This is a genomic window from Streptomyces sp. NPDC044719, assembly GCF_056433405.1.
Genome location: NZ_JBWKHE010000004.1, coordinates 694,443 through 752,113, shown reverse-complemented (window position 1 = coordinate 752,113; position 57,671 = coordinate 694,443). Strand labels below are relative to the sequence as shown.

The following is a 57,671-nucleotide window of genomic DNA, read 5'->3' as shown; positions in this document are numbered from 1 at the left end:
CGACGGACAGCGTGTTCTCGGCGTACTTGACCCGGCTGCTGTCCGGGTGCGCCGCCTTGTAGGCCGCGTCATTGCCGATGTTGTCGGCCAAGTGCCCGACGAGCGCGCGCCGTTGTGCCTGCGTCTCGTAGAACCCGAGCTTGAGGACCCAGAGCAGCGCGGTCTGGCTGTTGTCCTCCGTCTTCTGGTCGGGGTCGGCGCCGGGTTCGATCGGGGAGGCGTCGCCGAGGCTGGACTTCACCGTGACCCGGCCGCCCTCGGTGCTCAGGTACTTGGCGATGAACGCCTGCCGGATGCGCCCGAAGAGGCTCTGGTACGCCTCCGCTTCCGCAGTCCGGCCGATCGCCCGGGCCATCCGCGCCATCAACCGCGCGGAGTAGCCGTAGTAGACGTCGCTCATGAGCTGGGCGCTGGTCTGCTGTGGTGCCAGCCAGTCGCCGGTGAGGGACCCCTGGCCGGCGTAGGTGTCACCGGTCTGCTCACGGATCCAGTCCAGATAGCGGGTCATCGCCGGCCAGCTGCTCTCGACGATGGTCGTGTCACCCGTCATCTGCCACACGGTCCACGGGAGGACGACGCCGCAGTCCGCCCAACCGCTGCCGCCACCGGGGAAGTTGTAGCGTCCGCCGGGAGCCACTCCGGTGAACTGTGCCTTGTCCGCGCCGTAGATGGTCTGGGAGTCGACGACGGTGTCCTGGAAGTGGCCGAGGAAGACACCGGAGTCCGCGTTGTACAGGCCGGTCGTGGCGAAGACCTGGGTGTCGCCGGTCCAGCCGAGGCGTTCGTCGCGCTGGGGGCAGTCGGTGGGCACCCAGAGGTAGTTGCCGCGCTGGCCCCAACGGATGTTGCTCATCAGCCGGTTGATGTCGGCGTCGTTCGTGGTGAGGGTGCCGGTCTCGCGGATCGCGGATGTGGCGGTCCTGCCGGTCAGACCGGTGATCGTGACGGTGTCCGTCGCGGTGACGGAAACGTAGCGGAAACCGTAGAAGGTCAGTGAGTCCTGATGGGTCTCGCCCTTCCGGTCGCCCTTGAGGATGTAGGTGCTGGTGGCCTTGGCGCTGCGGAGGTTGGCCCGGTAGACGGAGCCCTCGGGGCCGTCCGCGCCGGCGCTGTCGTCGTTGAGCATCTCGCCGAACCTGAACTCGGCCCGGGCGCCGGCCGGGCCGCGCAGGTGGTAGCGGGCGACGCCGACCATGTTCTGGCCGAGGTCGAAGACGGCGGTCTCGCCGCTGCCGATCGTCACCGAGGCGGAGGCCGCCTGCTCAGGGTCGGTCACCGTCCGGGCGGGGTCCACGACGATGCGCCCCTTGCCGTTGGGGCTGTCCTCCTGGCCGGTCACTCCGGTGGCTACGGTGATCGACCGGGGCCGACGGTCCCACTTCGGCATGATGCGCGCCGTCTCGGCCGGGTAGGCGAGGAGCTGGACGCCCGGGTACTTGTCCTCGAAGGCGACCCGTGCCACGTCGCCCCACGCGCTGTCGTCGAATCCGGGGGCCGTCCAGCCGGGCAGTTCCTTCCGGGCGTCGTAGGTCTGGCCGTCGTAGATGTCGTCGGCCCGGAAGGGGCCGGTGTCCGTGGCTTTCCAGGTGCCGTCCGGCTCGGTGACGACCGTCTGCGCCGTGCCGTCGGCGTACCGGATCAGCAGCTTGGCCTTGACCGCGAGGGCGTTGCCGTCCTTCGAGTAGTACGTGCTGCCCTCGGAGACCCGGCCGTTGTACCAGCCGTTGCCCAGGACGAAGGCGAGGGTGACCGCTTCTTCCCGCGCCACGAGATCCGTGACGTCGTACGTCAGGTAATTGACGCGCGCGTCGTAGTTGGTCCAGCCCGGGGGCAGCAGTTCGATCGTGGTGCCGCCGTCCTGCGGGACGGTCACATGTCGTCCGTTGACGTAGGCGTCGTAGACCCCGAGAGCAGAGACGTACAGCCGTGCCTCACGTACCCGCCGCCGGCCGTCGGTCCTGAGGTGTGTCTTGAGGGGGGTCTCCCTCCGCAGCATGGGAGCACCGGCCGAGCCGGGCTCTTTCCCCTTCATCCCGATCCACTGCGCGCCGTCCCATCCGGCCACACCGTCGGTGCTCATCAGGCCGGTCTCGAAGGTGGACGGGAACGCGACACCGACCGGGCGGCCTTCGGCGTCCCAGACGGTGACGGTCCAGTGGTATTGGGTGGAGGCGTCGAGCGGCTTGCCCGCGTAGCGGACGGCGACGGAATCGGAGGAGCGGACGCGTCCGCTGTTCCAGAGGTCAGCGCGAGCGGGAGACAGTTTGCCGGGCGAGCTTGCCACGAGGATCTGGTACGACCCTTGGCTCCGGCCGCGGGTCGTGGCCCGTATGCGCCACCCGAAGCGCGGCCTGCTCGCGTCCATGCCCAGGGGATCGGTGCGGTGTTCGACGGTCAGCGCCCCCACCGCGTGGCCCTTGGGAAGCCGGGACGGCTCCGCGGCGGCGGCACTCGTTCCGCCTCCCGGGACACCGGCCCCGGCCCCTACCGACACGGCTCCGGCCGTCGCGGCGAGCACGGTCCGACGACGCACTGCATCATGACTCACGCCTGCTTCCTCCGGGTGCTGAATCGATTCAAAATTCAGGTCGCGTCACCATCCGGCCATCGATGGGTAACGTTTTACGAAGAGATGTGGGCCCGACCCTAGAGAGCGCCCTGCGGGGCGTCAAGGCGCCGGGCATACACTCGGCGGCAACGTTTTCCAGAGAGGCGAGGGACCGGATGGAGCCGCCAGCACTGCGTCGCAGGGTCACCATCGTCGACGTGGCACGTCACGCCCAGGTCTCCACGACCGCCGTGTCGAAGGTGCTGCGCAATGCCTATGGCGCCAGCCCCGAGATGCATGCCAAGGTGCGGCGCGCGATCGACGAGTTGGGCTACCGGCCGCACGCCGGCGCCAGGGCGTTGCGCGGTCAGACGTACACCATCGGCGTGATGCTGCCCGACATCCGCAACCCCTTCTTCCCCGAGATCCTCGACGGCATCACGGGTTCACTGGAGGACACCGAGTACCAGGTGTTCCTCGGGCCGGGCTGCAACGGCGAGAAGGCGGAGGCCCGCGTCACCGAGGCGATGATCGACCGCGGCATGGACGGTATCGTCCTGGTCGCCCCCGTCTCCCCGCGAGCCCGCCTCGAACACGTCGCCTCCGCCGTGCCGACCGTCGTCATCGGCCGCCACGGGTCGTCCCCGCTCTACGACACCGTGACCGACGACGACATCGAGGGCGCGTCCCTGGTCGTCGGCCACCTCGCCGGTCTCGGGCACCGCAGGATCTCCCACATCGAGCACCACGAAACCGATCCCGCGCGTCTCGCGGAGATGCCCAACGCCCGGCGCGCCGACGGATACCGGCAGGCCATGCGGGCGCACGGCCTGGAGGAATGGACCGACGTCGTGTCCACCAGCTACACCCAGGAAGGCGGGTACGAGGGCGCGCAGCGGCTGCTGGCCCGTCCGCACCGGCCCACGGCCGTCTTCGCCGGAGCGGACATCGTCGCCATGGGGGTACTCGAAGCGGTCGCCGAGGCCGGTCTTTCCGTACCCGGCGACATCTCCGTGGCCGGCTACGACAACACCACCTTCGCCGCGTTCGGGCCCATCTCCCTGACCAGCGTCGACCAAGCAGGACACGAGATGGGCAGGAACGCCGTACGTCTCCTGCTGGACCGGATCGCCGACCGACACAAGCAGTCGACCCGGGTCATGCTCTCCCCCGCGCTCGTGCCACGCCGGACCACGGCCCCGCCGTCCACGTAGGCCGGCTGGCCGGCCCACGCCTGGCGGGGTGTACGACTTCCCTGTCCGACGCGTATCTCGGTGTGCTGCAAGCGGTACTTGGCCGTCTCGTCGGATTCCGCGTATCGCGGGCGTATCGGAATTCGCCTACGCCGCGGCAACAGTCCGCTGCTTCCAATGGGGGCATGAACCGCGACACAACCCGGTCGATACCCCTCCGCCGCACGAGCAGGATCGTGTTCGGCACCATGGCGATCCTCGGCGTGGCGAGCGCCGCGTTCGTCGTGCGGCGACCGCTCCTGATGTCCGCTCCGACGTGCATGGCGGGGCGGTGGCACGGCTGCTTCGACACGTTCAACGGTGTGGTGCTCATGACGCTGGTCGCGCTGCCGTTGGCCGCGCTGGTGGTGTGGGCGCTGGCGCGGCGTCGGCGTGCCGCCGGCGTCGTATCGGCGGGGCGGATGTCGCTGGCCGAGGTGGGAATGGTCCACGGGACGGTGCCGTTCCTGTGGCTGACCATGATGCCGGGCGCCGGGGCCGGCAGTGTCCCCGGCAGGTTCAGCCTGGTGCCGCTGCGGGACCTGGTCACGATGGGGCCGCTCGGGATCGCAGGCAACTTGCTGGTCTTCGCGTCGCTGGGGTTCTTCGCCCCCATGCGGTTCGCGGCACTGGCGTCCGTGCCGCGGATCCTGGCGCTCGGGGCGGGCTGCTCGGCCCTGGTCGAAACCGCACAGTACGTCCTGCGCCTCGACCGGGTGTCGTCCGTGGACGACGTCCTGGTCAACGCCACCGGTGCCGTGCTGGCCGCACTGGCGTCACGCCGCTGGTGGCGCACTCCGGCACACGCCCCGTCGAACGAGCCCCGCCCCGCGCCGGCTCCGGCAGGCTGAGTCGCGCGTCCCGGGCACAAGTTTTTGATATGTCAGCCATATGTTGTGCTGCTTAGGCTTCGGAACATGCGCGTACTGATCGTGGAGGACGAGCCCTACTTGGCCGAAGCCGTCCGTGACGGTCTGCGGCTGGAGGCGATCGCCGCCGACATCGCCGGCGACGGCGACTCCGCCCTGGAACTGCTCGGCGTCAACTCCTACGACCTCGCCGTCCTCGACCGGGACATCCCCGGCCCCTCCGGCGACGAGGTCGCCCGGCACATCGTCGCCTCCGGCAGCGGCATCCCGATCCTCATGCTCACCGCAGCCGACCGGATCGACGACAAGGCCTCCGGGTTCGGGCTCGGTGCCGACGACTACCTCACCAAACCGTTCGAGCTGCGGGAGCTCGTCCTGCGGCTGAGAGCGCTCGACCGCAGACGCGCGTACGCCAGGCCGCCGGTCCGCGAGGTCGAGGGCCTGCGGCTCGACCCCTTCCGGCGGGAGGTCTTCCGCGACGGACGCTACGTCGCGCTCACCCGCAAGCAGTTCGCCGTGCTGGAAGTCCTCGTCGCCGCCGGGGGCGGGGTCATCAGCGCCGAAGAGCTGCTGGAACGGGCCTGGGACGAGAACGCCGACCCCCTCACCAACGCCGTGCGCATCACCGTCTCCGCACTGCGCAAGCGGCTCGGCGAACCATGGATCATCGCCACGGTGCCCGGCGTCGGCTACCGGATCGACACCGGCATGGACACCTCCCACCCCGGCAGTACTCCGTGAACAGGCGCCCAGGGCTCAGCGCCAGGATGAAACTCACCATCAGCTATGCCGGATTCCTCCTCATCGCCGGCACTCTCCTGCTGGCCGTGGTGTGGGTGTTCGTGCTGCGCTGGCTCCCGACCGACGACCCCAGGTCCATCAGGAGAACGTTCGGCGGCGTGATCTTCATCGGGCCCAACCGCGCCGACCTGCTGCGCGGCTTCGCCCCCGCCGCGGCGCTCGCCCTGGCCTTCCTGTTCGTGTTCGGCCTCCTGGGAGGATGGATCCTCGCCGGCCGGATGCTCGCACCGCTCACACGGATCGCGGACGCCGCACGGGCGGCCGGGAACGGGTCACTGTCCCACCGGATCCACTTGAAGGGCCGCCAGGACGAATTCCGTGAGCTGTCCGACGTGTTCGACTCGATGCTCGACCAACTCGAGTCCCACGTCGCCGAACAGCAGAGGTTCGCCTCGAACGCCTCCCATGAACTGCGCACCCCGCTGGCGATCTCGCGGACGCTCCTCGACGTGGCCCGCAAGGATCCCACACGGGACCACGGCGAACTCATCGAGCGCCTCCACGCGGTCAACACGCGAGCGATCGACCTCACCGAGGCACTCCTGCTGCTCAGCCGCAGCGAGCGCGACAGCTTCACCCGCGAGCCCGTCGACCTCTCCCTCATCGCCGAAGAAGCCGCTGAAACGCTGCTTCCCCTCGCCGAGAAACGCCAGATCACGCTCGATGTCACCGGTAGGACCACACAGACCGTCGGCTCCGCGGCACTCATCCTGCGCATGGTGACCAACCTGGTCCAGAACGCCATCGTCCACAACCTCCCCGCCGGCGGCACCGTAACGATCCACACCGAGCCGCACCACGACGCGAGCGTGCTGCGGGTCGAGAACACGGGCCATCCGCTCCCGCCGGAACTGGTACCGACTCTCACCCGACCGTTCCGACGCGGAATAGAACGCGTACGCACCGACGAGCACGCCGGTGTCGGCCTGGGGCTGGCCATCGTGCACAGCATTGTCCGGGCCCACGACGGCACCCTCGACCTCACACCGCGCCCCACCGGAGGTCTCCGCGTCACGATTCGACTCCCCGGCACACCACAGGCATCGTCCCCGAGCGGGACCCACTAGATCGTTGACCGGAAGCTCAGTGCAGACCAGGGCGACGCTACTGGGGTGTTCGTCCCCCGGTCCGGGGCGGAGACGCACCACGCGCCTGACAGGGCAATCACGCGTCTCAGCTGCCGGCTCGGTAGTCGGCGTCCATTTCCTTCAGGACCTTGCCGGGGGTGGACTGGCCGCTGAAGACCTCTTGGAGGCCGCTGAGCATGGTCTGCTGGACCTTGGCGTTGGGCCAGAGCTGGTCCATGAACGGCACGGTGCGGTTCGCCTTGACGAACGTGGCGAGTTCGGTCAGGGACGGGTCGACCGCATAGCCCGTGTCGGGCAGGGCAGGAAGGCTGCCCTGCTTCTTCGCGAACAGGTTCATGCCCTCGGGCGACATCACGAAGTTCACGAACTTCAGGGCCAGGTCCTCGTTCTTCGTCTTGGCGTTGACGCCGTAACCGGCGCCCGCTGCGGCCGGGATGAGGGTCGCCGAGGGGTCGTCGGTGGCCGGCAGCGCCTTGAAGGTGAAGGTGCCCTTCGGGTTCTTCCCCTTGAGGAGGGCGATCACCCAGTTGCCCTGCACGATGCCGAGGGTCTTGCCGGAGGCGGCGAGCTGCTGACTGGCCTCGTAGTTGGTGCCGAGGGGGTTCTGCTGGAAGCAGCCGGTCTTCTCCATCGTCAGGTACTTGTCCAGGGCGGTGGTCCAGGGCGACTTCGCGAAGGTGGCCCGACCGGCCTGCATCTTCTGGTCGAAGTCGCGGTCGGGGCCGTAGACGGTCGTGGCGACCAGCGCGTACTGGACGAGCTGGGTCACCCAGTTGTCCTGGTTGCCCAGGGCGAAGGCGGGGGTTCCCTTGGCCTTCGCGGCCTTGCAGAAGTTCAGCAGTTCGCTCCAGGTGTCCGGCGGGGTGAGTCCGGCCTTGTCCATGGCCTGCTGGTTGTAGACGGCGCCGATGCCGTTCTGCCCGAAGATCGCGGTGTAGGTCTTGCCGTCGTACTGGGCGACGGTCCTGATCGCCTCGGGCATCTTGGCGGCCCAGGGCTGGTCAGAGAGATCGCGCAGATAGCCGGGTTCGGCCAGGACGTGGGTGGCGCCGGGGTTGCCGTTGCCCGGCCAGACCGACATCACGTCGGGTGCGGTGCCCGACGCGAGCTGGGTACGGATCTGCTGCTGGTACTGGTCGGCGCCGCTGGTGGTGTAGCGGACCTTGACGCCCGGGTTGGCCTTCTCGAAGGCCTTCACGACGTCTTCGACGGAGCCCTGGTCGACCGAGGCCAGCGTCAGCGTCTTCGATCCGCCGCCGGAGTCGCCGGCCTTGGTGCCGCCTCCGCAGGCGACCAGAAAGGCCGTCAGCGTCACACCGGCCAGAAGGGCCGTGGGTATGCGTGTCTTCATGATGTCTCCCTGGGAGGAACGGCCGCGGCCGTGCGGGCGGGCCGGAGGGTGCGGGTTCATCCCCGCAGCCCGCCCGCGAAGCCGTTGATGATGCTGCGCTGCAGCAGGAAGTAGACGATCAGGACGGGCAGGACGCTGATCACGAGTGCGGCGAAGATGAGGTTCCAGTCGGTGACGTACTGGCCGACGAACCCGGCGATGGCGACCGGCAGGGTCTGCTGGTCGCTGCCGCTGAGGTACAGCAGCGGAGTGAAGAAGTCGTTCCACACGGCGACCGCGTTGAGCACCAGCGCCGTCACTGTGATCGGCTTGAGCATCGGCAGCACCACGTACCGGAAGCCCTGCCAAGGTGTGCAGCCGTCGATCAGGGCGGCGTCCTCGAAGTCGCGGGGCAGGGCCCGCAGGAAGCCGGTGTAGAGGAAGACCGTGAACGGCACTTGGAGCCCGGAGTAGAAGAGGACCAGTCCCCACGGGGTGCCGAGCAGGCCCATGTCACGCATGGTCTGGTAGAGCGGCAGCGAGGCCAGCTGGAAGGGCAGGACGAGACCGAGCAGGACCAGCAGGTACCCCCCTCGGGACCAGCGGGCGGTGACACGGGCCAGCGGGTACGCGGCGAAGGACGAGACGGCCAGTACGACGGCGACGCCGCACGCCGTCACCAGCACGCTGTTGGCGAGCGCCCCGCCGAGCGCGCCCTGCTGCCAGGCCTGGCTGAAGTTTTCCAGGGTCGGCGAGGCCGTCGGCGCGATGGGCGAGGAGGTGTCCGAGGCCGGCCGTACGGCGAGGTTGACCAGGACGTACACCGGGAAGCCGATGAAGAGCGCGGCGGTGATCATCGCCAGTTCGAGGGCGAGGGTGCGGGGGCGGTAGCGGTTCATGACGCGGCCCTCTCGTTGCGGGACAGCGCGACGTACTGCCCGGTGGAAACGACCGCGACGATGATCGTCAGCACCACCGCGAGCGCGATGCTGTAGCCGAACTCGCCCAGTGTGAAGGCGTCTTTGTAGATCAGCGTCGAAATGGTCTCGGTGGCGTGCCCCGGTCCGCCGCCGGTCAACGCGTACACCTGGTCGAAGAGCTTGATCCCGCCGATGATCGACAACATCAGGTTGATGGTGAACGCCGGTGCCAGCAGCGGCCGGGTCACCGACCAGAAGCGCCGAACGGGACCGGCGCCGTCGATCGCCGCCGCCTCGTGGATCTCCTTGGGCACCGACTGGAGTCCGGCCAGGAAGATGACCATGGAGTAGCCCGCGTACTGCCAAACGATGACGGCGACCAGGGCCCACAGCGCGAGGTCCGGGCTGCCCAGCCAGTCCTGCCGCAGTCCGTCCAGCCCCACGGCGCCCAGCAGGCTGTTGACGGCGCCCTGCGGGCCGAGCAGGTTGCGCCAGAGGTAGGCGGTCACGATCGGGGTGATCACGGCCGGTGCGAACAGGAACACCCTGAGCACGTTGCGGGACCTGATGGCCGTGTTGACCCCGAGGGCCAGCAGCAGGCCGAGGCCGTTCTGGAAGACCGTGATCGACACGGCGATCAGCAGGGTGTGCCAGACCGCCTGCTTGGCGTCGGCGTCGCCGGCCATGGCGGTGAAGTTGTCCAAGCCCACGAAGGAGAAGTCGGGGTCGAGGCCGTCCCAGTCGGTGAAGGCGTAGTACACACCGCGGGCACTCGGCACCAGGACGACGAAGGCGAACAGCAGCAGGGCGGGAGCGGCGAACCACCAGGAGGGTCTGGCGCGAGGGCGGCGCGGTGCCCTGACCGCCGGCGCCGTGCGGGGCATGCGGTCGTGGTCCGGCAGGTGCTCGTGCGGGGCCAGGGTCACGGGCGGACCTCTTCCTTGAAACGTTTCAAAAGGCGCGGCGCGATCGAGGTGTGGCCGACTAGGCGACGTGTGGCCACCGGCCGTGTTCAGGTCTGGAGGGTATGGTCGGGCACCGGCGTCGAACACCCGTGGAGCCCCTGCTTCGTGGGTAACGTTTCCCAACAAGTGCTGCCAGACCCTAGAGAGCGTCCCGCATGCCGTCAAGAGGCCGCGCACGCTGCATAGCTGTTACGTGTGCCCAGGGGTTGATCCGCGAGACGGCCCAGGAGGATCACGCCGTTGCCTTACTGAAACAGGATGTGATCCGTACACTCTCCGGCAACGTTCCCCATCGCGCCGGAGGCCCCGGGATGGAACAGCCGGCACCGACTCGCCGCGTCACCATCGTCGATGTCGCACGGCACGCTCAGGTGTCCACTACAGCGGTCTCCAAGGTGCTGCGCAACGCCTACGGAGCCAGTCCCGAGATGCGCGCGAAGGTGCGCCGGGCGATCGACGAGCTGGGGTACAGGCCGCTCGCGGCCGCCCGGGGCCTTCGCGGTCAGACGTACTCCATCGGCGTGATGCTGCCCGACATCCGCAACCCCTTCTTCCCTGAGATCCTCGACGGGATCACCGGCCGGCTCGCGGACACCGACTACCAGGTCTTCCTCGGGCATGGCGGCTGCAGCGACGAGAAGACGGAGGCCCGCGTCACCGAGGCCATGATCGACCGCGGCATGGACGGCGTCGTCCTGATCGCCCCCGTGTCGTCACGCGCCCGTCTCGAGCGCGTCGCCTCCGCCGTACCGACCGTGGTCGTCGGCCGTCACGGGCACTCCTCCGCGTACGACACGGTGACGGACGACGACGTGGCGGGCGCGTCCATGCTCGTCCGTCATCTGGTCGGCCTCGGGCACCGCCGGATCGCCCACATCGAGCACCACGAGACCGACCGGACCCGCATCGAGGCGATGCCCAATGCCCAGCGTGCGGACGGCTATCGGCGTGCCATGCGAGCCCTCGGCCTCGGGGAAGAGATCGACGTCGTCTCCACCAGCTACACGCAGCAGGGCGGTTACGAGGGCGCGAGGCAGTTGCTGGCGCGGCCTCACCGCCCCACGGCCGTCTTCGCCGGCGCGGACGTCGTCGCCATGGGGGTGCTGGAGGCCTTCGCCGAAGCCGGGGTGTCGGCGCCGGGCGACATCTCCGTGGCCGGCTACGACAACACGACGTTCGCCTCCTTCGGCCCGATCTCCCTCACGAGCGTCGACCAGGCGGGCCGCGAGATCGGCGACAACGCCGCGCGCCTCCTCCTGGAACGGATCGCCGACCGGGGGAAGGCATCGGTTCAGGTCAAGCTCTCCCCCTCGCTCATGCCGCGCCGGACCACCGGCGCCCCTCCCCCGTAGCCGGTCGGGGGGAGAGACGGGGGGGCCGCTTCGGTACCAGGCTGTCGAACCCGTGGAAGACGCCCGGGCACACACGCAACTCGGCGATGCCGCCCGCCTGACGGATGCGGCTCGCGTATGTGACGTCCTCGTCGCGGAAGGTCTCCGCCGAGCCCACGTCGATGAACGCGGGAGACCAGACACGTCGTCCGCGCGAGCGGGCGCGGCGTAGGGCGAGACGTCCGCAGAGCCACGCGCTTCTCCCAGCAGCGCACTCCATCCGGTCTCGTTGGACGTTCGGTCGAACCCGGCCGCGGGCCGGCGGCGCCACCGCCGCTCCGCGTGCGCTCGCGGCGATCACATGCGCCCCGCGCAGGGCGGCCGGCTGTACCGCGACCCGGCCGGCTCCGCCCGAGGCACCGGTGACCGGCGCACGCCGACCGAGCAGCGGGCCTGCCGATCGCAGCGCGCGCAACGCGGTCGGCCCGGCCACCGGCAGTGCCGCGGCGACGCCAAGGTCGACGCCGTCAGGGACCTCGGCAAGTTCGGCGACCTGCACGGCGCACCACTGCGCCCACGCCCGGCGTACCCGAAGGTCAGGACGCGGCTGCCCACGGCAGGGCCGGTGCGGTCGGCGGATCGTGGCAACCGCCGGTCACCGGCGCTGAAGCCGCCGCGACTAGCATGGTCATGCCGCTGAGGTGCGGTGTGGGTCGAGGGACATGCCTGGGAGGGCTCCTGAACAAGGTCACCATCAGGGACGTCGCCGAACTCGCCCGGGTGTCCCAGTCTTCGGTGTCGAACTACTTCCACAAGCCCCACAAGCTGTCCGAGGCCACTCGGGAGCGGATCCGGCAGGCGGTGGAAGCACTGGGGTTCGTACCGAACGACGCTGCCCGCATTCTGCGCACCGGGGTCAGTCCGGTGATCGGCTATCTCGCGTTCGAACTGGCCAGTGCCACGACCCCGGAAATCGCGGCGGCCATCGAGCAGCGCGTGGCCGCGCGCGGCATGTACCTGCTGATGGCCAACGACACCGGCTCTCGTCAGCGCGAGCAGGAGTACTTGCAGCTCTTCGAGCAGCAGCGCGTCGGCGGCATCATCGTCTCCCCCGTGGGCGATGTCGAGGCCGAGCTCGACCGGCTGCGCCGGCGCGGTATCGCCAGTGTGCTCAGCGCACGCCGCGCGGTTTCGCCCCAGCAGGCCTCGGTCTCGACCGACCATGTCGCGGGCAGCAGTCTGGCGGTCCGGCATCTGATCGAACTGGGCCGGCGGAAGATCGGTTTCGTCGCCTCCTCACTCGATCTGCAGCAGATCGCGGACAGGCAGCGCGGCGCCGTGTCCGTGATCGAGACCGTGCCGGACGCGAGTCTGGAGATCATCTCCGTTCCGGAGCGGTCGGTACAGGCCGGCATCGCCTGCGCCGAGCGGCTCGCGGCCCGCAACCCCGCCGACCGCCCCGACGCCCTCTTCTGCGCCAACGACCTGCTGGCCATCGGCGTCGTCCAGTCCTTCGCGGCCGGCGGACAGGTCCGTGTACCGGACGACATCGCCGTGGTGGGCTACGACGACATCGAGTTCGCCCAGTCGACCGTCGTGCCCCTGACCTCGGTGCGGACGCCGCACGCACGACTGGGTGCCGCGGCGGCCGACCTGCTGATCGACGAGATCGCCGTGCTCCGCGACCCCGGGAAAGCGGACGCCTGGCGCACGGCGCCGCAGATCGAGTTCTCACCCGAGCTCGTGGTGCGCGCCTCCACCGTCGGCGCCTGAACCGGTCCTAGCTGCGGGCTGGGCTCCCCGACCTCCATAGTAAATCGTTTCACCTTTTACGGTTCGACCTCTTGACCGGAGCGAGAAACGTCGTGCTCTCATGTACGGGCCCCCAGGTAAAACGTATTACCTGGGCATTGCCCCGCAGCACCTCCGTGCAGAATGGAGCACCTCATGGCGCAGAAGAAGACGGCGTCGCCGCAGCTCGACCGCAGACACTGGATGCTGGCCGTGGCGGCGGGCATGGCCTCGTTCCTCGACTCCGGCGCCATCATCTCGGTCGGTCTGGGGCTGGCCCTGTGGCAGGACAGCTTCGGGCTCGACCTCTGGACAGTCGGCCTGCTGGGATCGGCGCTGACCCTGTTCATCGCCGTAGGGGCGTTGACCGGAGGGCGACTGGCCGATCTCATCGGGCGTGGACGGGTTTTCTCCCTGACGATCCTGCTCTACGCGGCTGCTGCCCTCGCCGTGACGTTCGCACCGAACGCGGGAATGCTCGTCGTCGGTGTCGTGGTGATCGGGATCGCCGCCGGAGCGGACCTTCCGACCTCCATCGCCGTACTCTCGGAGCGGGCGCCGGCCGGGACCGAGGGCAGGCTCGTCGCCTTCACCCATGTCATGTGGACCGCCGGCGTGGTCTTCGCCACCTCCCTGGGCTTCGCCGTCTCCACGCTCGGCACCTTCGGCATCCGGCTGATCTTCGCCACCCTCGCGGTGCTCGCGGTCGCGACCTTCGCCTTCCGCGCGTTCTACCCGCCGTTCCGGCAGCTGGAGGCCGAAGCCGATTCACGGCACACCGCCGAGGGAGTCGACGCCTCCCGCGCGATGCCCCTGCGCACCCTGTTCCGCGACCGCCGCCTGGCCGTCATGATGCTGCTGACCGCGCTCTTCTACCTGTTCTTCACCCTGGTCGCCAACACCTTCGGCTCCTTCAAGACCTACTTCCTGGTCACGGTCGGCGGCAGCTCCCAGACCTTCGCGACCGCCCTGTCCTTCGTCACCACCCTCATCGGCCTGGCCGGCACGATCGTCTTCACCCGCATCGCCGACACCAGGTGGCGCAGCCGCTTCTTCGCGGCCGGGGTCGTGATCTTCACGTCGTGCCAGCTCCTCATCGCGGTCACCGGAGGCGTCGTCCTGCCCGTCATGATCGTCGCGCTGGTGCTGTACAACATCGGCTTCCCCTTCGTCGGCGAGGCTCTGTACAAGATCTGGACCCAGGAGTCGTTCCCGGTGAACGCGCGGGCCACGGTGCAGGGAGCCACGATGGCCGTCGCCCGCCTCGTCGCGTCCGGGTTCGCCCTCGTCACTCCGGCACTGATCGACTGGAGCCCGTCGGGTCTCTACGTCTTGCTGACCTTCTTCGCCCTGGTCTCCGGGGGGATCGGCATGCTGATCATCCGGCGCGTCCAGCGGCCCTCGGCCGGGACACCGGCGACGACCAGCACTCCGACCGTCACTGCCGCCGGAGACGCCCGATGATCCGTAGCGACCAGGTGCGGGCCTGCGCCCCGCGCATCGGCCACAGCGACGACCCGTTCGTCCCCGACTCCCGCCCCCGGCTGTCGTGGAAGACCACGACGGAACTTCCCTCGTGGGTACAGGCCGCAGCCGACATCGCGGTCACCCGCGACGGCAGGACCACCACGGCGCGGGTCGACGGACCCGAATCCGTGCTGGTCGACTGGCCCTTCGCACCCCTGCGCCCGCTCGAAACTGCCCGCGTGCGCGTCCGGGTGCACGGCAAGGACGGCTCCGTCTCCGAGTGGAGCGCTGACCGTGAGGTCACCGCCGGGTTCCTGGCCCGCGACCAGTGGCAGGCCCGCTTCGTCGGCTCGGGATCCGACGAACCGCAGCTCCTGCGCGCCACGTTCGAGGTGCCCCGACCGGTCCGCCGCGCCCTGCTGCACTCCACCGCGTTCGGCGCCTACGACCTCCGCCTCAACGGCGCACCGGTCGACGACGCCGAGCTCAAGCCCGGTTGGAGCAGCTACCAGTGGCGCGTCCACCTCGATGCCGCCGACGTCACCGCGCTCCTGCGACCCGGCCGCAACGCGCTCGGCATCACCCTGACCGGCGGCTGGTACACCGAGCGTTACGGATTCCGCGACGCCGCCGAGCGCTTCTACCAAGGGCCACCGGCCGCTGCCGTCCAGCTCACGCTGGAGTACGACGACGGTGGCGTGGAGACGGTGATCACCGACGAACGGTGGCGCTGGGCACGGGCTCCCGTCGTGTCGGCGAGCTTGTACCAGGGCGAGACCTACGACGCCCGGCTGGCCGTCCCCGGCTGGTCCGGCCCGTCGTACGACGACGCGCACTGGAGCCCGGTCCGGCTTCCGGGCGTCCCCGGGGCGACGCCGGCTCCCCGCCCGGCACCACCGGTCCGGGTGACGGAGCACCGCTCGGTCGAACGCGTCCTGACCTCACCGAGCGGCAGGATCATCCTCGACTTCGGCCAGAACATCGTCGGCCGGGTCCGGATCCGGGTCACCGGGGAGGCGGGTCACACCATCACCCTGCGCCACGCCGAGGTCCTGGAACACGGCGAACTCGGCACACGGCCGCTGCGCAACGCCGCCGCGACCGACCGGTACGTCCTGAGCGGAGAGGGGGAGGAGGTCTGGGAACCGAGGTGGACGTTCCACGGCTTCCGCTACGTCGAAGTCGACAACTGGCCGGGCACGTTCGCACCCGACGACGTGACGGCGGTCGTGCTGCACACCGACATGGTCCGCACCGGTGACTTCAGCACCTCCCACCGACTGTTGCAGCGCTTCCACGACAACGTCGTGTGGGGGATGCGCGGCAACTTCCTCTCGATCCCGACCGACTGCCCGCAGCGCGACGAACGCCTCGGCTGGACCGGAGACATGCAGGTCTTCGCCCCGACCGCCGCCTTCCTCTACGACTGTGACGCCTTCCTTCGATCCTGGCTCGAAGACGTCAGGCTCGAACAGCGCGCCGCGCACGGGGTCGTGCCGATGGTCGTCCCGGCCGTGATCCCGCAAGTACCCGGGCTCCTCAAACCGGTCGCAGCCTGGGGAGACGCCATCACCGTCGTACCGGCCGTCCTCTGGGAGCGCTTCGCGGACGACGAGACCCTCGAGGACTGCTACGCGTCCATGGCGTCCTGGGTGGACGTGGTGCGGGAGCGGGCGGGCTCGGATCTGCTCTGGGAAGAAGGGCTGCAGTTCGGCGACTGGCTCGACCCGGACGCGCCGCCCGAGCGGCCCGGTGACGCCAAGACCGACGCGGGCATCGTGGCGACCGCGTACTTCCACCGTTCGGCACACCTGACCGCCCGGACCGCCGCTCTCCTCGGCCTGGAGGGCGAAGCCCGTCACTATGCCGACCTGGCGGAGCGGATCGCCGAGGCCTTCCGCGGCGCCTACGTCACGGCGCACGGTCGCATGATGTCCGACTCCCCCACCGCGTACGCCCTGGCTCTCGTCTTCGACCTCGTCCGCGACGAGCGGCGGCAGGCGATGGGCGACCGCCTGCGCGATCTGGTCCGGGCCGCCGGCTACCGCATCGCCACGGGTTTTGTCGGCACGCCGATCATCTGCGAGGCCCTGACGGCGACAGGCCATTCCGCTGCCGCCTCGCGCCTGCTGACCCAGACCGAATGCCCCTCGTGGCTGTACCCCGTCACGATGGGTGCGACCACGGTGTGGGAGCGCTGGGACTCCATGCTCGAAGACGGATCCATCAACCCGGGTCAGATGACCTCCTTCAACCACTACGCCCTGGGCGGCGTGGCGGACTGGCTGCACCGCTGCGTCGCCGGGCTCGCCCCACTGAAACCGGCGTACCGGGTCATCCGCGTCGCCCCGACCCTGCTCGACGGCCTGGACGACGCCTCGGTCTGGCACGAGACACCGTACGGGCGCGCGGAAGCGGGGTGGCGGCGCGACGGCGACGAGGTGGCCTTCCACGCCCGGATACCTCCGAACACCCAGGCCGTCGTCCAACTGCCCTCCGGAGCACGCCACGAAGTGGGCAGCGGGACGTACACCTGGGTCGAGCGCCATCCCCGGGCGTCGTCACCGCGCGGCCGGCTGACGCTCGGCACCGGCCTGGACACCGTCATCGACGACCGGGAGGCGTATCAGTCCGTGCTGGACGCCATCCGGGGTATCGACGAGGAGCGCGCGGAGGCGTTTCGCCGTACGACCCGGTGGTGGCGGGGGCGGGAACTGCGCGAACCGCTGGACAAGGCGCCGTTGCCGGTTCTCACGGCGGTGGAGAAGGCTCTCGCCGATCTGCCGGCGCACCCCAGTCACAGGTGAGCTGTCCTGTCGGCTGAGTTCTCAAGGAGATCAGGTCTGGGCCCATTCCCGAACCGGTCCGGGATCCCGGACCCGGGATTCAGCCCTCGGCTCCGGCAGCTCCCCGCTCCTGCACAGTGGTGCGCTTCAGCGCGAGGGCCGCGATGTCGTCGCCGAGTCTTCCGCCGCTGTGCCGGAGCAGATCCCGGTGCAGCTCGTCGAGCAGCTCGCGGGGGTGCTCCGTATCCTGCCGCCGCATCCAGTCCGGCAACGGGAAGAACCGGCCGGTGTGGTCCCGGGCCTCGGATACGCCATCCGTGTAGAGCAGCAAGTGCTCGCCCGGGGCGAAGGCGACGACGTCGACCCAGTAGCGGTCACCGATGAGCGCTGCGAGGTTGAGGGGCGGGGAGGCGATGGTGGGCTCCAGGACCCGGACCTTCCCGCAATGCGCGATCAGTGGCGGCGGATGTCCGCAGTTGAGAAGTCGTAGCCGGTCGCCACCGTGCGGGATCTCGGCGAGGAGAGCGGTGGCGAAGTGCTCGGGCTGGTCCTGGACGGGAAACGCGGCGCTGTGGCGCGTGACGGTGGTCTCCAGACGGTGGACGATGCCCCGCAGGTCGGGCTCGTCGTAGGCGGCCTCCCTGAAGCAGCTGATCACCGCCGAGGCCGCCCCCACCGCGGACAGGCCCTTGCCTCGTACGTCGCCTATGAGCAGCCGGACCCCGTGCGGTGTACCGATCGCCTCGTAGAAGTCGCCGCCGATCCGGGCCTGCTCCTGGGCCGCCAGATACAGCGATTCGATCTCGACGCCCTCGATGCGGCGTGGCAGGGGGCGTAGCAGCACCTTCTGGGCCGCGTCGGCGACGAGGCGGACCTGGAAGAGCATCTCCTCCCGCTGAAGTCGGACATGACTGCCGTATGCGGCCGCCAAGGTGACCGCGATGATCGCGGCCGACGTGTACGGCGTCCCCAGATCGGTGTGGAAGAAGCTGAGGACGATCATGAGCAGGAGGCAGAACGCCCCGAGCACCATCGTGGGGAGCACGGGCCACATCGCGGCCGCGAGGGCGGGTGCGGCGGGCAGAAGGCGGCTGAAGGCGATCTCCCTGGGTGTGGAGAACGCCAAGGCGGCGATGAGGACGGTCAGGACCAGGGGCGACAGCCGGGCAGCTTCCCATCGGCCGCCATAGGCGGGGCGACGGCGCCACGGCCGTGCAGACGTGATCACAAAAGCATCATATCGACCTAATTGGACCCAGGGCGCGGAGGGATCACGCATCGCACGCGGGATTTCGCGGCGGACGCGCCACCCGGAGAATCGAGGTCATGCGACGCGCAGCCGAACATGCATTCGAGATCAGTGAACTAGGATCGGGCGTGCCCTGGCCACTTGGGATCACCGGTGTTAAAAAGGTCGCATGGCGAGTCTTTTCGCCCGTTTTCAACGCCTGTCGGTTAAGCGCCTGATCAGCAAGAGCACGCGGAGCGTGGCCGGGCAGGTGTTGGTTTTCCAGCTGGCTCTGGTGGTGCTGCTCGTAGCCTGCGGTGTCTTCGCTCTCATTCTGCAGTCGGAGCGGGACACCAGCGCCGAGGCGAGGCGCCGCTCCACGGCCGTGGCACAGACCTTCGCGCACTCGCCGGGTGTCCTGGCGGCCTTGCGGACCCCGGACCCGAGCAAGATCCTCCAGCCGCTCACCGAAGCCGCACGCCGGGCCGCCGACATCGACTTCATCGTGGTCATGGACACCGAGGGCATCCGGTACACGCACCCCTTGCCCGACCGCATCGGAAAGCGGTTCGTGGGCGAGATCGGACCGTCGCTGGCGGGGAGGCTCTACGTGGAGAGCGTCGACGGCCCGCTCGGTCGCGAGGTGCAGGCCACGGTGCCGATCAAGAACACCGACAGCGAGGTCGTGGGGCTCGTCTCGGCCGGGATGAAGGTCAAGAACGTCGAAAGTCAGTTGACCCGGCAACTACCGATCATCCTGGGCGCGGGGGCCGGAGCGCTCTTGTTGTCCATCGGCGTGACGGCCCTGCTGGGCAGGCGGCTGCGACGGCAGACACACAGCCTGGCCCCGGACGAGATGACCCTGATGTACGAGCACCACGACACAGTGCTCCACTCCGTTCGGGAAGGGGTGCTGATCGTGGCCGCCGACGGGCGGCTGATGCTGGTGAACGACGAGGCCAGACGACTGCTGGGGCTGCCCTCGGACATCGAGGGGCGGCTCGTCTCGGAACTGCCGGGACTCGATCCCGAGACGAAGGCGCTGCTCGCCTCCGGGCGCGAGGCCACCGATGAGGTGCACCTCGCGGGAGAGCGGCTGATCGCGGTCAACCAGCGGCCCACGGGCCGCGAGGGCGGACCCCCGGAAACGGTGGTGACCCTGCGCGACTCCACGGAGCTGCAAGCGGTGACGGGCAGGGCGGAGGTGGCACGGGAGCGGCTCAGGCTGCTGTACGACGCCGGACTCCACATCGGTACCACCCTGGACGTGCTGCGCACCGCCGACGAGTTGGCGCGGGTCCCCATTCCCCGCTTCGCGGACTTCGTCACCGTGGACCTGGCCGACGCAGTCCTGCACGGCGAGGAGCCGGCCCCCACGGGGACGGACATGCGACGCGCGGCCGTGTCCGGCATCGTGGACGACCATCCGCTCACCGAACAGGGCCGGCTGTTCGACTACCTTCCCTCCACGCCCCATGCGCGCGGCTACGGCAGCGGCCGCTCCCAGCTGGTGAGCGATCTGCCCTCCGCGACAAGCTGGCGCGTGCAGGACCCGGAGCGGGCCAAGGCGATCATCGACTACGGCATCCACTCCCTCATCACCGCCCCCATCCAGGCCCGTGGCGTCGTGCTGGGCATGGCCAGTTTCTGGCGCACGCGGCAGCACGAGCGCTTCAACGAGGAGGACGTTTCGCTGGCGGAGGAGCTGGTGGCCCGTGCCGCGATCAGCATCGACAACGCCCGCCGCTACACCCGCGAGCACGCCCTGGCCGTCACCCTCCAGCGCAGTCTGCTGCCGCAGGCCATGCCCGAGCAGAACGCCCTCGACATCGCCTACCGCTACCTCCCCGCCCAGTCGGGCGTGGGCGGAGACTGGTTCGACGTGATTCCCATGCCGGGCAGCCGGGTGGCACTGGCCGTCGGCGACGTGGTCGGTCACGGCCTCCACGCCGCCGCCACGATGGGACGACTGCGTACCGCGGTGCACAACTTCTCCGCCCTGGATCTGCCACCCGACGAGCTGCTGAGCCATCTGGACGACCTGGTCGGAAGCATCGACCAGAACGAGGCGGCTCAGAGCGCGGCGGGCGTCGTGGGCGCCACCTGCCTGTACGGGATCTACGACCCCGTGACGCGCCGCTACGTCATGGCGCGGGCGGGGCATCTGGCGCCGGCGCTGGTCCAGCCCGACGGGACCGTCACCTTCCCGGACGTGCCCGCCGGCCCACCCCTGGGCCTCGGCGGCATGCCGTTCCAGACCGCGGAGCTGTGCCTCGCCGAGGGGACCCAGCTCGTGCTGTACACCGACGGCCTCATCGAGGACCGCAGGCGCGACCTGGACGTCGGCATGGGGCTGCTGCGTGACGCGCTCACCGGCCACCCCGGCCGGCCGCCCGAGGAGACCTGCCGAGACGTGCTGGACCGCGTGCTCCCCGAGCGTCCCAAGGACGACGTCGCCCTGCTCGTCGCCCGCACGCGGCAACTGCCGCCCGACCGGGTCGCCGACTGGGACGTCCCGCCGGACCCCGCCGCCGTCGCGGGCATGCGCGACGCCGTGTCCCGGAAGCTCGACGCATGGGGCCTGTCGGAGCTCGGCTTCGCCATGGAGCTCATCCTGAGCGAGCTCATCACCAACGCCATCCGCTACGGCTCCGGGCCGATCCACGTGCGGCTGATCCGCGACCGTACGCTGATCTGCGAAGTGGCCGACGGCAGCAGCACCTCACCCCATCTGCGGTACGCCGCGTCGACGGACGAGGGTGGCCGGGGCCTGTTCCTGGTGTCGCAGATGGCTGAGCGCTGGGGCACCCGGTACACCCCGCAGGGCAAGGTGATCTGGGCCGAACAGGCCCTGCCCGAAGTCATGGAGCAGCCCGCCCCGAGTCCGTCCGACGCGGACACGGCCCTGGACGACGAGGCAGCCGATCCGTGATTCAGGTCGTTGCGCGAGTCCGGCGCGCACGGGGCGATCAGCGCCACGCTCCCGACAGGCGCCGGGTGACCACGGCACTGAGCGTGCGCACGCCTCGTGTCGATCCGGGGTCGATACCCGTGAGCTCACGGACCCGGCGCAGACGGTAGTCCAAGGTGCGGGTGTGGACGTTGAGCGCGGTCGCCGTGGCACCGCGGTGCATGTCGTGACGGTAATACACGTCGAGGGTGGTGAGGAGGTCGGGGCCGGTCTCCAGGCGGCGGGCCAGTGTGCGGAGCCAGTCGTCGACGAGTGGCACGTCCGCGACGGCGAGTTCGACGAAGACATCGGCCAGGGTGTACGGCCGCAGCCGGGCGGATGCCCCGCTCAGCGGGGCTGCCCGGCTGATCCGACGGGCGCGGTCCAGCGCGTCGGCCAGCTCAGGCAGCGGTGCGACGGACGTGCCGACGGCACAGGGGCGGCCGAGGGCCTGGGCGAAGTCCTGTACCAGGTCCGGCAGGTGGCCGGGGGTGAGGTCGGGCAACAGGTCGGAAGCAGCCTGCGGCGGTGCGCTGTCCGCTGCCTCGGGGCCGGAGAACAGCGGAAGCAGGGCGATCAGCTCACCGCACCCGTCGCCGCCGTCCGGTCCCCACATGACCGGCGCACGGTGGCTCTTCACGAGCGCCCCGATCTCGTTCTCGAGGAAGCGATCGATGGCAGGCCGGTCCGGAATCCGAAAAACCGTCACCGCGTAGCGATGCGGGAGTTCCATGTCGACGGCTGTGGCGAGTTCCGCCGAAATCGGATCTCCGTTCAGCAATGACCGGGTCAGCAGGGCGGCCTGCTCGGTGTACGGCATTCGGCGGCGCAGTACGCGCACGAATCCCTGGCGGTAGGAAGCGATGCCGCGTTCACCCTGCGGGGCGAACCAGGTCATCATGCGCATGAGTTCGTCGACACCGCCGCCGCGCTGGGCCTCGGTCGCCTCGTTGATCTCACGCAGCATGAGGGCGGTGTGCACGCGCAGCACCCGCTGCCGCGCGTCGAGCGACATCCCGGCACCTGCCCGCAGCTCCCCCATCGACGCGATGTAGCCGAGATCGTCTCCGCTCAACTCGCTGTTGTCCGGAGAAAGTTCGACAGTACGACGCCGGAACCACATCGAGTGTTCCAGCGTCTCGGCTCGCGCCCGGGAGTCCTTGTCCAGGAACCCGAACTCCGGGATCTCACGTGTGTATGTCTCGACCTCACGACGGGCGTTGGTCGACGCCTGCCGGGCCAGCTCGGCGAAGAGGCTCCCCATGAGCGCGAGCATGGCATTCAGGACAAGCGGGCCGACAGGAGAGATCCGGACGGTGTTCATCACCCCGCACAAAACGGCGGCAGGTGTATCGACAGGGCTTTTATCACAGTGCGCAAAATTCCCGGATCGGGGTGTTTCCGTCAACCTTTCTACTTGTGGAGGAACTGTGAAACGGCCTTAATGAGAACCGCCTGCACAGGGGAATTCGCAGCCAGGCGCCTCGAATGGCGCTCACTCCAGCGGGAGGGAAACTCCGATGACAGCGGACACGAGAAAGAGAATCATGGCGGCGGTTGGGGTCATGGTCACCTCGACGGCGCTCATGCTCGGCACACCCGGTACCGGCTCGGCCGCCCCCGCCGCCACACCCAGCCTGCGGGCGTTCGGCATCAGCGGCGACGGCACCTTGATGGCCACCTTCACGACGGACCGGCCGCAGGTCCTCGACTGGGTCAGGGCCGTCAGCGGCCTCAGCGGCGACACAGGCCTGATCGGTATCGACTTCCGGGTGCAGAACGGCCTGATGTACGGCGTCGGCAACAAGGGCGGCATCTACACGATCAAGACCCCGTCGGGCACCGGGGACGTCGTGGTCACCAAGGTCTCCCAGCTCCAGTACGCGCTGAACGGCGCGAACTTCGGCGTCGACTTCAACCCGGCGGCCGACCGCCTGCGCGTGACCAGCGACAACGGCCAGAACCTGCGGCACAACCTCAACGACCACAGCACCATCCAGGACCTGAACCTCACCACCCCGCCGATCGAGGGCACGACCAAGGGCGTCTCGGCGGCCGCCTATACGAACAACGACCTCAACGGGGCCACCGCGACCACGCTCGTCGACATCAACACGAACACCGACCAGGTCGTCCTCCAGTCCCCGGCGAACAACGGCACGCTCGCCCCGACCGGCAGCCTGGGCATCGACGCCGGAATCAACGCCGGCATGGACATCTTCAGCACCCTGTCCGGCGGGAAGACGGTCGACAACGCCGCCTTCGCCACCCTCACCCCGTCCGGCGCCGGCACCCCCTCGCTCTACAGCGTCAACGTCTTCACCGGCCAGGCCACCTCCATCGGCCAGTTCCCGCTGAACATCACGGACCTGGCCATCTCCCTTACGGGATCCTGATCCGCGTTCCGAGGAGGGCCGAGCGGCGAACGACTACTGACGTTCCTGACCGCGCCGAGGAGGGCCGCTCTTCGGCCGGTCAGCGCCAGTAGTCGTTCGGCGAATCACCGGCTGCGGGTCGCGGCCAGCATGAGCCTGGCGGGCCCGTGGACCATGAAGTCTTTCGCGTCGGCGTTGCGCTGCTGGCACTCCCCCAAGCGCAGGAGCCCGCGCTTGGCGGCAACATCGGCAAGGACGCGGGCGCTCGCATCCAACTGGGCTCGGACAAGCCTCTCCCTTGGGGGCTGTTGCTTCTTGCTTGTCACGCGTCTGTGGTGCCCAGCCGGGAATCAGGCCGCGACGAGCTCCTGCTCTCGGTCCGGGGCTTTGACGTTGGGCTTCTTGTTCGGCAGTGAGAGCCGGAAGACCTTGCGCCACGCGGAGAACACCTGCTTGGGCAGCGGCCCGGTGACGTACTCCAGCTCGTACTTCTCGAACAGCGCGCGCACCTTCACCGCGACCTCGGCGTACCGGTTGCTCGGCAGGTCCGGGAACAGGTGGTGCTCGATCTGGTGCGACAGATTGCCGGTCATGAAGTGCATGGCCTTGCTGCCGCTGATGTTCGCCGAGCCCATCATCTGGCGCAGGTACCACTGGCCGCGCGTCTCGCCCTTGATCGACCGGCGCTCGAAGACCTGTACGCCCTCGGGGAAGTGCCCGCACATGATCACCGAGTGGGTCCAGAGATTGCGAACCAGGTTCGCGGTGAACGTGGCGGCGAGTGTGGGGAGGAACGACGGGCCCGACAGCAGCGGGTGGATCACGTAGTCCTTGAGCACCTGCTTGCGGATCTTGCGTCCCACGTCCCTGGCCCGCGCGCGGAACTCCGGGTTCTTGCGGCGGCGCTTGTGCAGGTTCTTGCCGAGTTCCAGGTCGTACGCCGCGATGCCGTACTCGAAGAAGCAGGCGTTGATGAAGTTCCACAGCGGCTGGCCGAGGTGGAACGGGTGCCACTTCTGGTCCTCGTCGACGCGCATGATGCCGTAGCCGAGGTCGTTGTCCTTGCCGATCACGTTGGTGTACGTGTGGTGCAGCTCGTTGTGCGAGTGCTTCCACTGGTCGGCCGGCGAGACGTGATCCCATTCCCAGGTGGTGGAGTGGATCTTCGGGTCCCGCATCCAGTCCCACTGGCCGTGCAGGATGTTGTGGCCGATCTCCATGTTGTCCATGATCTTCGCCACGGACAGACCGGCGGTGCCGATCAGCCACGCGGGCGGGAAGATCGAGAACAGCAGTACGCCCCTGCTGACCAGCTCGAGCTTGCGCTGCGCCGAGATGACCTTGCGGATGTAGGCGGCGTCCTTCTCGCCACGGCTGGCGATCACCTCGTCGCGGATCGCGTCCAGCTCGCGGCCGAGCTCCTCGATCTGCTCCGCGGTCAGGTGGGCGGTGGGGTCGATGGCGGTCAAAGGGTTCCTACCGTTCGATGTCGCAAGGGCCCGCCGCGGCGGACACGCAGGTCTGGATGAGGACGCCCGGCTCGGCCTCGGTGATCTCGCCGGTGCGCAGGTCGCGGACGGCGCCCGCCCTGAGGGGCGTGACGCAGCCGAAGCAGATGCCCATGCGGCACCCGGACGGCATGAGCACGCCGGCCTCCTCGCCGACATCCAGCAACGGCGTGCCGCCGGCCGCGTCGACGGTCTTGCCGGTGGCGCTGAACGTGACCTCGCCACCGTCGCCGGCGGCGACGATGCCGGGGCGGAAGCGTTCGGTGTGCAGGCGCTCCGGTACGCCGTGCTCGCTCCAGTGCTTTTCGGCGGCGTCGAGCAGGCCCGCGGGCCCGCAGGCCCAGGTCTCGCGCTCGGCCCAGTCGGGCACGAGTTCGTCGAGACGGGCGATGTCGAGCATGCCGTCCGTGTCGGTGTGCAGCTCGGTGAGACGCAGCTTCTTGTCCGCGACCAGGGCGTGCAGATCGTCACGGAAGATCACGTCGTGCGGCTGTGGCGCGGAGTGGACCATGACGACGTCGTCGAACTCGGTGTCGCGCAGCATGCCCATCACAGGCGTGATGCCACTGCCGGCCGTCAGGTAGAGCACCTTGGCGGGCTTGGCCTCCGGCAGCACGAAGTCACCGGTCGCCTGGTCGAGCTGGATCAGCGTGCCCGGTTTCACCCTGCGGACCAGGTGGTTGCTGACCTTGCCGTCCGGGATCGCCTTCACGGTGATCGTGACGCGGCCGTCCCGGCGGTTTGTCGGGGAGGTGAGCGAGTAGGCACGCCACAGGCGCACCCCGTCGACGTCGACCCCGATCCGCACGTACTGACCGGCTGTGTGGCCGCGCCAGCCCCGTCCCGGCCTGATCACGATGGTCGCGGCGTCAGCCGTCTCGGGGTGCACGGCCTCGATGCGCCCACGCAGGTCGGCGCCCGCGCGCAGCGGGCTGACCAGGTCGAGGTAGTCCGACGGCAGCAGCGGCGTCGTGACCATCTCCAGTAGTTTCCACGCCCTGCTGCGGAGGGCTGTACTCGTCATGACTACAGCTTGATGCGCTTCAGGGCGTAAAGTCCTGTCCGCAGGACGTGAATCTGAACGGCCAGATTGTTCGCAGGGAACAAAGTATGAGCCATGTAATCCGGAGGGCCACCGAACTGGCCCTGGATGAGACGACGGTCACCGCACTTCGGGCCGCGCTGAAGAGCACCGCCGACGAGGTCGTGCAGGCGATCATCGACGAGGTCCCTTCCTACGCCAACGCCCTTTCGGGGCACATGGGCGCCACCATCCGCCGAGCCGTCCGCACCGCCCTGGGTCACTACCTGGACGTGGCGAGCGGGAACGCCACGGGCGGCGACGCCGGCGACGCGGCCTACGAGCTGGGCCGCGGCGAGGTGCGTGACGGCCGTTCGATGGACGCCTTGCTCAGCGCCTACCGCGTCGGCGCCCGCGTGGCCTGGCGGTGCCTGGCCGCGGGTGCCGTACCCGCAGGTCTGCCCGCCGCCGAGGTCGCCAAGTTCGCCGAGCTGACCTTCGCCTATATCGACGAGCTCTCCGCCGCGAGCGCCGCGGGCCACGCCGACGAGCTGGCCGCCCGCGGCCGGGTTCATGAGCGCCACCTGGAACAGCTGGTCCGCGACCTCCTCACCGGCGCGAGCCCGGACGTGCTGCTGGCCTCTGCTCAACGGGCCGGGTGGCAGCCTCCGGTTTCGCTGACCGCGGTCCTGCTGCCCGCCGCCCAGGCCCGGCCCGCCCACCGCGCGCTCGACCCGAGCACCCTCGTCCTCGACGATCTGCCGGACGCCTTGGGCGTGCTGCTCGTCCCCGATGCCGACCGATCACATCTGCTGAGGCAGCTGGCCGACCGCACCGCCGTGGTCGGCCCGCCCCGGCCATGGACGCGTGCCTCCGCCTCGTACGCACGAGCCGTACGCGCGCGCTCCCTCTCCTCCGCTATCCGAGACACCGAGGACCACCTGCCCGAGCTGGTACTGAGCGCCGACGCGGACGCGTACGCAGACCTGCGCGACCGAGCCCTCGCACCGTTGCGGACCCTGCCTGAGGCGACCGCACGGCGGCTGGAGGAGACGTTGCGGGCGTGGCTGCTGCACCAGGGCAGGCGGGAGGAGGTGGCGACGGCGTTGTTCGTCCATCCCCAGACCGTCCGGTACCGGATGTCGCAGCTGCGGGAGCTGTTTCCGGATCTCGCATCGCCACACCGGGCCCTTGAACTGACGCTGGCGGTCGGTCTTCGGGTCAGCTGACGCGCGCCCGGCACCGAACGCGCAGCCGCCGAAGCCGCGCTCAAAGGCGCGTGGAGCACACCATCCGGCTAGCGGGCGTCCTCCGCCACATGGGTGAGGAACGCGGCGGCGGTGACGCCGTCGCAGACCCGGTGGTCGAAGGTCAGGGAGAGGTGCGTGACCCTGCGCACCGTCACCTGCCCGTCGTGCGCCCAGGGCCGGTCGAGGATCCGGCCGATGCCGAGCATGGCCGCCTGCGGGTGGTTGAGGAGCGGAGTGGCGCCGTCGACGTGGAGAGGGCCGTAGTTGTTGACGGTGAAGGTGCCGCCGGTGGTGCAGGCCCTGGTCAGCTCGCCCTGGCGAGCACGGGTCGTCAGTCTGCGCAGCTCGTCGGCCAGTTCGCCGGGGGTGAGCAGGTGGGCGTCGCGCACCACGGGAGTGCGCAGGCCCTGGTCGGTCTGGGCCGCGATGGACAGGTGGACATAGGGCAGGTGGACGAGTTCGGCGCGGTCGGCGTCGATCCGGGCGTTGAGTTCCGGGTACTTGACGAGACCTGTCACGCACCGCGCCGCGAGGGTGGGCAGCAGGCTGCGGGCGGGTATTCCGGTGACGTCGGTGTCCAGCCAGATGGTGACGGCCGAGGTGTCGCGATGGGCGCGGTCGTACTTGCGGGCCGCGGGGGCGAGAGGCGTGCGCCGGCCGGGGCCCTCGGCGGCCTCGGGACGCGTGCCGTAGCCGGTGAGCACCGCACCGGAACCGGCGGTCGTCTCGGGGCGGACGGACAGGAGTGGCGCGCCGACCGTGACCGTCTCTCCCGCACGGCAGTGCAGTCGCGTCACGGTCCCGGCGAAGGGGGCCGGGAGGGTGACCGCGGCTTTGGCGGTCTCGACCTCGGCGACCGCCTGGTCCACCGCCACCGTGTCGCCCACGGCCACCCGCCACTCCAGCACCTCGCCCTCGGTGAGTCCCTCGCCGAGGTCGGGGAGGACGAAGACGTGATCCCCGGCGTCCGGCCTGCGGGGCGCGGCGGCTCGGGGCGCGGAGGCTCGGGGCGCGGCGGGCTCGTCGCCCAGCAGCCGGTCCAGTGCTGCCAGGACACGCTCCACCCCCGGCAGGTGGACCTCCTCCAGGAGCGGAGGCGGGTACGGGATGTCGTAGCCGGTGACCCGGAGGACAGGCGCCCGGAGCGAGCTGAAGCACCGCTCCTGGACGCGGGCGGCGATTTCGGACGCGACCGAGGCGAAGCCCTGGGCCTCCTGGATCACCAGGCACCGGCCCGTGCGCCGGACCGACGCCTCCACAGTGGCGTCATCGAGGGGCGTGAGGGTGCGCAGGTCGACGACCTCCACGTCCCAGCCGCGCTCACTCGCGGCCCGGGCCGCGTTCAGGGCGACGGGGACGGCGGGACCGTAGGCGACGAGGGTGGCGTCGGCTCCGGGGCGACGGACGGCCGCGGTGCCAAATCCGGCCGTGTGTGTCGGCAGGGCGAGTTCGCCCTTGGTCCAGTAGTGCTTCTTCGGTTCGAGGAAGACGACCGGGTCGGGGTCCTCGACCGCTTCCCGGAGCAGGGAGTAGGCGTCGTCGACGGTTGCCGGGGCAGCCACCTTCAGGCCGGCGGTGTGGGCGTAGTACGCCTCGCTGGAGTCGCTGTGGTGTTCCACACCGCCGATGCCGCCGCCGTAGGGGACACGGATCACCAGCGGCAGCGGGAGGGCGCCGCGGGTGCGGTTGCGCATCTTGGCCACGTGGGAGGCGATCTGCTCGAAGGCCGGGTAGGCGAAGGCGTCGAACTGCATCTCCACGACCGGCCGGTATCCGGCCATGGCCATGCCGACCGCGAGGTGCGGTGCGATCACCTGAGCAGCCACATCTCCCCGGAGATCGCCGCACAGTTCGTACGACACCTCGCACACGTACACCGGCAAGTGCTGCACCACCCGGGGGCCCAGCTCGACGACGTGGAGCTGCTCGACGCCTCCGAACGCGCCCGTACGATCGCACTGGGCCGCCCGCCCCGCGCCCTGACCACCAGCCCGAAGAGCGTGCCGGAGGAGTTCGCCCGGATCGCGGCGGCGGCCCCGGGCCGGGTCGCCGTGACCGACGGAACCACGGACCTGACCTACCGTGAGCTCGACGAGCGTGCCGCCCGGTTGGCGTCCGGTCTGCGCGCTCGTGGCGTCGTCGGTGGCGACCGGGTGGGCGTCTGCCTGGACCGCTCGGCCGAACTGGTCGTCACCCTGCTCGGCGTGCTCAAGGCGGGTGCGGCCTACGTCCCCGTCGACCCGGCCTATCCGGCCGAACGCCTCGCCCACACGGCCGGGGACGCGCACCTGGGGGTGCTGATCACCCGCATGTCGGCCTTCCCGGAGGCGCCGGGCTGCGTACCGGTGACACCGGAGGACTTGGTGGACGCGGCATCCGAGGGAGAGGAGGCCCTGCCCTCCCCCTCCCCCGACGACCCGGCGTACGTCATCTACACCTCGGGCTCGACCGGCCGCCCCAAGGGTGTCGTCGTACCGCACCGCAACGTGATCGCTCTGGTCGATGCGACCCGCGACGAGTACGAGCTCGGCTCCGACGACGCGTGGACGTGGTTCCACTCCAGCGCGTTCGACTTCTCGGTGTGGGAGATCTGGGGCTGCCTGCTGACCGGAGGACGTCTGGTCGTCGTCCCGTACTTCGTCTCCCGTGAACCGGACAGCTTCCGCGACCTCCTGGTGAGGGAGAATGTCACGGTCCTCAGCCAAACCCCGTCAGCCTTCGCGCAGTTGCTGTCCGAGGACCACTCCGAACTGAAGGTCCGCCTGGTCGTCTTCGGCGGCGAACCGCTGGACGCGCGCATGCTCCTGCCCTGGTTCGACCGGCACCCGGAGCGGTCCTGCCGCGTGGTGAACATGTTCGGCATCACGGAAACGACCGTCCATGTCACCGAGCAGACCCTCGACCGGGGGCTGGCACTGGCGTCCACCCGTTCCGTAGGGCACGCCCTGCCCGGCTGGCACCTGTACGTACGGGACCCGGCCGGCCGGCTGCTGCCCCCAGGCGTGGCGGGCGAGATCTGCGTAGGCGGTGCGGGAGTGGCACTCGGCTACCTGGCCCGGGAGGAACTGACCACCCGACGGTTCGTCCCCGACCCGTACGCCGACGGACCGAGCGGCACGATGTACCGCAGCGGTGACCTCGGCCGCCTTCGCCCCGACGGCCGCCTCGAACACCTCGGCCGCCTCGACAACCAGGTCAAGATCCGTGGCTTCCGCATCGAACTGGACGAGATCCGTTCCGTCCTCCTGGAAGATCCCACCGTTCGCACCGCCGCCGTCCTGGCTCGCCACGACGACCCCACCGACCCGTCCACCGCAAGAATCGACGCCTACGTGGTCCTGTCCCACCCCGATGGCGACATCGGGGCAATCCGCGAACGAGCCGCGGGATATGTGCCCGACTTCATGCTCCCCGCCACCGTCACCGCTCTGGACACGCTCCCGCTCACCCCCAACGGAAAACTGGACGCGTCCCGACTCCCCGAGCCCGCCCGGATCACGGGTGGCGTTGGCTCCCCGGCCGACACCCTCAGCGAACACCTGACCGAGATATGGAGCGAAATCCTCGGAGTCCCCGTAACTCCCGATGACGACTTCTTCGAACTCGGCGGCAACTCCCTCCTCGCCATCCGCATCGGCGCCGCCCTCCGCGCCCGAGGCTTGCCCTCACTGCGCCTGCGTGAGCTGTACCGCAACCCGTCCATCCGGGCCACGGTCGCGAGTCTCCAGGCTCTGGAGGGCTGATCAAGCTCCCCGTACGGCGCTCGGAGCACCGACTTGGGCTCGGATATCCCCGGCGCACCGCCGCAGGAGCAACTACGTGATCGGCATCGCCGCATCGCCTCCGGCGCCCTCATGCTGGCCAACATCACCATCTACGACGGACGCCGGTTACTTCACAGGCTCTAACGGTGGTCTCAGCTTCGCTCGTTAGGAAGTAGGCATCAGATGAGCGATGCAACCTCTATGTAGGAGGCTAGTGATGGCAGTCAACGCAGCGCCGTCCGGGGAAGCGCCGGCCGGTCGGTTGGCAGGCCGGTGGGTGCCTTGGTTAGTGATTGGCTTGTGGCTGGCGCTGGCGGTGTTCATGGTGCCGCTGAGCGGAAAGTTGAGCTCGGTCACCACCGACAGCGCCGTGGACACCCTGCCGGCCAGTGCCGAGTCCACCAAGGTGGCGGTGCTGGACGACAGTCTCCCCGAGGGTGACGCCAGCGAGTTCGTCTTCGTGTACCACCGCGACGGCGACATGACCGACGCCGACCGCGCGACGGTCGAGCGCCACTACGACACCCTTGCCAAGCGGTACCCGCCGAAGGCGACGGCGGAGGCCGACGAGGACGACGAAGGCCCACCGATGAGCCGCTCCGCCGACGGCAAGGCGATGACGTTCACCCTCGAGGTGAGCACGACCTACGGCGCACCGGAGGACATCGTCGGCCCGTTGCGTGACGCCGCGAAGGACCGCCCCGCCGGCCTGGACCTCGACGTGACCGGCCCGGGCGCGATCGACGGCGACATGGACGCCGTCTTCGACGGCATCGACGTGCAGGTCCTCCTCACCACCATCGTCGTCGTCACGCTACTGCTCATCCTCACCTACCGCAGCCCGGTGTTGTGGATCATCCCGCTGGTGGCCGTCGGCGCGGCCGCACTGACCTCGATGGGGACCGTCTACCTGCTCGTCAAGGGCTTCGGCATCGTGGTCAACGACCAGAACTCGGCGCTGCTGACGATCCTGGTGTTCGGCGTCGGTACGGACTACGCGCTGTTGCTCATCGCTCGATATCGGGAGGCACTGCACCACCATGAGAACGTCCGGGTCGCGATGGTCCACGCGCTGCGCGGCGCGGCGCCGGCCATCGTCGCGTCCGCGGCCACCGTGGTCGCCGGCCTGCTCTGCCTGCTCGTCGCCGACCTGAACAGCACCAGCGGGTTGGGCCCGATCGGTGCCGCGGGCATTGTGTGCGCGCTGGTGGCCATGCTGACGCTGTTCCCGGCGGTGCTCGTGGTGCTCGGCAGGCGGATCTTCTGGCCGGCCGTCCCGCGGGTCAGCACGGCCGTGGAGGAGAAGCCGGGGCTGTGGGGACGGCTCGGCACCGCCATCAGCCGCCGCCGGTGGGTGGCGACGCTCGGCTCGCTCGGAGTCCTCGGCGTGCTCGCCCTCGGGCTGGCGGGCAACACCGGCAACCTGCGGGAGCAGGACCAGTTCCTCTCCGCGCCGGAGTCGGTCACCGGCTTCACCGTTCTCCGCCAGCACTTCCCTGAGCTCGGCGGCCAGCCGATGACGATCTTCACGCGGCCGGCGCACCAGGAGCGGGTGCTCGACGTCGTCAAGGACACTCGCGGTGTGGCCCAGGCCGTCCCGGAGCAGACCAGCGGTGGCTGGGCCAACATCTCCGTGTTCCCGAAGGACGCGCCGGACACCGTCGCGGAGTACGACACGATTCTGCGGGTGCGCACCGCCGTGCACGCGGTGAGCGGGGCGGAGGCGATCGTCGGCGGGCCGAGTGCGGAGAACCTCGACACCGAGGTGACCACCAAGAGCGACGAGAAGCTGGTGATCCCGCTGGTGCTCGTCGTCGTCCTGATCGTCCTTGGGCTGCTGCTGCGCGCGATCCTGGCCCCGCTGGTCCTGATGGCCACCGTGATCGTCTCATTCGCCGCGGCCTTCGGCGGCAGCGTGTTCGTCTTCGACACGATCCTCGGGTTCAAGGGCATCGACAATTCGGTGCCGCTGCTGGCATTCCTGTTCCTGGTGGCGCTCGGCGTCGACTACAACATCTTCCTGGCCAGCCGGGCCAGGGAGGAGACCGTGCGCCTCGGCACCAGAGAGGGCATGCTCAAAGCCCTCTCGGCCACCGGTGGCGTCATCACCTCGGCAGGCCTGGTCCTGGCGGCCACGTTCGCGGTCCTCGTCACGCTTCCGCTGGTGATGCTGGTCGAGGTCGGGTTCCTGGTCGCCTTCGGCGTGCTGCTCGACGCCCTGCTGGTGCGGTCTGTCCTGGTGCCCGCCCTCACCCTGCTGATCGGCCGGCGCATGTGGTGGCCGAGCCGGCTGTCCCGGCCGGCGGCGAAGCTGCCGGCCCGTCAACAGTCGCGCGCCGACGACGAGGAGCCCGCGCTGCAACGGTGAGCGCGGCGGCACGGACGAGATCCGGGACGGGCACCCAGGCCCGTCCCGGATCTTTTCGTGGGCCCGACGGTCGCCGCCCCTTGGTCCTGCGCCACACGCCGGGGCCAGGGTCGCGCACCGCGGTGTCCTACCCGCTGGTGGGCCGCTTGTCCTGCGCCGTGCGGCCGGGGCCGGGGCTCGGCGCACCGCGGTGTCCTGCCCCGACGGTGAGCCGCGCGGGACCATGCCCGAGGGCCGCCCGCCGTCCCTTGTCCTTCGCCGCGCCGACGGGAGGCGGGTCAGCGCACCGTGGTGTCCCCTCCGGCGGTGAGCCGCGCGATCGGGGCGGGCGGGGCCGCGGCCGGAAGGTCGACCCGAAGCAGCGCGCCACCGCGTGCGGAACGGGCGACGGTGGCCCGGCCGCCGTGGGCGTCGACGACCCGCTGCACGATCGAAAGACCCAGACCGGATCCCGGCAACGCCCGGGCGCTGTCGGCACGGTAGAACCGGTCGAACACCCGCGGTACGTCGGCGGCGTCGATGCCCGGCCCGGCGTCGTCGACCTCGAGCACCGCCGACGCGCCTTCGGCACGGAGCCGGACCTGGACCGGCTGGTCCTCGGGGGACCACTTGCCGGCGTTGTCGATGAGGTTGAGCACCGCCCGCTGGAGCGCGGCGGGACGCCCGCTCACCCACACGGAGGTCACGTCGAGCGCGACCTCGATGTCGGGCATGCGGGAACGCGCCCGGATCGCGGCGGCCACCACCACGTCGGCGAGGTCGAGCAGCTCGGTGTTCTCGTCGCTGACGTCACCGCGCGCCAGGTCGGTCAGCTCGGCGGCGAGGGTGCCCAACTCGGCCACCTGGGCGCCGAGATCGTTGAGCAGCCGGGTCCGGCTCTCCGCCGGCAGTGCGCTGTCCAGGGTGCCCCGCCGATCGAGCCGGATCAGCAGCTCGACGTTGAGGCGCAGGCTGGTGAGCGGGGTCTTGAGCTCGTGGGCGGCGTCCTCGGCGAGCAGCCGCTGGGCCCGCCGGGAGTCCCGGAGCGCGGCCAGCATGTCGTTGATCGACCGGATCAGCCGCCGGATCTCCCCACCGCCCTCGTCCGGGATGTCGGCGTCGAGATCCCGGGTGTGCGCGACACGCACCGCGGCGGCGGTCAGCCGGTCGATCGGTGCCAGCCCGGTCCGGGCCACGGTCCGACCGACAAGGGCGCCGCCGGCCATGCAGAACAGCCCGATCAGCAGCATGCCGAACCCGAACCGGTTGATCGGGCTGTCGTCGGCGAGGTGGGCCACCTGGACCGCGCCGTCACCCGCCCGCAGGGTGTATATGAGGTAGCCCTCCTCCTCGCTGTCGTTCGACTCCATCAGGTCGGCCGACGCGCCCCGCGCCACGCGCCCGGCGTCCTCGCTGACTGGGGGCAGCGCGGGTTGACCGGCCGGCGTCCGGGTCGAGCCGTCGGGCAGGATGACCCGCACCAGCCGGCCGGATCCGGGATACGGCGGTAGCCGGACCTGCGCCGGACCGGCGCGCTGCGCGTCCGCCGCCAGGACGCGGGAGTCGGCGCGCAGCTGATTCTCGGCGGTGTCCCGCAGTTCCCAGTCCATCAGCTCGCTGGCCACCTGGAAGGCCACGAACACGCTGACCGCGATGGCCGTCGCCGCGATCACCGTCAGCCTGGCCCGCAGGGACCGCCGGCGCCACCATCGGGTCAGCCGGCGCGGTTCCCGGCCGGCGGACCTGCTCACGGAGGAGTCTCCCGCAACGTGTATCCCAGGCCGCGCAGCGTGTAGATCAACCGCGGCTCACCCTCGGCCTCCATCTTGCGGCGCAGGTAACTCACGTACACCTGGAGGTTGTTGGCGGTGGCGCTCATGTCGAAGCCCCAGATCGCCTCGAACAGCGCGTCGCGGGTCAAGACCCGGGTCGCGTTGCGCATCAGGACCTGCAGGAGGGAGAACTCGGTCCGGGTCAGGCGCAGCGGCCGCCCGCCCCGCCACGACTCGAACCTGTCGGGATCGAGCCGGACGTCGGCGAACGACAGGATCTGCGACTCCCCGTCGGTCGGCGTGCGCCGGCGCAGCAGGGCCCGCACCCGGGCCAGCAACTCCTCGGTGGCGAACGGCTTGGGCAGGTAATCGTCGGCGCCCGCGTCCAGCCCCGTGACCCGGTCGGAGACCTGGTCACGGGCGGTCAGCATCAGCACCGGCAGATCCCGACCCGCGGCCCGCAACCGCCGGCAGGTCTCCAACCCGCCGAGGCGGGGCATCATCACGTCGAGGATCAGCAGATCCAGCGTGTCACCGCCGGCCCCACCGACCCCGTCGAGCACGGCGAAACCGTTGGCGACGGTGCTGGTGTCGTAACCCTCGACCTGGAGCACCCGCTCCAGCGACTCACGGATGGCCACTTCATCATCCGCGATCATGATCCGCACGCCGGCCCGCCCCCTCCCAGTCGATGCTTTTTCCGCTCATTCTCCCCGATCAACCTGAGGCCAGGATTAGAGCGTCGCAGGGGACCGCGCTCTCAGCTTAAAGATCAGAAGCTGTCCCGCTGCCCTGTTTCGGCCGGGTCCGTGGGCATCGGACTCACCATGGAGGGCAGTGTCCCGGGCCATCGACGGAGGTCAGTAGCCCGGCAGCCCTGAGGCGGTCGAGGAACTGGGCGGTCTGCTCGATGACCTGATCCAGTCTGTCGGCGGCGACACACACGGAGCCAAGCAGGGCGTGGGCGTCCTTAGAGCTCGTGTCATTTGGTGGGTTGGGGACCGGTACTCATCTTCGTGCAGTGTTCTTCACGGCGGTGCTGATCACCTGCTCAAACAACCCTAGCGAGGCCCTGCTGTCCTGCGCTGATTCGTTCCTGAGAACAACAGTCATCGCAGGTAGCAGGGCATCTCTTGGGTGGATCCAGGCTCAGTGGGCCATCACGGGCTCGCCCTCGGACGGCTCCAGAGCCCGATTCGGAATCAGGAACGCCGCGATCACCGCACCGACCACGAAGAACCCGGAGCCCCACGCCAGGGTGGCCGTGTAGCCCTCGACCCCGGCCTGCGCCGCGGCCGGCGCGCTGGGCTTGTGCGAAGTCAGGTAGTCGGTCGCGGCCGATGAGGCAACGGTGGTCAGTAGCGCCGTACTGATCGAGCCGCCGACTTGCTGACCGGTGTTGATCAGCGCCGAGGCGACGCCCGTGTCCTCGTGGTGCAGGCCTGAGGTCGCCCCCTGGATCGCGGTGGTCATCACCGCGCCGATGCCGAGACCCAGCAGGATCAGGCCGGGCATGATGTGGGCAGCGTAGGTGCTGTCCAACTCGAGCCGGGTCAGCAGGGCCATACCGGCTGCGGCGACCAGGAAGCCGACGCTGACGACGATCTTCGGGCCGACCTTGGGCAGCACCAGCGAAGGCATCGTGGTCGACGAAGCGACGACGGCCGCGACCATCGGCAGGAACGCCAGGCCGGTCTTGATCGGCGAGTAGCCGAGGCTGGCCGCGAAGTAGTAGGTCAGGAACAGGAAAATCGAGAACATCCCCATGCCCAGGACGAACACCGCCATGAACGAACCACCGCGAGTCCGGTCCAGCACGAGGCGCAGCGGCAGCAGCGGATGCGCGACCCTGGACTCCAGCCGGACGAACACCACGAGCAGCACCGCGCCGACGATCATGGAGCCGAGGGCGACCGGGTCGGTCCAGCTGGTGGACTCTACGTGCGCGAACCCGTAGACGACGGCGAACAGCGCGGCGCTCACCACAACGATGCCCGGGATGTCGAGTTTGGGCTTCTTGGTGATCACGGGCTTGGCCAGCAGCAGCAATGCACCGATCAGGGCGGGGGCCGCGAAGGCGACGTTCACGTACATCACCCAGCGCCACGACGCCCATTCGGTGAGCATGCCGCCGAGCAGCAGCCCGATCGCGCCGCCCGCACCGCCCAACGCGCTGAAGATGCCGAAGGCCTTCGCCCTTTCGGACGGTTCGGTGAAGGTCACGCTGAGCAGTGAGAGTGCCGCGGGCGCGAGCAGCGCGGCGAAGAGGCCTTGGGCCACGCGTGCCGCGACGAGGATCTCGAAGCTGCCGGCCGCGCCACCGACGACGGACGCGGCCCCGAAACCTGCCAAGCCGATCACGAAGAGGGTACGTCGGCCCAACAGGTCACCGAGTCGGCCGCCGAGCAGCAGCAGGCTGCCGAACGCCAGCGCGTAACCCGTGATGACCCACTGCCGACTGCCGTCGCTGAAGCCGAGGTCTTGCTGCGCCTCGGGCAGCGCGATGTTCACGACGGTCGCATCGAGCATGACCATGAGCTGTGCCATGCCTATGACGACCAGCACCCACCAGCGCACGGCATGTGAGCCGCGAAGGCCCGAGTCTGTCTTTCCGGAGTCGGGCGCCCCGCGGTCGATGGTGGTACTCATTTCTTTCCCTTGCTTGGTGGGCATGGCTGAAAGCCGTCTGGAAACTGATTGGTTTGATTGGTTTCCTCACCGACGAAGGTGAGGCGAGCGGTGACGGGCTGAGATCTCAGGGCTTCAAGATCATCCTGTGACCCCTTTTGGGCTCACCTCGGCGATTTCCCCTGGAGGGCCGCGTCGGTGTCCGCGATGGCCAGCATCCTGTTGATGTCGGCGCCGGCCAGTGCGCCGGCCGCTGCGGAGGCCCCGACCTGGGCGACCAGATCGGTGGCGTTGCCGGCCACCCACACACCCGGCACCTCGGTGGTGCCGGCCGTGCCGGAGGCGAAGCCGCGGCCCATGTTCGGCAGGTCCCGCACCGGCAGGCCCAGCCCTTCCAGGCCCTGGGTGCGGGCCCGCATCTGCGCGGCGACCGCGAGGACGCGGCGGGCCACGACCTGGCCGTCGGCCAGGCGCACCCCGGCGAGGGCACCGTCCTCGCCGTTGACGACCTCGGCGACCGGGGTGTCGATGACGCGGATGCCGCGGGCGGCGAAGCGGGCGCGGCCGTCCTCGTCCAGGTCGGTGCCGTGGGTGAAGTAGGTCAGGTCTTCGGTCAGCTGACGGAACAGAAACGCGTGGCCGATGGAGGCCGCGCCGGTGGCGAGGATGCCGATGGGCTCGTCGCGCACCTCCCAGCCGTGGCAGTACGGGCAGTGCACCACACTGTGCCCCCAGTGCTCGGCTAGCCCGGGCACCTCCGGCAGGACATCCGTGAGGCCGGTGGCCACGAGGATGCGGCGAGCGGTGATGCTGCGGCCGTCGGCCAGGGTGACGGTGAACCGCAGGTCCCCGTCCGCCGAGGGGGCGGCAGATTCAGCCGAGACCACCTCGCCGAACACGACGCGTCCGCCGTACTGGCGCACCTGCTCCCGGCCCCGTCGAAGGATCTCGGTCGGCGGGGTGCCGTCCAGGGCGATGAGGCCGTGCACGGCCTCCGCGGGAGCGTTGCGCGGGGAGCCGCTGTCGATCACGACGACCGAGCGGCGGGAGCGGGCGAGGATCAGTGCGCCGTTCAGCCCCGCGGCGCCCCCGCCGATCACCACCGCGTCGACGGTCCCCTCGGCCAGTGCGTCGCTCGCGTACGGAGGAGTCGTCACAGTCATGGCCTTGGCCTCCTGCCTTTCCTTGTCAGTCATGGCTCGGTCAACCCTTCGAGTTCTGGGTGGTTGGAGGGGGGTCAGCTGTTCAGATCGCCAGGCGTGCACGCAGCCTGTCCGCTGAGCTCAGGACCGTTGTGTACTGAACAGTCAGAAACCTAGGCAGTTCTGTACCGGGTTGTCAAGAACGGTAGGTCGGCCCTACCTTCTACGTATGGCGAGACCACGAAGCTTCGACCGCGACCACGTCCTCCATGCCGCCGAGCGGCAGTTCCGCACCTCGGGCTACAACGGCACGAGCGTCGACGACATCAGCGCCGCCACCGGCCTGGGCCGCGGCAGCCTCTATGCCGCGTTCGACGGCAAGCACGGCGTGCTGCTGCAGGCGATGGGCAGGTACTCCGCCCGGCTGGGGCTGGCGGTGCAGGCGCTCGCCGGACCGGACGAGGGCGCCCTGGAACGACTGCGCGTGTTCTTGCTCCGCGCCGTAGACGGGGTGCCACTCGCCGACGACGTACCTCCCGCCCCGGACCGGGCGGCGGCGGCCTGCTTCGCCGCCAAGATGGCCCTGGAACTCGGCGCCTCCGACCCCGAGGTGGAACGCATGGCCAACGCCTGCTTCTCCGTGGTCGCGACGTCGGTGGCCGAGTGTGTGCGAGCGGCGCAGCGCAGTGGCGACATCGACCCCGACGCGGATCCCGACGACCTTGCGTATCTTCTGCTGGCCATCGTCCGCGGGGTCGATGTCGTAGGCGCGTCCGGCCACAGCCCCGCCCGCCTCACCTCGATCGCGGAGAGCGCGTTCGCATTGTTGCCTCGCCCGCGCCACCGCTGAGCAGGGCAAGGCCGGCCTCGTTGCACAGGCATCTGATGCGGTCGGCCCACTTCGACGCCGCGGAGACACGGCCCGTGGGTTTACGCGCCGCCGTGACCTCGTGTGTTGGCGCGTGCTGTGGTGTTCCGGGGTATGCGGGGTGGGCACTGCTCGGCACTTCGGACGTGCGGCGGATCCATGGATGCTGCTGCCCAAAATGCGGGCCAGAACCCGCTTGCCGACCGTCTGATCAGGGCCGGTGCCGCGTTCGAGGGCAGCGCGGGGATCGCCGAGGCCCGTGCCTGCTGGACCTGGAGATCGTCGAGGGCGCCGCCCAGATCAGCGTGTGGGACAGCAGCGTCAACTCGTTCTGCCGTGCGATCCTCACCGCACGGGAGACAAGCCAGGGCGCACGCGGTGACATGGCCTGAACAGGCGTTCAGCCGTTCATGCGGGAAGGAACGGGAGGCTACTCGTCGGCTCAAGCTGACGTAGGACCGATGAGGTCGGCAAGACGCCTACGGGCAGCCGGTGAGCTGAAGCCCGGCTGCCGGTGAAGTCTGGCACCCGCTCGACGACGTTGCCCCGTTGGCCGATCACCTGCTTCCGTCACGCAATACAGCGTCGACGACGCGATCGACGAAGAGAGTGAGCTCGTTCCGGTCGTGCCGTCCGAAGGTCGAAGTCCATAGCGCGAACCGGCCGAAGAGCGCGGACCAGAGCAGCAAGGCGGCTGATTCCGCGCCGTCCGGCCAGCGCAGTCCCTCGACCTCGCAGGCGTGCACGGCGTCCACCCACTGCTGCCAGAGAACACGAGCGGGATGCGCCTGGCCGGGTTCACCGAAGCTCGATGCATCGTGGCCGAACATCAGGCGGATGACTCCGCGCTCGGCGGCGGCAAATGCGCAGAAGGCGTTCGCTTGGGCACGGAGGCGTTCGCTGGCATCGGCTCCGCGATCCGCCGCCCGGGTGTCGGCCTCGCGCATCGCTGCGACCACCCGTTGGTATCCGTCCTCCGCGACCGCGTGGGCGAGTTGGTCCTTGTCCGCGAAGTGCAGATACATGCTCTGGGCTGCGATGCCGACTTCCCGCGCGACCTCCCGAAGGGACACCGGGAGGGCGTTGTCGGTCAGTTTCTCGTCGAGAAGACGTGCGACGGCGGCCAGGATTTCCGCGCGGAGCCGATCGCCCTGGCCGCGGGGGTTACGTCTGCGGGTGGTGTCGGTGCTGGTTGCGGCGTCCTGGTTCATGCCTCTCATTCTGCGGGAGCCGACGCCTTGCGGGCTGCACGAGTGTGGCCTTGGCCCCGCAAGGCGCCGCGGTCACGCCTCCTCGAGGGCGCGGGCGGCGGTGGTCATGGCCTGGCCGGAGGCGGGAAGCCCGATGTACGGAGCGGTCTGGAGCACAGCCTCAAGGATCTCCTCGGAGGTCAGCCCGTTGGCGAGACCGCCGAGGACGTGATTGCGCACCTCCCCCTGATGACCTTGGGCCATCAGCACGCCCAGCGTGACCAGACTGCGACTGCGCCGGTCCAGGCCCGGACGAGACCAGACCTCGCCGAAGCACTGCTCCAGTGCGAGCCGGGCCATGTCCGATCCAGGGCCCGTGCCCTCGGCGGGGGCGACCATGTTCTTCTGCAGGAATGTCTCGCCGAACATCTCCCGTACGACCTGCTCGCCGGCGGCGCGGCGCTCACCGGGTTCACTGCTGGTCATCGGTGTCCTTTCCCTGGGCTTCACTCATGCGGGGCAGCATCCCCAGCACCGTGGCCGTGGTGGTGCCCGCGTCGACGGGGAGCACCGCGCCCGTGATCCAGCGGGATTCCACGCACCCGAGGAAGAGAACGGCCCAGGCCAGATCCCAGGCCGTGCCCTCCAGACCGAGAAGGTTGGCCGCGCTGCGCATCCGCCGTCCCTCCGCGCCGCCGTGGTCCCCCACAGGGGTGTGCAGGTGGCCCGGAACGAGACAGTTGACCCGGATGTGGTCCGGCCCCCAGCTGTAGGCGAGGTCGGTGGTCAGCGACTGCAGTGCGCCCTTGCTGGGTCCGTACGCACCACTGCCGAAGCCACGCAGCGCCGCGATGGAGGAGATGTTGACGACGGATCCGCCACCGCCGCGCACAAGGTGAGGGTGAGCGGCGCGGGCCACCTGCATGGCGGCCGTGACGTTCAGGGCGAAGACCCGGTCCCAGCCCGCGCGGCTGGTAGCCATGACGTCCCCCTCCCCGGTGATGCCGGCGTTGTTGACCACGGCGTCCAGGCGCCCGGCGCGGGCGGCGAACTCGTCGACCGCCGCACCCGCCGCCACCTCGTCGGTGATGTCCGCGGTGAGCGCGATCGCCCGCCCGCCGTCGGCCTCGACGCGTTCGCGTGTGTGCTCGGCGCGCTCCGCGCTGATGTCGAGGATGCCCACGGTGGCTCCCTGGGCCGCCAGCAGCAACGCGGTGGCCGCGCCGGTGCCCAGGAAGTCACCTGTGCTGCCGGCGCCGGTCACCAGCGCCGCCTTTCCCGTCATACGGGTGCCACGCCCGTCGACGTGTCCGCCGACGTCGAACGTCCGCTCGTCCGACATGCCGCTCACCACTCGACGGGCAGGGACGTCAGGCCGTACACGATGCTGTTCTTCTTGAACGGCAGTTCGTCCTCGGGCACTGCGAGACGCAGGTCGGGGATGCGCTCGAAGAGGCGCGGCCAGGCGACCTGCATCTCGATCCGCGCCAGGTTCTGCCCCAGGCACTGGTGGGAACCGAAGCCGAAGGCCACATGGTGGCGAGCACTGCGGCCGATGTCGAGCTGGTCCGCCGGGCACTCGCCCTCGCCCGCGCCGAAGGCACGCCCGTCCCGGTTGCCGGCGATCAGCGAGACGATGACCCCCTCGCCCTTGCGTACGAGCTGCCCGCCGATCTCTACGTCCTCGGTCGCCACCCGCCGCGGATCGGTCGAGACGATGCTCCAGTAACGCAGCATCTCCTCGGCTGTGCTGGGAGCGAGCTCGGGGTGTTCCCGCAGGCGGTCGCGCTGGTCCGGGTTGAGCAGGAGCGCCACGGTGCCCAGGCCGAGCATGTTCGCGGTGGTTTCGTGCCCTGCGCCGACGAGCAGCCCGACCAGTGCGGGGATCATCTCCGGCGCGAAACCGTCGGGCCCCTCGTGATCGGACAGCAGCCGGCTGATCATGTCGTCCGCGGGCTCCCGGCGCTTGCGCTCGACGAGAGCCTTGTAGTACTCGTGCGCCTCCCCCAGCGTCCGCGCGCGCTCTTCGTGACTGATGGTCAGGTCGGTGCCGGCGTTCGCGTGCCGCTGGAAGACGTCGTGGTCCTCGTACGGAACCCCGAGGATGGTGCAGATGGCGAGCGAGGGCATCGGCAGGGCGAAGTCCTGGATGAGGTCGACCGGGCCTCCCTTGGCGAGCATCGCGTCGATCAACTCGTCCGTGATCTGCAGCAGTTGGTCGCGCATCGCCTGAGTGCGCTTGACACTGAACTCCTTGGTGAGCATCTGCCGCAGCCGGGCGTGCTCGGGGTCGTCCAGGCGCAGGAACAGCCCGCCCTCGTGCTCGGGCTGGTTGGAGTGCACCAGGGGGAAGTCGGGGTTGCGTACGTCGGCGCTGAAGGACGGGCTGGACAGCACGGCGCGGATGTCCGCGTGCCGGGTCGCCAGCCAGTGCCGGGTGCCGTTCCAGATGGTGACCTGGTGCAGTCCGCCGGCCTCCCGGAACTCGGCGTACTGCGGCGGCTCGCTGAAGGGACAGCTGCGTGGAGCCGGAAAGAACGGTGCCTCGCCGGCTGCGGGGATCTCTGCTGCGGTCGTCGTCATGTCGTCTTCCTCGATCACAGATCTGATGTCGCGATGGCGGGGGTTGTAGACGCGGGGGCCGTAGACGCGGGGGTGGTGGGCCAGGGCGCGCGGTCCAGTACGGCCTGGCGCCAGGTGCGCAAGGACCGTGCCATGCCGTTGCCCAGCACGCCGTCGACCTGGTGCGGGCGTCCCTCGACGTCACGGTGGCCGTAGACCCCGACGAACCGGCCTTCTTCCAGGGAGCCCTCGACGACCGTGAAGGCCATCTGTCGCCCTGTGGAGCCGTAGGACTGGAGTTTCAGGTCGTACTGGTCGGACCAGAAGTAGGGCAACGCGGGGGCGGCCGGTTCGCCGCCCAGGAGGGCCGCGCCGACCGCACGTCCCTGTTCCGCGGCGGCCAGTCGGTGCTCGCTGCGTATGTGGCGGTCCGTGGCGGGGTCCAGCCAGGCGGCCACGTCGCCGACAGCCCAGATCCGCTCCGCGGCCCGGCCCCGCGCATCGCACAGCACACCCTCGACGCCGTCCCGCTCCTTGTTCCCGAGCGGCACGCCGGATCCGGCGAGCCAGCCCACCGCCGGACGGGCGCCGACCGCGACGAGGATAGTGGACGCCTCGACCACGGAGCCGTCGTCGAGCACGACGCCCGTGGCCCGGTTGTTCTCGGCGAGCACCTCGACGACTCCCCGGCCGCACCGCAGGTCGACGCCGGCGGCGAGGTGACGGGACCCGAGCATGCCCGCCACTTCCTCTCCCAGTACGTTGACCATGGGAAGGGGCAGCGGGTCGGCCATCGTCACCGGAACGTTCATCCCCCGGGCCACCGCCGCGGCTTCCGCACCGACGAATCCGGCACCCACGACGACCAGCCGTCCGCCGTGCCCGAGGGCCCCGCGCAGGCGGAGGGCGTCCGGCAGGTTCCGCAACACCTGGACACCGTGCAAGCCGGCACCGAGGGAAGGAGGATGCACCGCCACAGCACCGGTGGCGATCACCAAGGCGTCGTACGCGAGTTCTCCACCGCCGACGAGACCCACCGTCGAGGCATCGGCGTCCACCCACACGGCCGCAGTGCCGGGCAGGTGAGTGATGCCCAGGGCGTCCCACTGCTCCCGCGGGCGCAGCAGGAGCCGCTCGACCTCCCACTCCCCGGCCAGCAACTGCTTCGACAACGGCGGCCGGTCGTACGGCAGGCCGGGCTCCCCGTCGACCATGACCACGTCGCCTGTGAAGCCGCGACGGCGAACCTCCTCGGCGACTCCCAGCCCCGCGGCCGAACCACCGACCACGACAAGCCGGTGAAGTCCCGTCGCGGCCGACACGTTCAGCCCTCCTCGATAGTGATCGCCGCGGCCGGGCACACCTGAGCCGCTTCCCGCACGGCGAAGTGCTGCTCCGCCGGAGGCTCCGCTTCCAGCAGGACCACGATGCCGTCCTCGTCACGCTGGTCGAACACGTCCGGGGCCACCAGCACACACTGGCCCGCTCCGCAGCACTTGGGTTCGTCAACGGTGATTTTCATGCCACTTGCCCTTCCGACAGTCAGGCCGACGAGTCGGCGCGACCGCCGACCTCCCACCTGACACCTTACGAGTGTCACCTTACAGATGTAAGTCTTCAAGTACAGAAGGATCACGTGGATGTTGTCCGAGCGAAGTGCCGGAGGAGGACGCACATTTCGTCGCCTCGGCGTCCACCGTCCGGCTTCCGGGCACGCCAAACCGATCGACAACAACCGAAGGCGGTCTACACGGGTGTTCTGCGAGGCCACGCGGCTATCACGGCGCCTTGAAGGGGGGTTGATCCGCTCCGAGTCTCACCATCGACGGGAGAAGGGGGCGGATGTATGAGCCAGCGGTCCAGGCGGCCTTCAGGCATCCAGGGAAACATGCCGTACACCTTGGGCGGCAGGAAGTTCCAGATCACCGTCGCCGACCTCGAACTCCACCTGGTCGCAGGCGACTTCGGCACTGGCCACCACGCCGACGAGTATGCCGCCGCCCGGTCTGAGAATCGAAGTACGACTGCGCACCTCCACGTGGGAGCCGGAGCCTTGCCCTCAGTTGCAACGGTGTGCAGCAGCCGGAGGGTGACCGGCCGTGACGCGTGGCGCACGGCGTTGGTCACGATCTCGCTCACGAGTAGCTCGACCCAGTCGCTGGGGGCCTCGAGCCCCCACCGGGCCGGCGCGCCCCGTGCAAGTCGGCGAGCTCTGGGGGGCTTTGTCCTCCAAGTCCAGGAACCAGTACGCAACATCGCTCAGCGTGATCCCCGCGAAGCAGGCTGCGAGCAGCGCGATGTCGTCGTCCCAGTCGCCCCGCTCGAGCATGTCGAGCACCTCGTCTCACAGGGATTCCAGCGGGGGCGGATAGCTGGGCCCGGTCAGCCGTGCGGTCTCGGCGAGCCTCTCGCGAAGCCGCTCTATGCCGGTCCAGACGTCCTGGAGACGGGACTCCACAAGCCCGTCGGTGTAGAGAAGCAAGGCCGCACCGGCAGGTGCGTCCAGTCTCACGGTCTCGAAGCGGAGGCCGCCAACACCGATCGGCGCCCCTGATGGCACCCGCAGCACTTCGGCCCGCCCGACCAAGTGCAGCAGGAGCGACGGAGGGTGGCCGGCGTTGGCGATAGTGAGGCGGTGCGCGACGGATCGTAGACCGCGTAGAGGCAGATCGTCATGCGGTCGGTACCGAGACGCTGGGCCTGCAGTCGCCACCCACCCGTGCCGTCTCCGCGGCGGGAAGGTATGGGGTGGCAAGCCGGACTCCGCTGGTGCGGGACAGTGTCTCAGGCTGCATGGTGCGCTGCAGTTCGTTGGCGACGTGCGCGTCGTGGCCGTACAGCAGCGCCTTGTCGATACCGAGAGCGCTGTGTGCGGCGAGCCGGCCATCCTCAACATCCGGCACCAGAGCCTCATCACGACCCACCGGGGTGAGATCCCAGCATTCAGGCCTCGCCCGGTCGACTGCACGACAGCACGGTCTCACGCAGCCAACGATGGGCCGGATCGTTCGCTCGCCGAACGTGCCACGCCTGCTGGTACGCAAACCGGGGGAGATCCAAAGGCGGCTTGAACTTCCGTAGCGCCCGGTGCCTCTGCATCGGCCCCACCGCTCGGCCGGCAACGGTGAGGATGAGATCGGTACCCTCGATCAAGTCCACCGCCGCGCTCCAGTGAGGCAAGGTCACGGCGAGATGCCGCCGTAGCCCCCGTGCGGCCAGAGCCGTCTCGATCTCGTCGTTCGCGTCGGGGCGCAGGGCCAGCATGACGTGCGGCCGCTCCAGCCACTCCCCCAGTGACAGACCTCCCCTCGCAGGCAGTACGGCCTTGTCCGCAAGGCTCACAAACTCTTCCTGAAAGAGGTCCTGGACCTCGATGCCCTCGGGTACATGGGGAAAGATTCCCAGCGCGAGGTCGAGCTCGCCGTCCGTGAGCTGCGCCATCATCGCCTCCCGGCTGGCCTGACTGATCGCCAGGTCAAGGCCGGGGGCCTTGCTGCGAACATCCCGCACGAGCGCGGGCAGCACGATGCGCGACGCGTAGTCCGAGAGCGAGAGCCGGAACCGTCGGCGCGTGAGCGACGGGTCGAAGCCGGGCGCTCTGAGCAGTTCGGCCAGGCTGGTCAATGCCTCCTCCAGCGGCTGTACGAGTGCCTGAGCACGTGCCGTCAGGACCATGCGGCCGCCGTGCCGCGCCAGCAGTGGATCGCCGAACTGCGTCCGCAGCTGCGCGAGCGCATGACTGACAGCCGGCTGGCTCTTGTTCAGCCGCCCAGCGGCTCGCGTGACGTGCTTCTCGGACAGCAAGGCATGCAGCGTCAGGAGCTGGTTGAGGTCGATCCGGCTGAGTTCATCCATTCCACGAATGATACGGATGCATGCAAAGCATTTCCATAAATGGCGGTGATGGAAGAGGCTCGGAGCATCGCGGCGCTCGCCCCACCGGGACGGCGTTGCCGGAGCGGCGGTGCCGCGCTCGATCAAGTGCAACTCACACTAAGGAAGACCAGAGATGACGAAGGATGACCAGGGCCTGGAGCTCTCCTATTCCGACGGCCGGCCGGCCACGATCGGAGTGAAGGCCGTCAACCAGGTGCTGAGCGCCGTGGGCGTCCACGCCAGCCAGGTCCCCGTTCCCTCGGAGGCTCAGCCGATCCTGGAGGCCTCCAGGATCCGGGCGCTGGCGGAAGCTGAGCAGGCGGAGCTGGTCTCGCTGTTCAGCCTTGACCGGGAGGAGCTCCTGAGGCACGTCGAGCTGGCCGGCCGCCCGCCCGAAGTCCATCGCGGCGGGTTCCTGAACACCTCGGAGCACGAAGTTCCGCCGTACCCGAAGGTGTACGACATGAAGGCGATGGACACCGCCGCCCGGCACGCGGTCCAGGCGCGCTTCGGCCGGCTCCATGTCAACATCTCCGATGACGGTGTCGGCATCGACGAGGTCATGACCGTGGTCTCCGGTGGCCCCATGACGTGGTTCTATCGGCTTCCCGACGGCGTGGTCGCGAGGTTGTCGGTGGGAGCTGTGGAGATCGGTGCACCGGCCTGGCGCATCAGCTACCCCGGAATCCGCCCGCACGGCGCCTTCCTGGACGCCGAGCACGGCCTGATCGTGGCGTTCGCCCATGGCCCTGAGAAGTTCGTCATGCGGTACGACGCCCCGAGCGCCGAGGGCGCGGAGTTGCTGGGGACGAACCCCTGGATCGACTTCGGCGGGGACGCGCCCCGGATGCTGGACGCCGTGACCGCGAGCTGACCCGCGCAAGCAGGAGATGGGCATGACGGCATAAGCCGCTCGTGCCCGCCCTCACTCCCCGGCCCACACACAGAGCACCGTCACAGGAAGAGACATGTCCACCATCCCCCGGGTGGCCGCCACACGCCTGCCCTCCGTGAGCGAATCCTGACGAAGTCGCTGCTTGCCGGGCCGGGACCGGAAGGGCGGCGACGCACATCCCGGGTGCAGGGGATCTGCAAGACGGTGCCTGTCGGCATCAAGCGCTGGTCCGGTGCGGCCCTGGAACCATCGATTGCCGCGCGGTCCGCGGCTCAAAGGAGCGGAACAGTGCCGAATCGGACAGACCGACCGGACACGGGGGCTGATGGGGCGCCCCGCTCCGGGCCTGGCACTGCATGCAGCCTCGTTCGTCCGGATCAGATCACAACGCGGAGCGCCCCACACCGAAGGCCGAGTGCGGGGTGCTGCCGTGGAGAGCTTCACCGCGGTGGTCGCTCGTGCTGCGTGGCGTACGAGCGACCACCGCAGAGCACCTTCCGAGCGTGGAGGGCAGCTGTGTCAGCGCAGCTCGAAGATCAGGATGACGGCGTACAGCAGGGTCGCCGGAACAAGAATCAGGACGCCCGTGACGAGCAGGTTGCGCAGGTTCGACGACCGGGCCAGGCCCATCGCTCCCACCATGTTGCCGTTGGGGAACGGACCGTATGTGTCCAGCTTCGAGGCGAACAGCAGCACGATCACCCAGGCATTGGCGGTCACGCCGATGCTGGTCGCGAGGTCACCGAAGACCTGGTCGAGAAGGACCACGTGTGCGGCTGCCGCTCCAGGAGCGCCGAGCATGCCCAGCAGGGCTGCCACTGCCGCGAATGCCAGGGGGGACATCGAGCCGAGGTCGTCGTTGAACGTCGTGCGGAGCACGTCGAACGGCTTCAAGTGTTCGACGGCCATGAAGAAGACGGCCATCAGCCAGAACAGGAAGAACATCCTGAGCTGCGTAGAGGCTCCCCGAATCACGTGCTGCACTGTCGCAAGGACCGGCAGGCCGCCGGCGACACCGGTGACGACAGCGATCACCGGCAGGGCTAGCAACGGAAACGATGTACCGGCGCCGGCAGCGATGGCGTAACCGACGCAGACAGCCAGGGTGACAGCGAAGGCGACGGTCGCGTGGGTGCGCCGAATACCGGGGGTCGGCTCGTCGGTCTCGGCGAACTCGGAGCCGTCATATTCATCACCGGTGTTCTCGGTGCGCCGTTGCATCCTCGGGATGACGATCATGCCGCCGATGACAGAGAGCACGGCCAGGGGGACGGCACCGTAGAGCAGGTACTGCGGGTAGCTGACGCCCGCTGAGGTCATGATCGCCACGTTGGTTCCCGCGAAGGGGGCAACGGCCAGGCCCGCGGAGCCGCCCAGAAACATCATTGCCGCTGTTGCGGAACGCGTGAAGCCGAGACGGGCGGCCACCGGGAGCAGCAGCGGGGCCGCCACGGCCAGCGCTCCCGCCAGAGTGCCCAGCGCGGCGACCAGGACAAGGCAGACCAGCATGATGCCGAGGATGGTGCGTTTGGGACTTCTGTCGCCGGTCACCCGCAGCATGGACTTGACGATGGTGTTGGCGGCACCGGTGATGCGGAGAATCTCACCCGCGCCGGCGCCGAGCATGATGATCAAGCCGATCATCGTCACGGTTTCTGCGAGCGAAGCGCCGAACATGTCCCCGATGGCGCTGGGAGCCGGCAGGAGCATGAGCATCACGCTCATCACCGACACGGCTGTCGCGATGAGGATGTCCATCCCCAGCAGGGTGAGCAGTGAGAAGAAGACGACTGGCAGCAGGCCCCACAGCGTCGGTGGCGACGTCGCGATCCCTGCGATCAGGGAGCCAACCAGGCCGACAGCGGTTGTCGCAGGGACAAGGCGGCGCCCTTTGGGCTCTGACCGGTCTTTCGGGCCGAGCGCCGACTCGGACTCCTTGGTGGGGGACGTCGCTGCAGCGGTCGTAGGACCGGTTCGCGGACAGTCGTGCAAGTCGCTCATGGCGTGCCTCCGTGTCGGTTGGATTTTTGGCTTTCGAGCGGCGGCACGGAAGGTCCCTGCCGGGACATCGGTGCCAGGTGTGCGGGCCCGCAAGGGGCGCGTCGGTCGGTTGCCGAGGGGCAGTGCCACGTGGGCGAGGCCTGCGGGAGACCGGCAGTACGTGGGCGAGCTGCCTACTTCTCAGAGATCGGCCACTTGGGAAGCCTCGCCTTTTGATACGTCAGATCGCTCCACCGGGGAGTCGCCGAACCAGGCGCACCGACATACAAGACGTGGGGCGAGAGCCGCGAGAACGACTTGTAGAAGTGATGGGCGGACTTGACGACCACTACGGCCTTGTCATCGAGGGTGCACCCCAGTCCGGTGAACAGATCGATGTTCAGGGCCTGTGCCCGCTCGGATGTGAGCACGCACTCGATACCGTTGGCTTCCACCAGGGCGGCGTCCCCGACCGACAGAGGCTCTCCTGTCTGATTGGTCTCCGTGTGCTTGCGGCGCAGCGCCTTCACCCGGAAGACCTCGTCGACGGGGCTTCCTGACATGGGGCTGGTCTTGCCGCCGACGCGCAGCGGCAATCGCGCGCCCACGCCGGCTGCGAAGGCGGTCTGCACCGCCATCGGGTCCCACAGTGGTCCGAGGGCCACATTGGTGATCTCTCGTTCGATCAGCCGCTGCAGGATGAAGGTGGAGTCTCCGACTGCGCCGCTTCCAGGGTTGTCGGAGCGGTCAGCGAGGATGGCGGGCCTGGGGCGCTGACTCAGCGCGGCGTCGAGAGCTTCATCGACCATCAGGTACCGGACGAGGAACTCTTCCCGCAGGGAGATCAGTTCGTCTGCCAGTTGCTGTGCCGTCTTATGAGCCGTCGGCAGGTCTGCGTCCGTGTAGACGAGGACCTTCGTTCCCATGTCCGGCACGTCTCCTGTGGCGAAGCCCTGGATGGTGGACACGGAGAGCACGCCGCCCTGTCCTTCCAGGGCCTTCATCCGGGCGACGTACGAGAGGCCCGGCTCGCGGGAGGTGTGCAGGGGGATGACCATGTCGGTGTCGATGACGGCGGGAACCGGCCGGATCTCCCCGGCGAACGTTCTTGCACACAGGTCGACGAGCTCCACGGCCCTGTCCTCGATGTCCGAGTGCGGATACTCCTTGTAAGCGATCAGGACGTCGGCGTTGGCCACCATGGCGTCACTCAGGTGTGCGTGCGGATCGAGTTCGCATCCGATCACTGCATCCGGACCGGCCACCTCTCGTACCCGCGTGATGATGTCGCCCTCGCAGTCGTCGTAGCCGTCGGCGACCATGGCGCCGTGGAGGCCGAGGAGAACCACGTCGACGGGCAGACTGCGCCCCAGGTCCGCCAGGAGCTCGTCGCGCAGGCCCTCGTAGGCCTCACGGGAGACCAGGCCTGCGGGGTGGGTGTTGGCGAAGACCCCGTCGAGGATCGTCCACCCTTCCTGGCGGGCTCGTCGTTTGGCCACCGTCATGGGGGCGGAGTACCGGGTCATGTGCTCCGGATGCGTTCCTGCGGGAAAGTAGCCGTGCTCGTGGAAGGCGTCCATCCCGGTGGGCAGGGGCGAGAAGGTGTTCGTCTCGGTGCCGATCCCGGCGGTAAAGACACGCATGGTCATCCTTTGCTCACTCTGTGCTTGCAGTAGCGGCCAGTTCACGGAGGTACATGGGGCAGGAGCGCGCGATCCTGGACAGTCGAGTTCGGGCGTATCCAGCTGTGCTGGCGGCTCCTGGCTCGGTGCGTGGCGCACCGGCGGAAGCGGCGGCCGGTGCGCCGCGGCGCTGTGCGTGTCGGCCCGGCCCCGGCGCGAGGCGAAGGGACGTGGCCCGTGGGGCCACGCGTGGCGTGTGGTGCTTGAGGTGACTTCAGCGGTCCTCGGCGCTGTTGAGGGCCAGGAGGGCGTCGCGGTGTTCCGCGCCTGCCTCTGCGACGACTTCCGCCGTGGACTGGGCGGTGCGGATGGGGACGAAGCCCGTGCCGTCACCGGCACTGCTGAATCCGTGTACGGCCGGGCGGGGCAGGCTGTTGTAGGAGAAGTGGGACGAGAAGTAGTAGGCGCCGGTGTCGCGCAGGACCACCAGGTCGCCTTCCGTCAGCTCCGGCAGCTCGCGGCCGTGGGCCACGACATCGCCGGCGAAACAGCATGGCCCGGCCACGTCCTGGACCAGTTCGCGGCCGCGGCGGCGTCGGCCGCCGGCATCGTAGGCCTCTACTCGCAGCGGCCACGCCTGAGGCATGAACACGGTGCGCGTCGCGGTCTGCGCGCCGGCATGGGTGATGGCGATGCGCCGCCCGCCGGCGTCCTTGGTGTATTCGACCAGCGCGGCGATGAAGCCGTTCTTTGCCAGCAGGGACCGACCGAACTCGGTGACGAGCGAGTAGCGGCCGCTGAAGAGTTCGGGCACGCGCGCCCGCAACACCGCCACGTACTCCGTGTAGCTGGGGCGGACCGAGTCGTCGTCGAAGTTGACCGGCAGGCCTCCGCCGATGTCCAGGCTGGTTACCTGGCGCCGCCCGACGGCGGCGTTGATCTCTTCGGCGAGTTCATACGCCGCGCGCACGCCCTCGGCGATGAGTTCCAGCGGGCAGCCCTGCGAGCCGACGTGCACGTGCAGGCGCGTGAGCCAGGGTCGGGCGGCACATGCCGACACCACTTCGTCGCGCATGCCGGGATCGGCGAGCGGGACACCGAATTTCGAATTGGTGGAGGCCGTACTCATCGCACTGATCGACCCTGCTCCCACCTGGGGGTTGACGCGGATTCCCAGGACGGAAGCCGTCTGTGGCGTGACCAGTTGGTCGATCCGCTTGAGCTCGTCGAGATTGTCCGCGTTCACCGCCACTCCGAGTTCGAGCGCCTCGGCCAGTTCTGCGCGCGTCTTCGCCGGCGAGTCCAGAACGATGCGTTCGGCAGGAAACCCCGCGGCAAGAGCCTGTGCCAGTTCGCCCGGGCTGGCCACCTCGCAGCCGAGCCCTCTGGCTGCCAGCAACCGCAGCACCGGGACGAGCGGGCACGCCTTCGCGGCAAAGGCGTGCAGAACCGCGACCCCTTCGAACGCGCTCTGCAGTTCGCCGACCGTCGTGTGCACCCCGTCGATGTCGATGAACCCGGCCACCGGATGCGCGGCCCCGGTGAGTCCCGCCTCGACCGCGGCCCGAACGACCCGATCGAATCGGCCTTCGCTGGATGGCTGAATGTACTGGTCCATGGATGCGCCTTCCTGTTCGCGTCCCCCAGACTCACCCCACTGCGGCGCACCGGATCCTGGGCGCTGAAATTCGTCATATGTTCGCTGAATCAAGCCGAAATATTGCATACTCCGCTACATGACCCCCAGTGCCCTGCCTGATCCCGTCGTCGATGAGGTCGATCTCGCGCTCATCAACGCGCTGCAGGTGGCCCCACGGGCGACGTGGGCCGTCCTGGGCCGCACGCTCGGGCTCGATTCGGCCACCGTCGCGCGGCGGTGGCAGCGCCTCAGCGCGGCCGGTCTGGCCTGGGTGACCTGCACCGTGGGCCCGTCCGGGCACAGCGAGTCGTGCGTGGCGTACGTCCGCGTCGTCACGGCACAAGGTCACTTCGATGACGTGGCGACACGTCTCGTGGAGAATCCGGCCGTGCGCTACGTGCACCACACGACGGGAGCGAGTTCCCTGCTCTTGATGGTCGCCCGGAGAAGCCCCGCGGCCGTGGCCCACTTCCTGCGCGACGTCCTGGACGTCATGCCCGGCGTGCTGTCGTACCAGTCCGAGATCCGCACGGTCGGTTACAGCGAACCGAGTCGTTGGCGCCTGCGGAGTCTTGCCCCAGCGCAGCAGCAGACCCTCCAGGCGCCGACCGTCGAAGCCCACGGAATCAGCGTGGACGAGGTCGACCGATCCCTCTACGAGTTGCTCCAAACAGACGGGCGCATGGGCTTTACGGAGATGGCCGAACAGGCAGGCGTCAGCGAGGCCACCGTCCGTCGGCGGGTGAACCGGCTTCTCGCCAGCGGCTCCCTGCGGCTCAGATGCGAGGTGGCGCAATCGGTGTCCGGATGGCCGACGACCGCCATCCTGTGGGCGCGCGTACCGCCCTCTTCTCTCGACCAGGTCGCGCGTGCGCTCGTCCCGCGCCCCGAAGTCCGCCTGAGCTGCTCCCTGTCGGGTCCCGACAACCTGCTGACGATGGTGTGGCTACGAACCCCGGCCGAGCTCCCGGAGTTCGAACGCGTCCTGTCCGAGCGCCATCCGGAGTACACCGTGACCGACCGAGCCGTCTGCCTGCACACCATGAAACAGATGGGGCGCCAACTCGACGCGGACGGGCGCTGCATCCGCGCGCTCGCGATGAACCCGACTGCTTTCCCCGTCACCTGACCCCGCCGCGCTGGAGCATTGGGTAGGCCGCGCCACACCCGCGGACGTCTTGGCCGTGTACCGCGATCGGCTGCGAAGGGGAGTAGCCCCGCAATACCGGTCGTCGACACACTGGAGCCCACGGGTTCCCGGTGACCGGGCCCGTGATCGTTGAGACTGCGGGTGGGCGAGACCTTCGGCCCTTTGTCGACGACATTAAGTGCGTATCGGCGGGGTCGAAGACGTTCCGCCGCTCCTCGCGCCGCTCGTCCTTCGAGGCCCCGCCGGTGCGGGAAGGCTGGACGAGTCCCGTGATCCATTTCGTATTGCTCATCGCCTGCGCTGTGGCGATCTACTTCTCCTGCGAGTGGTTCGTCAATGCCCTGGAGTGGCGGGGCGAGCGCCTCAACGTCAGGAAGATGGCGGTCGGAACGATCCTGGCCGCCTTCGGTACCGCCCTGCCCGAGTCCGTGGTGACGCTGGGCGCAGTGATCACCGGCGCAACCGAGGAGGCAAAGAACATCGGCGTCGGTGCCGCGATGGGCGGTTCACTCGCCCTGGCGACCGTCGCCTATGGCATCACCGGCACCATGCTCCTGCTCAAGCGCCGCAAGGAACGTGCCGCCCTCCTCGCCACGGTGGGCGGTGGCGGAAGCGACGTCGCTCCGCCTGACAGCGAGGCCCTCGGCGACGCGAAGGACCTGAAGCGCCTGGCCAAGGACCAGCAGTGGTTCCTGCCGATCTTCATCGTCAAGATCGCGCTCGGCCTGGTCGCCTTCGCCTTCGCCTTCAAGACGACGCTCGGCCTGTTGTTCTTCGCCGCCTACGCCGTGTGCTTCTGGCGTGAGATCCGCAGCAGCAAGGCGGCCGAGGACGACGAGGAGCTGGAGCCGCTGAAGTTCCAGCCCGGCAAGGCTGCTCCGGCCACGTGGGCCGTAGTGGCCCAGACCCTGGCCACCCTCGCAGTGATCTTCTTCGCCGCCCACTTTTTCGTGAAACAGCTGGACGTTATCGGCCCCATGCTCGGCTTGTCCGCCACCGTGACGGCACTGTTGCTGTCGCCGATCGCCACCGAGCTCCCGGAGCCCGGTACTGCTTGCGCTCAACACGGTTCACACCGTCCTCGAGCCCGAGCAGCGCCTCGTCGACCACGCCCGCCAGCTCCACCATCGACGCGCCATCGACGTCGGCCGTCGCCCTGGCAACCGCCCCGCCGACGCGGCTGGCGTGCCACCTGCACGCCGCCTCTCACGGACGCCACGGTCTCAAGCCCGAGCAGGTCACTGCCGAAGAACTGGTAGCGGACCAGGTCGATCGCTCGCCGGTGCTCACGCACGGCGTGGGCGTCATAGCGGGTGAAGTCGCCGGCGATACAGATCAGGCGCGGGCCGCTCCACAGCACCTGGGACCTGGCCGACACCCCGAGCCGGTCGCGGACCAGGTTCCGGAAAGCGTCCTTGTGCGCCATCAACCACGACATGTAATACAGGCCCTGGTTGATCATCCCTTCTCTGAACTACCGGTAGGGCTTGCGGCGTGCGAAGAGAAACGCTTGTGATGCTTCCTGATCCGGGTTGAGCAGCATCTGGGCCTCGACCTCGAATCCGGCGTCACTCAGCCAGGTTGCCACCTGGTCCGGCTGGCGGCGGTGGACATGGATCTTCATCGGGTGACCGCCGTAGCCCTGTGTCTTCACCTGCGATTCGTCGCCGACGTGAAACAGGAGCTGTAGCGGTCCGCCTGGACGCAATGCTCGGTGGAAGTGCCGGAACACGGTCGGAACCTCGTCGTCAGGGACGTGGATCAGCGACTGCCAGGCGATCAGGCCAGCCACTGAGGCGGCCGGGAGGTCCAGGTTCGTCATCGAGCCCACTTCGAACCGCAGGCCGGGGTGGTCGCGCCGAGCGGCGTCGATCATCCTAGGCGACAGGTCGATGCCGAAGGCGTCGACGCCGAGCTCGTGGAGGTGGGCGGTGACGTGTCCGGGGCCGCAGCCGACATCAGCCACCGGCCCGCCGCCCGCGGCCCGCACGCTGTCGGCGAACAACCCCAGAGCCGCGCGAAGGTACTGGTGTCCGGCGATGGCATCGCGTACTTGGACGGCATAGTTGACCGCGACCGTGTCGTAAGAGGTTCGGGTGTCGGCCAGCCAGTCGTTCGTGGTCATGACCGGCACGGTAGTCCGTGATCACGATGGACGGTAAGTAATGAGACAGCAGGCGGGCTTGAGGAACGCTTCATGGGCCGGCTCAGGGCTCGCTCACATCGCTGGTGCGGGCGACGATCTGATCCAGTGTGGGGATGCCCAGGAAGACCGTGGACCCTTGGCGCCTTTGTTGTGCGTCAAGTTGGGCGAGCTTCTCCTCCGCTCCAGCAAGGCTCACCTGCAGCCCTTCCACCTCGCCGAGCCAGCCTTCGCGTTCGGCCTCGGCGATGCGGGCGAGGAGGTTGTCGCGAATCTCGACGAGCCGGTCACGTTGGGCGGGGTCGGGCCAGAGCATCGGGCAGCGAACGCAGGCGTGTTCGTGAATACAGGGCGTGCCGAATGCGCGGCCGCAGGCGCCGATGGACACTTTGCGCCGCTCGAAGTGGCCGAGGAATTCCTGCCATTCATCATCGGTGGGGACTCGGTATTCCTCGCTGGGACGCAGAGACCGGCGGCGGGCGAGGAAGGCCATGTGCGCTTGGATTGCCTCTTCGGGATAGACGGCTTTGTAACCGAGAGTGACGTTGATGTCCTGATGGCCTGCGATGACCTGAGCGATGTGTGGCGGAAGTCCGCTGAGGATGGCGTCGGTGATGAACAGCCGACGGAAGT

General features: G+C 69.2%; 42 protein-coding genes and 4 pseudogenes (2 of these 46 cut by a window edge). 17 read left to right on the top strand and 29 right to left on the bottom strand.

The genetic code is table 11. The annotated features are described in order from the left end of the window. Nucleotides 1-2,548, bottom strand: the 5' portion of a protein-coding gene (locus AC07DF_RS19395) for an alpha-L-rhamnosidase (protein WP_478972274.1). It extends 596 nt beyond the left edge of the window; only the first 2,548 of its 3,144 coding nucleotides appear in the window; its start codon is at nucleotides 2,546-2,548; its stop codon lies off the left edge, out of view. 176 nt (nucleotides 2,549-2,724) lie between these two features. Here AC07DF_RS19395 and AC07DF_RS19390 point away from each other — a divergent pair, with 176 nt between their 5' ends. The 4 genes from AC07DF_RS19390 to AC07DF_RS19375 all read left to right on the top strand — a co-directional run bounded on the left by AC07DF_RS19390 (nucleotide 2,725) and on the right by AC07DF_RS19375 (nucleotide 6,517). After that, on the top strand, nucleotides 2,725-3,762 hold the full coding sequence (locus AC07DF_RS19390) for a LacI family DNA-binding transcriptional regulator (RefSeq protein WP_478972271.1): 1,038 nt from the start codon (nucleotides 2,725-2,727) through the stop codon (nucleotides 3,760-3,762). Nucleotides 3,763-3,926: 164 nt separating this feature from the next. Next, nucleotides 3,927-4,631 carry a VanZ family protein gene (locus tag AC07DF_RS19385; RefSeq protein ID WP_478972268.1) on the top strand — a complete coding sequence of 235 codons (705 nt, stop codon included), beginning with the start codon at nucleotides 3,927-3,929 and terminating at the stop codon, nucleotides 4,629-4,631. Nucleotides 4,632-4,697: 66 nt separating this feature from the next. After that, a complete protein-coding gene (locus AC07DF_RS19380; protein ID WP_478972265.1) occupies nucleotides 4,698-5,390 on the top strand; it encodes a response regulator transcription factor in 693 nt (230 codons plus the stop codon). Further along, nucleotides 5,387-6,517 carry a sensor histidine kinase gene (locus AC07DF_RS19375; protein WP_478972263.1) on the top strand — a complete coding sequence of 377 codons (1,131 nt, stop codon included), beginning with the start codon at nucleotides 5,387-5,389 and terminating at the stop codon, nucleotides 6,515-6,517. The genes AC07DF_RS19380 and AC07DF_RS19375 overlap by 4 nt, the downstream gene beginning before the upstream one ends. A 106-nt stretch (nucleotides 6,518-6,623) precedes the next feature. Here the strand turns inward: AC07DF_RS19375 and AC07DF_RS19370 are convergent, their stop codons facing one another. From AC07DF_RS19370 to AC07DF_RS19360, 3 genes are read right to left on the bottom strand one after another with little or no spacing between them, the layout of a single operon-like run. Then, on the bottom strand, nucleotides 6,624-7,889 hold the full coding sequence (locus tag AC07DF_RS19370) for an ABC transporter substrate-binding protein (protein ID WP_478972260.1): 1,266 nt from the start codon (nucleotides 7,887-7,889) through the stop codon (nucleotides 6,624-6,626). A 56-nt stretch (nucleotides 7,890-7,945) separates the two neighbouring features. Next, nucleotides 7,946-8,767 carry a carbohydrate ABC transporter permease gene (locus AC07DF_RS19365; RefSeq protein WP_478972257.1) on the bottom strand — a complete coding sequence of 274 codons (822 nt, stop codon included), beginning with the start codon at nucleotides 8,765-8,767 and terminating at the stop codon, nucleotides 7,946-7,948. Beyond that, entirely contained in the window at nucleotides 8,764-9,714 is a 951-nt protein-coding gene (locus AC07DF_RS19360; protein WP_478972254.1) for a carbohydrate ABC transporter permease, read from the bottom strand. The genes AC07DF_RS19365 and AC07DF_RS19360 overlap by 4 nt, the downstream gene beginning before the upstream one ends. Before the next feature lie 350 nt (nucleotides 9,715-10,064). On the opposite strand from AC07DF_RS19360, the gene AC07DF_RS19355 reads away from it, so the two are divergent. Beyond that, nucleotides 10,065-11,105, top strand: a complete 1,041-nt coding sequence (locus AC07DF_RS19355; RefSeq protein WP_478972251.1) for a LacI family DNA-binding transcriptional regulator — start codon at nucleotides 10,065-10,067, stop codon at nucleotides 11,103-11,105. On the opposite strand, the pseudogene AC07DF_RS19350 reads toward AC07DF_RS19355, so the two are convergent. Next, nucleotides 11,068-11,390 (bottom strand): annotated as a pseudogene (locus AC07DF_RS19350) (alpha/beta hydrolase fold domain-containing protein); the annotation flags it as partial. The gene AC07DF_RS19355 and the pseudogene AC07DF_RS19350 sit on opposite strands and share 38 nt — an antisense overlap. Before the next feature lie 402 nt (nucleotides 11,391-11,792). Between AC07DF_RS19350 and AC07DF_RS19345 the strand changes: the two are divergent. The 3 genes from AC07DF_RS19345 (at nucleotide 11,793) to AC07DF_RS19335 (ending at nucleotide 17,149) form a co-directional block, all read left to right on the top strand. Further along, complete coding sequence (locus AC07DF_RS19345; protein WP_478972248.1) at nucleotides 11,793-12,857, top strand: LacI family DNA-binding transcriptional regulator; 1,065 nt, start codon at nucleotides 11,793-11,795, stop codon at nucleotides 12,855-12,857. Nucleotides 12,858-13,031: 174 nt separating this feature from the next. After that, on the top strand, nucleotides 13,032-14,339 hold the full coding sequence (locus AC07DF_RS19340) for an MFS transporter (protein WP_478972245.1): 1,308 nt from the start codon (nucleotides 13,032-13,034) through the stop codon (nucleotides 14,337-14,339). Then, entirely contained in the window at nucleotides 14,336-17,149 is a 2,814-nt protein-coding gene (locus AC07DF_RS19335; RefSeq protein ID WP_478972242.1) for a family 78 glycoside hydrolase catalytic domain, read from the top strand. Before AC07DF_RS19340 ends, AC07DF_RS19335 begins: the two co-directional genes overlap by 4 nt. Nucleotides 17,150-17,228: 79 nt before the next feature. Here the strand turns inward: AC07DF_RS19335 and AC07DF_RS19330 are convergent, their stop codons facing one another. Then, nucleotides 17,229-18,356, bottom strand: a complete 1,128-nt coding sequence (locus AC07DF_RS19330) for a PP2C family protein-serine/threonine phosphatase (protein WP_478972239.1) — start codon at nucleotides 18,354-18,356, stop codon at nucleotides 17,229-17,231. Nucleotides 18,357-18,546: 190 nt separating this feature from the next. On the opposite strand from AC07DF_RS19330, the gene AC07DF_RS19325 reads away from it, so the two are divergent. Then, nucleotides 18,547-21,288, top strand: coding sequence for a SpoIIE family protein phosphatase (locus AC07DF_RS19325; RefSeq protein WP_478972236.1), 2,742 nt, complete (start codon nucleotides 18,547-18,549; stop codon nucleotides 21,286-21,288). 37 nt (nucleotides 21,289-21,325) lie between these two features. Here AC07DF_RS19325 and AC07DF_RS19320 read toward each other — a convergent pair whose 3' ends face one another. Further along, nucleotides 21,326-22,570 (bottom strand): PucR family transcriptional regulator, encoded by a 1,245-nt coding sequence (locus AC07DF_RS19320; RefSeq protein ID WP_478972233.1) that lies wholly within the window; start codon nucleotides 22,568-22,570, stop codon nucleotides 21,326-21,328. 283 nt (nucleotides 22,571-22,853) lie between these two features. Here AC07DF_RS19320 and AC07DF_RS19315 point away from each other — a divergent pair, with 283 nt between their 5' ends. After that, on the top strand, nucleotides 22,854-23,702 hold the full coding sequence (locus tag AC07DF_RS19315) for a DUF4394 domain-containing protein (RefSeq protein WP_478972230.1): 849 nt from the start codon (nucleotides 22,854-22,856) through the stop codon (nucleotides 23,700-23,702). Nucleotides 23,703-24,031: 329 nt separating this feature from the next. Here AC07DF_RS19315 and AC07DF_RS19310 read toward each other — a convergent pair whose 3' ends face one another. Both AC07DF_RS19310 and AC07DF_RS19305 read right to left on the bottom strand, forming a co-directional pair. Continuing rightward, nucleotides 24,032-25,150, bottom strand: coding sequence for a fatty acid desaturase family protein (locus AC07DF_RS19310; protein ID WP_478972227.1), 1,119 nt, complete (start codon nucleotides 25,148-25,150; stop codon nucleotides 24,032-24,034). Nucleotides 25,151-25,157: 7 nt separating this feature from the next. Continuing rightward, nucleotides 25,158-26,213, bottom strand: a complete 1,056-nt coding sequence (locus AC07DF_RS19305) for a ferredoxin reductase (RefSeq protein WP_478972224.1) — start codon at nucleotides 26,211-26,213, stop codon at nucleotides 25,158-25,160. An 86-nt stretch (nucleotides 26,214-26,299) separates the two neighbouring features. Here AC07DF_RS19305 and AC07DF_RS19300 point away from each other — a divergent pair, with 86 nt between their 5' ends. Beyond that, nucleotides 26,300-27,439 carry a PucR family transcriptional regulator gene (locus tag AC07DF_RS19300; RefSeq protein ID WP_478972221.1) on the top strand — a complete coding sequence of 380 codons (1,140 nt, stop codon included), beginning with the start codon at nucleotides 26,300-26,302 and terminating at the stop codon, nucleotides 27,437-27,439. Between the two features lie 68 nt (nucleotides 27,440-27,507). Here the strand turns inward: AC07DF_RS19300 and AC07DF_RS19295 are convergent, their stop codons facing one another. After that, nucleotides 27,508-29,286, bottom strand: coding sequence for a 2-oxo acid dehydrogenase subunit E2 (locus AC07DF_RS19295; protein ID WP_478972218.1), 1,779 nt, complete (start codon nucleotides 29,284-29,286; stop codon nucleotides 27,508-27,510). Nucleotides 29,287-29,343: 57 nt separating this feature from the next. Between AC07DF_RS19295 and AC07DF_RS19290 the strand changes: the two genes are divergently transcribed. Next, on the top strand, nucleotides 29,344-31,203 hold the full coding sequence (locus AC07DF_RS19290) for an amino acid adenylation domain-containing protein (RefSeq protein WP_478972215.1): 1,860 nt from the start codon (nucleotides 29,344-29,346) through the stop codon (nucleotides 31,201-31,203). A 238-nt stretch (nucleotides 31,204-31,441) separates the two neighbouring features. Next, a complete protein-coding gene (locus AC07DF_RS19285) occupies nucleotides 31,442-33,592 on the top strand; it encodes an MMPL family transporter (RefSeq protein WP_478972212.1) in 2,151 nt (716 codons plus the stop codon). A 278-nt stretch (nucleotides 33,593-33,870) separates the two neighbouring features. Here the strand turns inward: AC07DF_RS19285 and AC07DF_RS19280 are convergent, their stop codons facing one another. The 4 genes from AC07DF_RS19280 to AC07DF_RS19265 form a co-directional block, all read right to left on the bottom strand. Beyond that, complete coding sequence (locus tag AC07DF_RS19280; protein ID WP_478972209.1) at nucleotides 33,871-35,322, bottom strand: HAMP domain-containing sensor histidine kinase; 1,452 nt, start codon at nucleotides 35,320-35,322, stop codon at nucleotides 33,871-33,873. Continuing rightward, nucleotides 35,319-36,011, bottom strand: coding sequence for a response regulator transcription factor (locus AC07DF_RS19275; protein WP_478972206.1), 693 nt, complete (start codon nucleotides 36,009-36,011; stop codon nucleotides 35,319-35,321). Before AC07DF_RS19275 ends, AC07DF_RS19280 begins: the two co-directional genes overlap by 4 nt. A 481-nt stretch (nucleotides 36,012-36,492) precedes the next feature. Further along, on the bottom strand, nucleotides 36,493-37,992 hold the full coding sequence (locus tag AC07DF_RS19270) for an MFS transporter (protein WP_478972745.1): 1,500 nt from the start codon (nucleotides 37,990-37,992) through the stop codon (nucleotides 36,493-36,495). A 143-nt stretch (nucleotides 37,993-38,135) separates the two neighbouring features. After that, entirely contained in the window at nucleotides 38,136-39,134 is a 999-nt protein-coding gene (locus AC07DF_RS19265; protein ID WP_478972203.1) for an NAD(P)/FAD-dependent oxidoreductase, read from the bottom strand. A 208-nt stretch (nucleotides 39,135-39,342) separates the two neighbouring features. Here AC07DF_RS19265 and AC07DF_RS19260 point away from each other — a divergent pair, with 208 nt between their 5' ends. Beyond that, complete coding sequence (locus AC07DF_RS19260) at nucleotides 39,343-39,963, top strand: TetR/AcrR family transcriptional regulator (RefSeq protein WP_478972200.1); 621 nt, start codon at nucleotides 39,343-39,345, stop codon at nucleotides 39,961-39,963. A gap of 575 nt (nucleotides 39,964-40,538) precedes the next feature. Here AC07DF_RS19260 and AC07DF_RS19255 read toward each other — a convergent pair. The 9 genes and pseudogenes from AC07DF_RS19255 to AC07DF_RS19215 all read right to left on the bottom strand — a co-directional run bounded on the left by AC07DF_RS19255 (nucleotide 40,539) and on the right by AC07DF_RS19215 (nucleotide 47,588). Beyond that, nucleotides 40,539-41,192, bottom strand: a complete 654-nt coding sequence (locus AC07DF_RS19255; RefSeq protein WP_478972197.1) for a TetR/AcrR family transcriptional regulator — start codon at nucleotides 41,190-41,192, stop codon at nucleotides 40,539-40,541. Nucleotides 41,193-41,264: 72 nt separating this feature from the next. After that, nucleotides 41,265-41,657, bottom strand: coding sequence for a carboxymuconolactone decarboxylase family protein (locus AC07DF_RS19250; protein ID WP_478972194.1), 393 nt, complete (start codon nucleotides 41,655-41,657; stop codon nucleotides 41,265-41,267). Beyond that, nucleotides 41,644-42,513 (bottom strand): SDR family NAD(P)-dependent oxidoreductase, encoded by an 870-nt coding sequence (locus AC07DF_RS19245; protein ID WP_478972190.1) that lies wholly within the window; start codon nucleotides 42,511-42,513, stop codon nucleotides 41,644-41,646. The genes AC07DF_RS19250 and AC07DF_RS19245 overlap by 14 nt, the downstream gene beginning before the upstream one ends. A 5-nt stretch (nucleotides 42,514-42,518) precedes the next feature. Then, nucleotides 42,519-43,754, bottom strand: coding sequence for a cytochrome P450 (locus tag AC07DF_RS19240; protein ID WP_478972187.1), 1,236 nt, complete (start codon nucleotides 43,752-43,754; stop codon nucleotides 42,519-42,521). Between the two features lie 14 nt (nucleotides 43,755-43,768). Further along, a complete protein-coding gene (locus AC07DF_RS19235) occupies nucleotides 43,769-45,055 on the bottom strand; it encodes an NAD(P)/FAD-dependent oxidoreductase (RefSeq protein WP_478972184.1) in 1,287 nt (428 codons plus the stop codon). Between the two features lie 2 nt (nucleotides 45,056-45,057). Beyond that, nucleotides 45,058-45,255: a ferredoxin gene (locus tag AC07DF_RS19230; RefSeq protein ID WP_478972181.1), complete on the bottom strand. Its 198-nt coding sequence runs from the start codon at nucleotides 45,253-45,255 to the stop codon at nucleotides 45,058-45,060. 348 nt (nucleotides 45,256-45,603) lie between these two features. Further along, a complete protein-coding gene (locus AC07DF_RS19225; RefSeq protein ID WP_478972772.1) occupies nucleotides 45,604-45,771 on the bottom strand; it encodes a hypothetical protein in 168 nt (55 codons plus the stop codon). 32 nt (nucleotides 45,772-45,803) lie between these two features. Continuing rightward, nucleotides 45,804-46,750 (bottom strand): annotated as a pseudogene (locus tag AC07DF_RS19220) (PP2C family protein-serine/threonine phosphatase); the annotation flags it as partial. Continuing rightward, nucleotides 46,677-47,588 (bottom strand): LysR family transcriptional regulator, encoded by a 912-nt coding sequence (locus tag AC07DF_RS19215; protein WP_478972178.1) that lies wholly within the window; start codon nucleotides 47,586-47,588, stop codon nucleotides 46,677-46,679. The pseudogene AC07DF_RS19220 and the gene AC07DF_RS19215, both read right to left, overlap by 74 nt. Nucleotides 47,589-47,742: 154 nt before the next feature. Here AC07DF_RS19215 and AC07DF_RS19210 point away from each other — a divergent pair, with 154 nt between their 5' ends. Continuing rightward, entirely contained in the window at nucleotides 47,743-48,483 is a 741-nt protein-coding gene (locus tag AC07DF_RS19210; RefSeq protein WP_478972175.1) for a hypothetical protein, read from the top strand. A gap of 540 nt (nucleotides 48,484-49,023) precedes the next feature. Here AC07DF_RS19210 and AC07DF_RS19205 read toward each other — a convergent pair. The 3 genes from AC07DF_RS19205 to AC07DF_RS19195 all read right to left on the bottom strand — a co-directional run bounded on the left by AC07DF_RS19205 (nucleotide 49,024) and on the right by AC07DF_RS19195 (nucleotide 53,724). Beyond that, nucleotides 49,024-50,505 (bottom strand): Na+/H+ antiporter NhaC family protein, encoded by a 1,482-nt coding sequence (locus AC07DF_RS19205; protein ID WP_478972172.1) that lies wholly within the window; start codon nucleotides 50,503-50,505, stop codon nucleotides 49,024-49,026. Between the two features lie 173 nt (nucleotides 50,506-50,678). Further along, the gene (locus AC07DF_RS19200; RefSeq protein WP_478972169.1) at nucleotides 50,679-52,127 is read right to left on the bottom strand and encodes a M81 family metallopeptidase; all 1,449 of its coding nucleotides are present in this window, start codon (nucleotides 52,125-52,127) and stop codon (nucleotides 50,679-50,681) included. Between the two features lie 253 nt (nucleotides 52,128-52,380). After that, nucleotides 52,381-53,724 carry a type III PLP-dependent enzyme domain-containing protein gene (locus tag AC07DF_RS19195; protein ID WP_478972166.1) on the bottom strand — a complete coding sequence of 448 codons (1,344 nt, stop codon included), beginning with the start codon at nucleotides 53,722-53,724 and terminating at the stop codon, nucleotides 52,381-52,383. A 118-nt stretch (nucleotides 53,725-53,842) separates the two neighbouring features. Between AC07DF_RS19195 and AC07DF_RS19190 the strand changes: the two genes are divergently transcribed. Together AC07DF_RS19190 and AC07DF_RS19185 are read left to right on the top strand one after the other, a co-directional pair. After that, nucleotides 53,843-54,874, top strand: coding sequence for an Lrp/AsnC family transcriptional regulator (locus AC07DF_RS19190; protein ID WP_478972163.1), 1,032 nt, complete (start codon nucleotides 53,843-53,845; stop codon nucleotides 54,872-54,874). Between the two features lie 131 nt (nucleotides 54,875-55,005). Further along, nucleotides 55,006-55,881, top strand: a pseudogene (locus AC07DF_RS19185) (sodium:calcium antiporter); the annotation flags it as partial. Nucleotides 55,882-55,936: 55 nt separating this feature from the next. On the opposite strand, the pseudogene AC07DF_RS19180 reads toward AC07DF_RS19185, so the two are convergent. The 3 genes and pseudogenes from AC07DF_RS19180 to AC07DF_RS19170 all read right to left on the bottom strand — a co-directional run. Beyond that, nucleotides 55,937-56,360, bottom strand: a pseudogene (locus AC07DF_RS19180) (DUF5655 domain-containing protein); the annotation flags it as partial. 9 nt (nucleotides 56,361-56,369) lie between these two features. Next, a complete protein-coding gene (locus AC07DF_RS19175) occupies nucleotides 56,370-57,020 on the bottom strand; it encodes a class I SAM-dependent methyltransferase (RefSeq protein WP_328337003.1) in 651 nt (216 codons plus the stop codon). A gap of 82 nt (nucleotides 57,021-57,102) precedes the next feature. Continuing rightward, nucleotides 57,103-57,671: the 3' portion of a tyrosine-type recombinase/integrase gene (locus AC07DF_RS19170; RefSeq protein WP_478972160.1), read on the bottom strand. The gene runs 1,213 nt beyond the window's last position; 569 of the gene's 1,782 nt are visible here — the last part of the coding sequence; its start codon lies off the right edge, out of view; it ends in the stop codon at nucleotides 57,103-57,105.

What these genes read in the sequence shown, in the direction of transcription:
- AC07DF_RS19390 (WP_478972271.1), top strand. Translation starts at nt 2,725, where the DNA reads ATGGAGCCGCCAGCACTGCGTCGCAGGGTCACCATCGTCGACGTGGCA.
- AC07DF_RS19385 (WP_478972268.1), top strand. Translation starts at nt 3,927, where the DNA reads ATGAACCGCGACACAACCCGGTCGATACCCCTCCGCCGCACGAGCAGG.
- AC07DF_RS19380 (WP_478972265.1), top strand. Translation starts at nt 4,698, where the DNA reads ATGCGCGTACTGATCGTGGAGGACGAGCCCTACTTGGCCGAAGCCGTC.
- AC07DF_RS19370 (WP_478972260.1), bottom strand. Translation starts at nt 7,889, where the DNA reads ATGAAGACACGCATACCCACGGCCCTTCTGGCCGGTGTGACGCTGACG.
- AC07DF_RS19365 (WP_478972257.1), bottom strand. Translation starts at nt 8,767, where the DNA reads ATGAACCGCTACCGCCCCCGCACCCTCGCCCTCGAACTGGCGATGATC.
- AC07DF_RS19355 (WP_478972251.1), top strand. Translation starts at nt 10,065, where the DNA reads ATGGAACAGCCGGCACCGACTCGCCGCGTCACCATCGTCGATGTCGCA.
- AC07DF_RS19340 (WP_478972245.1), top strand. Translation starts at nt 13,032, where the DNA reads ATGGCGCAGAAGAAGACGGCGTCGCCGCAGCTCGACCGCAGACACTGG.
- AC07DF_RS19335 (WP_478972242.1), top strand. Translation starts at nt 14,336, where the DNA reads ATGATCCGTAGCGACCAGGTGCGGGCCTGCGCCCCGCGCATCGGCCAC.
- AC07DF_RS19325 (WP_478972236.1), top strand. Translation starts at nt 18,547, where the DNA reads ATGGCGAGTCTTTTCGCCCGTTTTCAACGCCTGTCGGTTAAGCGCCTG.
- AC07DF_RS19320 (WP_478972233.1), bottom strand. Translation starts at nt 22,570, where the DNA reads ATGGGGAGCCTCTTCGCCGAGCTGGCCCGGCAGGCGTCGACCAACGCC.
- AC07DF_RS19315 (WP_478972230.1), top strand. Translation starts at nt 22,854, where the DNA reads ATGGCGGCGGTTGGGGTCATGGTCACCTCGACGGCGCTCATGCTCGGC.
- AC07DF_RS19305 (WP_478972224.1), bottom strand. Translation starts at nt 26,213, where the DNA reads ATGACGAGTACAGCCCTCCGCAGCAGGGCGTGGAAACTACTGGAGATG.
- AC07DF_RS19300 (WP_478972221.1), top strand. Translation starts at nt 26,300, where the DNA reads ATGAGCCATGTAATCCGGAGGGCCACCGAACTGGCCCTGGATGAGACG.
- AC07DF_RS19285 (WP_478972212.1), top strand. Translation starts at nt 31,442, where the DNA reads ATGGCAGTCAACGCAGCGCCGTCCGGGGAAGCGCCGGCCGGTCGGTTG.
- AC07DF_RS19270 (WP_478972745.1), bottom strand. Translation starts at nt 37,992, where the DNA reads ATGAGTACCACCATCGACCGCGGGGCGCCCGACTCCGGAAAGACAGAC.
- AC07DF_RS19265 (WP_478972203.1), bottom strand. Translation starts at nt 39,134, where the DNA reads ATGACTGTGACGACTCCTCCGTACGCGAGCGACGCACTGGCCGAGGGG.
- AC07DF_RS19260 (WP_478972200.1), top strand. Translation starts at nt 39,343, where the DNA reads ATGGCGAGACCACGAAGCTTCGACCGCGACCACGTCCTCCATGCCGCC.
- AC07DF_RS19255 (WP_478972197.1), bottom strand. Translation starts at nt 41,192, where the DNA reads ATGAACCAGGACGCCGCAACCAGCACCGACACCACCCGCAGACGTAAC.
- AC07DF_RS19250 (WP_478972194.1), bottom strand. Translation starts at nt 41,657, where the DNA reads ATGACCAGCAGTGAACCCGGTGAGCGCCGCGCCGCCGGCGAGCAGGTC.
- AC07DF_RS19245 (WP_478972190.1), bottom strand. Translation starts at nt 42,513, where the DNA reads ATGTCGGACGAGCGGACGTTCGACGTCGGCGGACACGTCGACGGGCGT.
- AC07DF_RS19240 (WP_478972187.1), bottom strand. Translation starts at nt 43,754, where the DNA reads ATGACGACGACCGCAGCAGAGATCCCCGCAGCCGGCGAGGCACCGTTC.
- AC07DF_RS19230 (WP_478972181.1), bottom strand. Translation starts at nt 45,255, where the DNA reads ATGAAAATCACCGTTGACGAACCCAAGTGCTGCGGAGCGGGCCAGTGT.
- AC07DF_RS19215 (WP_478972178.1), bottom strand. Translation starts at nt 47,588, where the DNA reads ATGGATGAACTCAGCCGGATCGACCTCAACCAGCTCCTGACGCTGCAT.
- AC07DF_RS19210 (WP_478972175.1), top strand. Translation starts at nt 47,743, where the DNA reads ATGACGAAGGATGACCAGGGCCTGGAGCTCTCCTATTCCGACGGCCGG.
- AC07DF_RS19205 (WP_478972172.1), bottom strand. Translation starts at nt 50,505, where the DNA reads ATGAGCGACTTGCACGACTGTCCGCGAACCGGTCCTACGACCGCTGCA.
- AC07DF_RS19200 (WP_478972169.1), bottom strand. Translation starts at nt 52,127, where the DNA reads ATGCGTGTCTTTACCGCCGGGATCGGCACCGAGACGAACACCTTCTCG.
- AC07DF_RS19195 (WP_478972166.1), bottom strand. Translation starts at nt 53,724, where the DNA reads ATGGACCAGTACATTCAGCCATCCAGCGAAGGCCGATTCGATCGGGTC.
- AC07DF_RS19190 (WP_478972163.1), top strand. Translation starts at nt 53,843, where the DNA reads ATGACCCCCAGTGCCCTGCCTGATCCCGTCGTCGATGAGGTCGATCTC.
- AC07DF_RS19175 (WP_328337003.1), bottom strand. Translation starts at nt 57,020, where the DNA reads ATGACCACGAACGACTGGCTGGCCGACACCCGAACCTCTTACGACACG.